The organism is Nocardia asiatica NBRC 100129 (assembly GCF_000308415.1).
In the GTDB taxonomy this organism is placed as follows: Bacteria; Actinomycetota; Actinomycetes; order Mycobacteriales; family Mycobacteriaceae; genus Nocardia; species Nocardia asiatica.
In genome coordinates this window covers 1-57,671 of sequence record NZ_BAFS01000475.1, presented here as the reverse complement: position 1 = coordinate 57,671, position 57,671 = coordinate 1, and the positions used below count along the sequence as shown (strand labels likewise).

Genomic DNA, 57,671 nt, shown 5'->3' with positions numbered 1-57,671 from the left:
GTCGAACTGGACGGACGGCGAATCCAGGAGCTTCGCGACGGGCAGCGCGCGAAGGCAGCTCAATCGTGTCGCGGGATCGGCGCATCCGAGGCTTTCCGAATAGTGCTGCGAGCGCGCGAAAGCGTTGTCGCGAGTGCCGGGCACCAGAGGTGATTGTGCGCAGGAGCCGCTTTGGATGATCGCTTTGGCGTACAGGCCGTCGGAGCCGGGTGCGGCGAAATGCGTGCACACGCTGCCACCGCCGGCCGACTCACCGAAGATCGTGACGTTGCCCGGATCGCCGCCGAAGACGTGCGCGTTGTCCCGGACCCACCGCAGGGCGGCCTGCTGGTCCTGGATGCCGACCGTTCCGGTGGCGCCGCCGGACTCGGCCGCCAGTTCGGGCAGCGACAGGAAGCCGAGAGGGCCCAAGCGGTAATTGGGCACGGCCACGATGACGTCACCGTCGGCGACCATCCGGGTGGGCGCGGCGTATTGACTGTTGGATCCGGTGACGTAGCCGCCGCCGTGGAAGAACACCATCACCGGCAGCGGGCGGCCGCGGGCCCCCTCGGGCGTGTACACGTCGATGGTCAGGCAGTCTTCGCTGGTGGGCCCGGTGGTCGGCAGACCGGGCAGATATCCGTTCTGCGGACACTGCGGCCCGTGTTCCCGGGCGGGCCGCACGCCGGACCACGACGGCGCCGGACGTGGCGGCCCGAATCGCGCATCGCCACCGGTGGGTGCGGCGAACGGGATGCCCAGGTATTCGATGATTCCGTCGACGGCGCGGCCGGAGATCTGCCCGCCGGTCACCGCCACGTCCGACGGCGCCGACGCGACCGCGGGCGACGACGGGAACCACAAGCCGGTGGCCGCCGCCAGAGATACCGCGATGCGCGCGATCGAGCGAAACATGGCTGCCCAAACCTCCGATGCGGTCGCTACGGTCGACGGCGAGAAGGCTTCCGGCCTTGCCGCCGTGGTAGCCCGCGGCATCGATCGGCTCGGGCGTGGGGCGCTCCTGAGGAGATCCGGAAGCCGCACACGAAACGAGCCCGATCACCGCTCGAACCCTCACCCGGCGCGGCACCCGCGGCGCTTGTCGGAAAATCCGGTCGAACATGCCCCCTGCAGGGCTCTGACCCACCAATGGCCGCCGTAACCCGCCCTCATCGCCCGACCCGCCCAGCGGCGCCGCGAGCGGCCCCGAACTGGAACGATGGCGTCCCGGACAGATGCTACAGCGACACCGGCACGTCCGAGCACAAGGCGCTCGGCTCGCGCACAGCGGCAACACGGCTCCGCCGCCGTAACCCGGGGACGACCCGGTCGAGGGAGGTCACCGCATACGCCGGACGCCTGCGCGTTCGCGCGGCAACACCCAGGCGTCGGCGGCCGACCTGGCGCGACTCAGCTCTCGGTGAGTTGCGCCAGTTCCTCGGCGAGGATCTTGACGGTGTCGCGGATCTGGTCCTCGGTATGGCAGGCGGTGACGAAGAACCGCAGGCGCGCAAGGTTTTCCGGCACCGCCGGGTACAGGATCGGGTTGACGTTGATGCCGCGGCGCAGCAGCGCGTTCGACAGTTTCAACGTCTTCAGCGAGTCGCCCACGATGCACGGGACGATCGGCGTGTCGTGGCTGTCGCCGGTGTCGATGCCGGCCTCCCTGGCCAATCGCAGGAAAAGCCGTGAGTTGTGGCGTAAGCGCTCCAGCGGCTCACCGTCCGACCGCAACTGCCGGATCGCCGCGGCCGAGGCGGCCGCGTTCATCGGCGTCATGCCGACGCTGTAGACGAATCCGGGAGTCGTGTACTTCAAGAACCGGATCAGTTCCGCGCTGCCCGCCACATACCCACCGCAACCGGCGAGCGCCTTCGACACCGTCCCCGACCACAACTCGACGTCGCCGCGATCGACGCCGAAGTATTCGCCGATGCCGCCGCCGCCCGCGCCGAGCACGCCGACGCTGTGCGCCTCATCGATCATCAACAGCGCCTTGTGCTTCTTCTTCACCGCGATGATGGCGGGCAGATCGGGGATGTCGCCGTCCTGGCTGTACACCCCCTCGATGAGGATCAGCACCCGCCGGTACTGATGACGGATCTCGGTGAGCAGTTCGTCGAGGGCGGCGTGGTCGTTGTGCGGGAACGGACGGCGGGTCGCGCCGGACAGTTTGCAGCCCTGCATGATGCTGTCGTGCGCGAGGCTGTCGTGGATCACCAGGTCCTCCGGCCCGACCAGGTGCCCGATGATCGTGACGTTCGTGGAGTGCCCGCCGACCAGTGCGATGGCGTCCTCGGTGCCGAGCAGGGCCGCGAGTTCGCTCTCCAGTTCGCGATGCACCGGCTTCTCACCGGAGAGGATCCGGCTGGCCGAGCACGAGCTGCCGTAGCGCGCCACCGCGTCCTGGACCGCGGCGATGACGGCGGGATGGCCGGACAGGCCCAGGTAGTTGAAGCTGGAGAAGTTCACCACCGAGGCGCCGTCGACGACGGAGGTGTCCCGCGTGATCCCGTCGTTGATCAGGAAGTAGGGATTGAACACCCCGAGCGTCTCGACGCCGGAGAGCCGGTCGGCGATGGCCCGAACCTCCGCGAAATCGGAGATGCGGTATTCCGGCTCGACAACGGCGGGGCCGGGTGCGCCGATTCCGATCGCCGAGTGAAGGGCGACCTCGTCGGGCACAGACCCACCGAGCTGGGTGGTGACGTACGCGGTGACGTCGCCGAGCGTCGTCGCGGGCGTGATCCGGCCCGGGTCGACGGTCAATCCGGGCAGCGTGCGAACGAGCGCGGCGATCAGGTCGGTCAGCATGAGCGAGTCGAAACCCAATTCGTCGCCCAAGGTTTGGGCTTCGCGCAGCCGATCGACGGGGAATCCGCTCAGTCGCGCCGCTTCCGCGCGAACCACACCGGCGACCGCCGCGGGGGCCATCGGTTCGCGGGCCTCCGCCGCCTGCCCCGCCACGCGCTGCGCGAGGAGATCCTGCGGCGAGACCGTGGTGCCGCCTGCGAGCTGCGGCACGTGGCCGGTAGGTGAGGCGCCGACGAGACCGGCCAGCACGGCGTTCTGCTCACGGAAAAGTGCGATCAATTGGTCCATGGAGGTTTCCTCGGTGTGCGCGGAAGGCGTTCGGGTCGTGGACGGTTCGACCCAGAACCGCTGGTCGGTGGAGAACTCGTATCCGGGCAGCCTGCGGCGGACGCGCTGCGCCGGTTCGTAGAGCCGGTCCCAGTCGGGGCCGACTCCGTCGCGATACAGCGCGGCGATGGTGTCGGCGAGTTCGCCGCCCGTCGCGCCGGGGCCCGGGCTGGGTGTCAGGCAACGGGCGGCCAGATCGGGGCGGGCCCGGCCGACCAGCGCGGTGAGCACACGGCGTGGCCCGATCTCGACGACGTGGCTGGGCTCGGCGGCGAACGCGGCCTGCACGGCGTCGCCGAAGCGCACGGTGGCGCGCACGTGTTCGGTCCAGTACGCCGCGTCCATCGCCTCGTCTTCGCCGAGCAGCCGCCCGTGCACGGTCGAGTAGAGCGGTACGGCGGGCCGGCGGTAGACGCACTCGCGGGCGACGGCCCGGAACTGCTCGAGCATGGGTTCCATCAGCGGACTGTGGAATGCGTGCGAGACGTTCAGCGCCTTGGTCCGCACCCCACGACTCGCGAGCACGTCCCGGATGCGGCTGATCGCCGCTGCCGCGCCGGACAGCACGATCTCGCTCGGGCCGTTGACGGCGGCGAGCGCGACCTGCGGCTGGTCGGCGAGCAGTCCGGCGACGTCGGCGGGGTCTGCCTGCACGGCGAGCATCGCTCCGCCGTCCGGCAATCGCTGCATCAGCCGTCCGCGCGCGACGACGAGCCGGCACGCGTCGTCCAGATCGAACACTCCGGCCACCGCGGCGGCCGTGAGTTCGCCGATGCTGTGCCCGATCACCCAGGCGGGGCGCACCCCGGCGTCGGCGAGCGACTTGGCCAGCGCGTACTCCATCGCGAAGATCGACGGTTGCGCGAGTTCGGTGCGGTCGATCTCGGTGCGCTCGTCGCACATCAGCGCGCGCACGGAGCGACCGAGCTGGGCCGTCATGGCCTGGTCGACCTCTGCCAGCGCGTCCCGGAACAACGTGCTCGCCGCGTCCAGCGCGCGTGCCATTCCGGCGAACTGCGCGCCCTGCCCGGTGAACATCCAGCCGACGCCGATCGGTCCCGCGATCCCGGTTTCCGCGCCGTCGCGCAGCCGCGCGATCGCGGCGTCGCGATCGGCCGCCACGACGGCGAGCCGGGCACGCCCGGACGACTTGACCTGGTTGCTCGTCCAGCACAGTTGCGCGAATCGGTCCTGCGGGGTGGCGGCCAGCACGTCGGCGAGGCGGTGCGCGTTGCGCCGCAATCCTTCCGCGTCGTTCGCCGACAGCGTGAGCACTCCGCCACCGGATGCGGCGGGCGGCTCGGCGACGGGAGCGCTGCCCAGCACGATATGGGCGTTCGTGCCGCCGATGCCGAAGCTGCTGACTCCCCCGTAGCCGGGACCCTCCAGCGGCATCGGTTCGGTGAGCAGGCGCAAACCCTGCTGGGCCATGCGCAGTCGCGGGTTCTCCTGCTCGGCGAACCTCGACGGCGGGACGACTCCGTGCCGCAAGCTCAGGGCGACCTTGATCAGGCCCGCGACGCCCGCGGCGCCCTCGGTGTGGCCGAGATTGCCTTTGATCGAACCGATCGCGCAGGGCCGCCGCCGATCTCGCCCGTGCAGCCGCCCCAGCGCGTTGACCTCGATCATGTCGCCGAGCACGGTCCCGGTGCCGTGCGCCTCGAGGAAGTCCACCTCGTCGGGCCGCACCCCGGCGCGCTCGCACGCCTGGCCGATCACCTGCTGCTGCGCCCACCGGTTCGGTGCCGTGATGCCGTTGCTGCGCCCGTCCGAATTCACCGCGCTGCCCTTGATCACCGCGTAGATCGGCAACCCCGCCGCCTCCGCGTCGGCCAGCCGCCGCAGCACCAGCATCGCGACACCCTCGCCGCGCACGATCCCGTCGGCGTTGCCGCTGAACGGCTTGCACCGCGCGTCCGGCGCGGAAAGTCCGGCCTGGGTGTAGAAGACTCCGACGGCGGGGGTGAGCACGAGGTTGACGCCACCGGCGATCGCCTGATCGCATTCCCCGGAAGCCAGTGCCCCGCAGGCGAGGTGGATCGCGACCAATGACGACGAGCAGGCCGTGTCGACCGCGACACTCGGTCCTCTGAGGTCGAATTGGTAGGACAGCCGGTTGGCGGTCATGAAGTATCCGTTGCCGGAGCCGTGCTGCGGCGTGATGGCGGCATAGTCGCTCATCTGCAGGTTGGCCCATTCGTTCGCCATCACGCCGACGTAGACGCCCGTGCGGGAACCGGCTTGGGCGCGCGGATCCAGCGTGGCGTCCTCGAAGGCCCGCCAGGTGGCCTGCAGCAGCAACCGCTGCTGCGGATCCATCGTTTCGGCTTCGCGTGGGGCGATGCCGAAGAACTCGGCGTCGAAGGCGTCGGCGTCGTCGAGGAAACCTCCGCTGCGGGTGTTGATCGTGCCGGGCGCACCGGCCGGGTCGTGGAAATCAGCGGCGTTCCAGCGGCTCGCCGGAACGTCGGAGATCGCGTCTCGTCCGTCGATCAGCAGCCGCCACAGCGCGGCCGGATCGGGTGCTTGCGGGAACCGGCAGTCGAGGCCGACGAGAGCGATGTCGGTCATGCGGCGAGGGCGTGTTCGGCGGCGATGTACGCGGCGATGTCGGCGATGGTCGGGTAGTCGAACACCAGGACCGGGTCGACCTCGAGCGACCAGCGGTCCTCGATCTCGCCGCACAGGTTCACCGCGGACACGGAGTCCAGGCCCAGCTCGGCGAGCGGGACGACCGGGTCCACGTGCGAGGGTGCGCGTTCGGTGTAGTCTGCCACGCGCTCGATGAGCCACTCCTGGATCGCGGTCGGGCGAACAACGGTCGTGCTGAACATGTTTCGGCTCCTGGGCAGGTATGCGGTCAGACGGTCAGAGATCGGCTCAGCGCCGGTTCGAGATCCTCGTGCAGGACACCCTCGACGCGATGGGCCAGCAACGACTCCCGCATCGCGGCCCGCTGGACCTTCCCGCTGGTGGTGCGCTGTACGGATCGGGGCTCCACGAGCACGACGTTCGGCGCCCCGATGTCGAACCCGCGGGCCACGGCGATCTTGATCGCCGAGGTCAGCTCGGCGAGGGTGGTGTCGCCCTGCCGGGCTGTCTTGACGCCCTGCAGCACGACGAGACGTTCCCGGCCGCCCGCGTCGACGGAGACGGCGACACCGGCGGCCCCGAGCGCCGGATGCAGGCCGCGCACCAGTTCCTCGATGTCCTGCGGATAGAGGTTGCGGCCGTGGACGATCAGGAGGTCCTTGCGGCGCCCGGTGACGTACAGCTCGGCCTCGTGCAGTAGACCGAGGTCACCGGTTCGCAGGAATGGTCCCTGCGCGCCGAGGTAGGCGCCGAACGTCTCGCGCGACTCGTCGGGGCGGTTCCAGTAACCCGCGGCGACGCTCGCGCCGCCGATCCAGATCTCTCCCACCTCGCCCGGCGCCGCTTCCGCCCCGGTATCCGGGTCGACGATGCGGACATCCAGGCCGAGGGCCGCCTGTCCGCACCCGACGAGCGGGGATCTACCGCCCACATCGAGATAGACCGGCGCCGCTTCGCGGGGTCCGACGCTTGCCAGCAGCGTCGTCTCGGCCAAGCCGTAGGCGGGAAGGATCGACGCCGGACGCAGGCCCGCGGGCGCGAAACGCTCCACCACGGCCGCGATGGTCCGTTCGCGCACCGGCTCGGCGCCGCTCAGAGCGATCCGGAGCGAGGACAGATCGAGTTCGGCCAGCTGTTCGTCGGTCACGCGGCGGGCGATCAAGTCGTAGGCGAAATTCGGCGCGGCGGTATAGGTGGCGCCGTACTCGCTGATGGCCCGCAGCCAGCGTACCGGATGCTTCAGAAAGGTCGTCGGGGCCATGAACACCAAGCTCGCCCCGACGTACAGCGACCCGAGCAGCATGCCGATCAGGCCCATGTCGTGGAAGTGCGGAATCCAGCTGACACCGACGGCGGCGTCGTCCAACCCGATCGAGACGATGGCGGCTTCGTTGTGCATGAGGTTGCCGTGCGTGACGACGACGCCTTTGGGGTCGCCGGTCGACCCCGACGTGTACTGGAGGAAGGCGACCGTCGAGGAACCGATGCGGGGCATCCGCCACTGGTCCGGATCACCCAGCGGACGGTCGGTGGCGGCGACCGCCACGCTGGTCGCGTGCGCGACGAGCGGCTGGACGTCGCTGGTCGTGAGCACCAACCGAGCGCCGGAATCGGTGACGATCCCCGCCACCCGGCGGGCGCCGCGCTCGTCGTGCGGCAGGGGCGCGGGCACGGCGATCACCCCCGCGTACAGGCAGCCGAGGAACGTTCGCAGGAAAGCCAGTCCGTCGTGGTAGAGCAGCACGACCGGCCGCGTAGATTCCGGACGCCCGGCCAGCCAGGCGGCGACGGCCCTGGCGTCGCGGTCGAGATCGAGGTAGGTGGCGACCTCTTCGGTCAGCTCACGCCCGGTCTCGTGCAGGTAGGTGAACGACCTGGTCGCCCCGTATTCGAAAATTTGCTGCCTGGCGTGGTGAACGAAGCTGGGCTGCATCTCGTAGTTCCTCGGTAGGGCTCGGCATCGGTGTCGGCTACTACTCTCCGACGCCTGTATCCGCAGGGCCAGGGACCTCAGGGAGCATCCAGCAAACCCCGGGGGTGGGCCGTTCCCACCCTGGGGGTGGGTGGCCGCCCGTCCGCCGCCATCCGATAGCTGCGCATCGTGCACGCCGCCATCAGCGCATCGATCGAGCCGTCTAGTTGCTTAGCGCAAGCAATTACTTTATAGTTGCGTAGCGCAAGCAACTTATTTCGCCTGGAGTGGACATGACAGTCTCACCCGATACCGCTCAAAGCCTGATCAAAGAGCTCTATCTGATGGGCCGGGCGATCCGCACCGTGCTCGCCCACCCGGAGGAAGGGCAACTGCTCCCGGGTGGCATCGGCGTGCTCGGCACGCTCGAATCCAAGGGGCCGTGCAGGCAGGTGGACCTGGCCGTGGACCTGTGCATCAGTCCGAGCGCCTTGAGCAGGCACGTCACCGAACTCGTCGCCGCGGGCCACATCAGCAGGCACGCCGATCCCGCCGACGGCCGGGCCACCCTCCTCCGGGTGACCCACGAAGGCCGCGATCTGCTGCACCGCGTACGGGGGTCGCGAGCGCGGGGCCTGCAGAACGTCCTCGCCGACTGGAGCCAAGCCGACGCCGACCAGGCCTGCGCCGCCGTGCAGAAACTCCGCAACGCACTGACCACGCACGCGCAGAGCGCCGCGCACCAGCCGGTTCCGAAAGAGAGTCAGGAAGCAGATGTCTAGTTCAGTCGAGCCGGTGACGCGACGCGACCCGTCCGCGATGACCCACCGCGAAGTGCTGGAAGCGATGACCGGGCTGCTCGCGGCGTTGTTCACGGCGCTGTTGAGCACCACGATCGTCGCCACCGCGCTGCCCACCATCATCGGCGATCTCCAGGGCTCGCAGACCGCCTACGCCTGGGTCATCACCTCGGCGCTGCTGGCCAACGCGGCCTCCACGCCGATCTGGGGCAAGGCGGCCGACCTGTTCAACAAGAAGACGCTGGTCCAGTCGGCCATCGTCGTCTTCGTCGTCGGCTCCGTCATCGCCGGGTTCACGAGCAACGTCCCCCTGCTGCTGGTCGCCCGCGTCATCCAGGGCATCGGCATGGGCGGGCTGACCGCGCTCGTCGTCGCGATCATCGGCTCCATCGTCGCGCCGCGCGAACGCGGGCGCTACTCCGGCTACATGGGCGCCGTGATGGCTGTGTCGATGTCCGGCGGTCCGGTCCTGGGCGGTGTCATCGTCGACAGCGCGCTGGGCTGGCGCTGGTGCTTCTTCGTGTGCGTGCCGCTGGCGGTGATCGCGCTGGCGCTGCTGCAGCGGACGCTGCGGCTGCCCACCGATCGCAAGGACGGCGTGTCGATCGACTGGCTCGGCGCGGCTCTGCTGACCGGCGGCGTGTCGGTGCTGCTCATCTGGGTGTCGTTCGCCGGGAAAGCCGGTTACTACGACTGGGTCTCGCGGGAATCGGCGATCTACGTCGCTTCCGGCGTACTGCTGCTGATCGCGACCGTGTGGGTGGAATCCCGCGCCGAGTCGCCGATCATCCCGCTGCCGATCGTCACCGAACGCACTACGGGCCTGGCGATCGTCGCCTCCGTCGCGGTCGGCGTCGGCATGTTCGGCGCCACCACCTTCCTGGGCCAGTACTTCCAGACCGCGCGCGGCTACTCGCCGACCGCGGCGGGCGTGCTGACCATTCCGCTCGTCGCGGGCATGCTGATCGCCTCGGTGGGCTCCGGGCAGCTGATCACCCGGCGCGGCAAGTGGAAGGGTTTCGTGGTCTCCGGAGCGGCGCTGCTGGTCGCCGGATTCGCGCTGCTCTCGACGATCGACCACGCGACGAGCCTGTGGCTGGTCGGCGTCTACATCACCGTCGTCGGCCTCGGCGTCGGCATGATGATGCAGAACCTCGTCCTGGCCGTGCAGAACACGGTGAGCGTGCACGACATCGGCGCCGCGTCGAGCAGTGTCGCCTTCTTCCGCACCTTCGGCGGCGCCATCGGGGTCTCGGTGCTGGGGTCGGTGCTGGCCACCCGGGTCGGCGAGCTGTCCGCGGCGGGATTCGCCAGAATCGGCATCCGCACCGAGTCCGCCGGCGGCAGCAATCTCGACCTGGACGCCCTGCCCGGGCCCATCGCGACCATCGTGCGCGCCTCCTACGGTGACGCGACCGGGCGGATCTTCCTCATCGCCGCGGTAGCGACAGCCGTGGCCCTCGTCGCGGCGGCATTGCTGCCGAACCGGCCGCTGCGCCACACGATCGACATCGACCCCGCCGTCGACCCGATGCGGCAGGACGCTCACAAAGAACCGGCTCTCCTCGACTGAGCCACCGATCCACCCGCAGGGCTCCGAAGCCATCGGGGCTCTGCGGCATTTTCGGTGCGGGGCGTCTGCTGTGGGGTTGCGGCGCGCACCAGGACGCGATCAGTACGGTGGCCGCTCGGCGGAGCGCAACTCCAAAGTCGTCGCCGAGGTCAGGGCGACGGCCAGGCAGCGCAACTCGCCGGGAATCAACACCGATCGGATCGCGCCCTGGAAGCACTCCAGTACCGCGCCGTCGGACCACCGCACGTCGTAGCGGTACCAGCACCGGCCTGCGCCGCCGGCGCGCTGGACGTCGCGTTCGACCCGGACGGCCAGTTCGGTGAGCGCGGCGCGGACCTGACTCGGCGCGCCGGTGCTGGCGATCTTCCACCACGGCCGATTGAAGTATCCTGGCTCGGAGATCTCGACCAGGTATAGCAACGGCATCCCCACGTCGTCGGAGGCGGTCATACCGCTCAGACTGCCCCAAAACGGACTGGACGGATGGTTGAAACGCCGGAAGTGCGCAAAGGCGATACCGACTTCCCGGCGCTGACCGAGTCTCACGATCGCAGGCGGTCCAGCAGCCAGCGCGGACCGGCCACCTCCGCCTCGAGCATCGCCACGCGGTCACGCAGTCCCCGGTCCGCCGTCACCACGGTGATCGAACGGCGGCCGTCCTCCGCGCGAGCCGCGGCCACCACGTCGACGATCGCGTCATCGCCCGACCCGTCCGCCCGCACCACGCGGACGCTGCCGACGTCCGGGTCCGCCGCGTCGACCGCGGCCCTCGCCGCTCCCTCGAGTACCACGACCACCTCGGCCGGTCCGGCCAGATGCTCCCGCAGCCCCGGCATCCGGGCGAGCAAGCGCCGAGCGGCGCCGGATCGATCACGCCACCACCCGTCGGGCCGCGAACCGACGACGTTCGCCGCGTCCACCACGATCAGCTGAACGCGGTCCGCTGTCACCTCTCACTCCCCTCCCACGGTGAGCACCGCGGCGGCCGAGGCGTCTTCCGCCGCGGGCCGTGCGGCCCGCACAGCGGCGAGCGCGTTCAGCCTGCCGTACCCGTATTTGTCGCTGCGCCCGTCCGCGCCGTAGCCGCCGCCCTGCGGGTCGATCTTGTCGCAGGCGCCTTTCAGCAGCTCCTTCACCGCATCCGAGCCGAGATCCGGACGCACCGACAGCATCAGCGCCACCACGCCGGCGGCGCCGGGGCACGCGCTGGAGGTGCCGCCGAAATCGTTGGTGTAGTCGCCCGCCCCATCCCCCGACGCCGCAGTGCCGGGGTTGTATCCGGCCGCTCCACGCCGGTCCACGGTCCAGATCCCGGGCGTCAGCGCGTCGGGATGACCGAAGGGGCGATGCCCGAAATCGCTGCTGGGGAACGCGCACCACACCGCCTTGCCGAAATCGCTGTAGACACTGCGCTTGCCGGTGTCGTTGCAGGCCGCGACCGCGATCACCTTCGCGAAACTGGCGTAGCCGTCGTTGTCGACGGATTCGTTGCCGTTGCCCGCCGCGAACAGCACCACGCAGCCCTTCCCGTCACGTCCGGTGGTGACGGCGTACTCGATCGCCAACCGGGTGCTCGCAGGCAGCGCCACCACGCGGTCGTGCGCCGGATCGTTCGGCTGGAACCACCTGCCGTCGGCAGGTCCCCAACTGCACGAGATCACGTCGGCGCCGTGATCGGCGGCCCATTGGAACGCGTCCGCCTCCGCCTGTGATCCGAGCCCGGAGACGAGCCGGATCGGCATCAGCGCTGCCTCAGGCGCCACTCCGGATGCTCCGGCGGCGCCGTTGGCGCAGGCCACGCCCGCGCAGGCGGTGCCGTGGTTGTCACCGTTGTCGGGGCCGGTGCCGAAGGTGTCCTTGGGGCGCGGATCGCTGGTCTTCGCCGTGACATCCCGAGGCGCGACGATCTTTCCCCCACCGGCGAACTCGGGATGATCGATGTCTACGCCGTCATCGATGACGGCGATCGTCACGCCGGCGCCGCGGGTGATCGCGTGGGCGGCCTCCACTGCCGCATGCGCGTCGACGGTGACACCGCCGATCGTGGTCTTCCGCAGATGCCATTGCTGGGGGAAGATCGCCTTTCGGGCACGGCGCCGGATCAACTCCGGATGGCAGTACTCGACGTCGGCGCGGCCCAGCAGCGACTCGGCGATGTCGAAGACCTGCTGACCGGTCCCCTCGGGCGCGGCCGTGAAATAGGCATTGGTCGCATACGAAACCGTCTGCTTCACAGTCAGGCCCGCCGCGTCCAGGACGGCGCGGCAATGCTCGGAATCGACGCTGTCGACGAACTTCACGAAGATGTTCTCCGTATAGAGCACCGGTTCGCCCGTGGCAGGGTCCACCAGGACGTGTCCGGCGAACCGCACCTCCGCGGCGGCCTCGAGCACCGGCTTGCGCTGCTCCACCGACCGTGAGCCGGGAGGCAGCCGATAGACCTCGACCCCTGCCTCCGGGTAGGTCTGCACCAGCGTCGCGTCCTCGAGTTCACCGCTGAGCGGCGTGCGCACCGAACCCGACTGCCGCCGGATCCCGCGACCACTGTGCGTGCGCACCACGATCAGATCGGGACTCTGCTCGAGCTCGAAGCCGGGATCTTCCTTCGTACCGAAATTCGCGGTGGGCATCATGATCTCCTTCGCGGTGGGGACCCGAGCACCAACTATGAGCCCAACAGATGCCATCACGAAAATCGCGAGTAGCGCGGTACTCGCACACAGCGCACGCGCACCCGCCCCGGATCGTCGCGCCTACCGCACCGGACGACGAAGGGGCCCGTTGTGAACGGGCCCCACGAGTGACCGGCCGACCGGGGATGCTCGCCGCGAATCCCGATCGGATCTCTGGCGAGACCCGGCGGCCGGATGCGAACGACCGGCGCGCGGACGGGCCGCGCGAACGGTCAGCGGAAGGCCCGCCGGTAGGCCTGGGGCGTCACGCCCACGGTCTTGCGAAAGACCTTCCGGAACGCGGCCACCGAAGCGAACCCCGTTCGATCGGTGATGCACTCCATCGTTAGGATGGTCGTCTCCAGCAACTCCTGCGCCTTTCGCACCCTGGCGGTCTGGAGCCACTCGTTCGGCGTCATCCGGACCTGCTCGTGGAAGCGCCGGATCAGCGTGCGTTTGCTGACTCCGGCTCGGTCCGCGAGGTCCAGCACGGTGATCTTCTCACCGAGCATCGTGTCCGCCCATTCCAGGATGGGATTGATCGACTTGCTGTCCGCCTCGGAGCGCGGGCGTTCCGCGATGAACTGTGCCTGCCCTCCGTCGCGGGTCAGCGGCATCACCGAGAGCCGGGCGGTGGCCGCCGCCACCGCGGCCCCGTAATCCCGCCGCACCATGTGCAGGCACAGATCCAGCCCGGCCGCCGCGCCGGCCGAAGTCAGGATGCACCCGCTGTCCACATACAGCACGGTGGGATCCACCCGCACCCGCGGATAGCTCCGCGACAACTCGGCGGCAGCCATCCAATGCGTCGTCGCCCGTCTTCCGTCGAGCAGCCCCACCGAAGCGAGAGTGAACGCGCCCAGGCAAATCGATGCCACTCTCGCCCCACGCTCGTGGGCACGAACCAATGCCCTTCGCAAGCGATCCGACGGCCGGGATCGATAACTCATCGATCCCGGCACGATGATCGTTCCGGCCTCCTCGAGATAGTCGATGTCGCGCAGACACGAGATCCCGAAGAACTTCGACGGAACATCGGAGCTCACGCCGCACACCTCGACTTCGTACGCCGGAGTTCCGTCCTCCTGCTCGGCCCGGCCGAAGATCTCGATGGGAACCGAGAGATCGAACGGGATCACGTCGTCGACGGCCAATACAGCTACTGAACTCATGTCGCCGACCTAGTCGACCTGCTGATCCGCTTCCGGCCCGACGACCACCAACCCGGCGCGAATCAAGCGCTTCAGTGCCCGCCCCTGCAGCACCGACAGCTGTGGCGCCAGCTCCGACCAGCGCGCGGGACCGCGGTTCAGCGCCTCCCACAGCGCTTCGCCCCCGTCCCGCTCCAGGCACCGCACCTCGATGCCGGGATCGGCCGCGGAATAGATCCGGTGGCAGGGCACCGGATCGGCCAGCGGCGACGGCGCGGCGTCGCTGTTGGCGATGGGGTCGCGCCAATACATCGCCAGCCCTTCGCGTGCCGCCTGCGGAATCTCGAACGGCGGCGACATGCCCTTGAAACCCGGGATGTCCGCGCCCAGACCCGCGCGGATCCGGGCATCCGGAGACAGCGCCACGACGTCGTCCGCGGCCAACTCGACCGCGTCGGCCGCGGTGAAGGCCCGGAGGTAGGGCCCTTCCGTGGCGAGGTCACGCGGGTCGCGCGTCCCCTTCGTCATGATGTTCAGCAGGTCGGGCACCAGTGCGGTGTTCAGCAGCGCCTGGAATGTCCCCTCGGTGGCGTTGTCGACCCCGACTCGCCGCCCCTGCGCGCTCCAGTACGGACTCTCCGGATGCGACCGCGAGATCTCGTGATACCACTGGTCGATGCTCAGGGCCCACGTCTCGGCCATCCCGCGCCACTCGACGTCGTAGTCACGCCAGAGGTCTTCCTTGGCCTGCTCGTCCAGCTCCTTGTCGAAGGTCTTGCGCAGAACCAGGGCGGCCGCCCACGCTTGCGTGACGGCGAACGACATCCCCGAGGAGAACAGCGGATCCACGAAGTACGACGCGTCCCCGACCGCCATCCAGCGATCGGAGTACGAACCGAAACATTCGCTGATGCGGGAGTAATTGGTGGCCGTCAGCATCTCGGCGCGAATCGGTTCGGCGTCCGCGACCAGGTCCCGCAGTACCGGAATCGATTTGATCGTCTTGAGGAAGATGTCCGGATCACGCAGGTCCACCCGGGCGATCGACTCCGGATTGGTCACGATGCCGATCGACCACACGTTCTCCCGGACGCCGTCGACCAGGCGAGGCGTCGGGATGTACCACACCCATCCGTGTTCGAAGGCCACGGCGTAGATCGGGGACAGGTCGTCGGCGCGGAACACGTTCCAGTCACCGTCCGCCCGCTGGGCGGGCACGCAGTTGCGGTAATGCGACCAGACGGCCACATTGCGGTACTCCGACAGCCATTGCTTGTCGCGCTGGGAACCGCGGGCCGCCACCTGATTCGCCCGGCCGGACGCGTCGACGAAATAGCCTGCCTTGATCTCGGTTCCGTCTTCCAGCACGATCGTGGCATCCGCTTCGCCGGGGTGGAACCCTACGATCCGGACGCCCTGGAAGACGTGCGCGCCGGAGGATTCGGCGTGCTCCAGCAGCACGGTGTCGAATTCGGCGCGATTCACATGCACCGACCAGCGGTACACGCCGTCGACCAGGTAGTCCGAATGCTCGAAGAAGCCCACGAACGGCCGATCGGTGTCCCACTGATAGATTCCGCCGAATTTCTGGATCCAGCACTCACTCGCGAGCACCTTTTCCAGGGCGCCGCTCGCTTGCAGGACGGGAACGAGCGGGTGCGCGCCGGATTCGCCGATGTGTTCGCGCGGGAACACCTCGCGGTCGAAGACCGCCACCCGCAGATCGGTCTCGCGGCAGAGCATGGCGGCGAGGGTCGACCCTGCGGGACCACCGCCCATGATGACGACGTCGTACTCGCTCGCTGGTCTTGCGTTCGATGTAGCCATTGACAGTCCTCTCTAATGGCTGATAACTCAGATGATCTGGATGCGCTGCAGATGCCTGGACACCGATTCGGTGAACGCGTTCCTGCCGTGCAGCAGCGCGTGGTTCTCGGCCACGACGATGTCGCCGGTTCGCCATTCGTGGGCGTAGCAGTAGCGCGGGTCGTGCAACCGCTCACGCAAGTCCTCCAGCACACGCACCCCGTCCTCGGCGGAAATACCGTCGACGGTCAGGAACAGTGGATTGGCGTAGCGTGCGGGATCCAACGGCTCGGCGTATCGGATCGTCGTCTCGCCAGTGGCCGGATGGGTTGCCAGCAGCGGCCATTCGGCGAGACCGCCGTAATGCGCGAGCTTGTCGGTCCGGTAGGTGATCGTGGTCCGCGCCCACAGCTGCTTCAGGTCTTCGGGCGCTTCCCGATAGACCTGGACGCTGTCGCAGAACACGGTCTCACCGCCGGCGCCCTCGCCCTGTACGCACTGGAAGAGGAAGAACCGCGGCACCTGCTCGGCGAACGCGCCGTCCCAGTGGAAGGGGACATCGCCTCTGTCGAACAGGTAGTTCTCTGCGGTATCCCGCACCACCAGGTCGAGAATCGAGCCGAAGTTCCACTGCAGGATCTCCCCGGCCGCACGGCAGTAGTTCTCCAGTTCCGCCTTGCCGAGCAGGCCGAAACCACGCAGTACCACCACCTTCGCGCCGAGCGTCAGCGCGAGCAGTTCCTCGATCGGCACCTCCGCGAGCGTCTGCCCCTCCGCCGGGGAGGTCACCACGCGGCCGAACGGGCGGAGTTGCTGTCCTGCCAGCAGTGCTTCGTTCAAACTTTTCGTCATGCGCTTCCTCACGCTCGATGGAATTCGGTCCCCGGCGTCCCGCCGAGCACGAAATGACTGGGGCGACTGTTGCGCCAGACCAGGCGAGCGCCCCGTTCCTCGGCCTGCATCCGCTTGACCAGCGTGTAGCTGGTTCCGTCGTCGAGCACCACGCCGTGCCACGGCGTCAGCCAGCTGTCCTGCGTCCGCAGGAGGTGGAACCCGATCTTCTCGGAGTGATTGGTCTGCGGATGGATCGACAGCCGCACCGCGTCGGGGAAGGTCTCCCCCATCAGGCGGCTCCACGCCTGACTGCGCTGCACCACTTCGTAAGCCGTCTCCTTCGATCGGTTCCGCCGCTGGGTGGCGGACAGCTCGGGCATCAGCACCGCGTTGTCCTCGACCATGAAGCGATGGATTCCGTTGAACATCCGCCGGGCGGCGGGGTCGGTCCGGACCGCCTCGCGCAGCACGTCGATGCCGTCGGAGAACTCGTCCAGCAGGCGCCGCCTGCGTTCGTCCCATCCCATGTCCGGCATGGCGTCACGCAACCCGTACAGGCCGATGGAACCGCCGCCGGTCGACCGGATCACGCGACGGAGCTCGTCGCCGTAGTGGTCGACGTGAATATCCGGAATGCCCAGCGTGTCACTGAAGACATGACCGTCGGAGCAGATCGTCACGATGGCGCCCGGCCGGTACACGGCGGAGATCTGGTCGCAGAACCCTTGCAGGGACTCGATCGCCAGCACCTCGGCCATGTCCGGCAGATGCCCCAGCGTCTTGCGGCGGTTGCGCGACTTCGCCGGGAAGGCGGGGATGATGAAGTGAACCGGCAAGCCGAGTTCGATGTAGCGGATCACCTTGGTCAGATGCGGTGCGAAACACTCCGCACAGGGGGCCACGTCGCACACCGCCCCCGGCTCGGCACTTCGCCGGCGCGCGAAGACCATGCCCAGTATCCGGGTGGCGACCGACCCGACGTCCTCGGGTCTGGCCTGGGCGTCCGCTCGGCCGAGCTCGCCGACGCGCTCGGACCCATTGTCGACAGTCGTACTCATTACTACCTTCCTGACACCCGACAAAATGAGCGCACACAACCGAACCGCACGGCGAATTTCCGCCATTCGCGGATCGAGCCGTCGGTGAGCTGTCTGCGGTCAGAAAACGTCAGAGTAAATACGAAAGTAGGAACCGGAATCCAGCGGAAACCCAAAATCGGCGAGCCCCGATGCTCAGAGCCAAATCCGAGTCGCGCAGTTCATCGGTCGAACACACCCCCCACGTCTATAACCCGGTTCCGTGGTTAGAACACTCTCAGGATACCGCCGCCCGGACCGGTAGGCAACCAAGTAGATTTCCCACGGACAGGAAAAGAATTCGGAGGCCCATGGCGCAGCCATGAGCCTCCGAAGAGGTATCGACGCTGTCGTCGAGCGTCGTTCGGCCTCTAATTGACCACCCGCTCCGCGACGACCGGGCGTTGTTTCGGCCGAGCGAAACGGCGCATCGCAGGAGATTCCACGAAGGTGAACAAAAGCCATGCGGCGAGAATATTGAGGCAGAACAAGAGGACGATCAGCAGCACGGCGACCGGAGCGCTGAACGTGGCGGCCCCCATCAGGCGACGGGCATAGAACACCGTCACACCCTGACAGATGTAGAAGGCGAAGGAGATCTCACCGAGCCAGACCGCGAGCCGGCTGGACAGGAACCGCGAGCTCTCCTCCAGGTCGGACTTGGCCGCGGAGCCGATCAGCAACGCCAACGGCACAGCCGTCGCCAGAACGAAACCGATGTAGAACGGCGTGTACATGGCCACCAGATAGCCCACGCCCACCCCGGCCACCGCCGCCCAGAGCGGAATCCGTATCCATCGCCCTTCCATCACGATGCGCGCCACGAACACGCCGAGGAAGAATTCGAACAGTCGCGACGGCGGAAAGAGATAACCGAACCACAATTGCAGCACGGGTATGGGCGTGAGTTCCGATTTCTCGGAGCTCGGGACGACGAATACCGTCAGCAGGACGATCAGGCACATCCCGGCCACCATGGCGGCGGCGCCGTACCACAGATATTTGACGTCGATGCGCAGCACCGCCGGTATCAGGAAAGGGAACAGAACATAGAACAGGAGCTCACAGGACAATGTCCACGACGGTGTGTTGACACCCGCGTTGATATAATTTTGCGGGAACCAGGCGTGGACCAGAAAGATATTCGGCAGCCAAGCCTTCCAGGACGTTATAGCCGCCGCGAAGAGCACCATCGACGCCACCCAGAGCGTCAGGTGATTGGGGAATATCTTGACCATACGCCGCCGGATGAACTGCAATTTGCTCTGCCCCGGCTTCCACGACCAGGTGAGCACGAAGCCGCTCAAGATGAAGAAGAACGACACACCCAGGAAGCCCGCCTTGCCGACGACCACCGCCGCGTTGTACGCGAGATCCGGGTCGGCGAAGAGGTTGACCGGCTTGTAGGGAGGGATCGGCGAATTGGGCAGCATCACATGGAAGATGAAGACCGAGAACGCGGCGAAGAAGCGCAGTCCGGTCAAGGACGGCAGCCGTTTGCGATTGTCGACTTGCAGCACGGTTCAGCCCAACCCTACGACGAACGGGAACTCCGGTCTGCCGCCGAGCACGAACGCGCCCGTCGACTGGATCACCTGGTCGTGCGCGATGATGTGGCGAACCATCGTGTTCGTGTCGCGCAGCCAGATGTCGAGCGGGTTCGGGCGGTAGATCGAATCGGTGCCCACCAGCTCGCACAGGCGAGAGAGGATCCGCTGGGCGGCGCGGAAGGAATTGGTCCTGGCCAACGCGGTCGCTATCCGCAGGTCCGGCGGCAGGTCCACGAAACGGTTGCCGTCCAACGCGTTCCACAGTTCCTCGACCGTCTTGACGACAGCACCCCGCGCGACGATGTACTCCATCTCGCACTCGCCGAGCAGATACTGCGCGCGGTAATTGTCCGCCCACTTCTGCCCCGTCGCGGTCACTATCTTTCCCTCCGCGAGTCCGCGCACGTAGTCCAGCGCCGCGCGAGCCGTTCCGAGGGGTACGCCCGGCATGATCCGCGCCAGCGCCTCCGGCTCGGCCAGCTTCCCGCTACAGCTCTTGCGCTCCCCGAACGTGAAGGAGTGGCGCTCGGGGACGAACAGATCCTCGACCGCGTAATCGTTGCTCCCGCTGCCGCGCAGGCCCGTGGTGTCCCAGGTGTCGAACACGGCGACCTGATCGCGGCGCATGTAGAACAGCCGGACGACCGGCTTGCCGTCCGCGGTCTCCTCCATCCGGCCGTCCTTTGTCACGAAAGCGCCGCCGATGACCAGGTCCGCGTGCGTGATCGCGCTGCCGAACTTCCACCGTCCCGTCAGCCGGTAACCATCGGCGACCCGCTCGGCGCGACCGGCCGGGAAGATCAGTCCCGCGGTGATCAGGTCCTGTGTCGGCATCAGTTCCGCGATGGCCTGTTCGTCGAGATAACCGGCGTAGATGCCGGTGGCGGCGCCGATCATGGCGCACCAGCCGGTCGCCGCGTCGCCGTAGGACAGCGCCTCCACGATCTCCAGTTGCTCGAGCGAGGTCAAGCCGGGACCGCCGATCTCGGCGCTGAAACACATGCGGTAGACACCCATTTCGCGCAACCGCTCGACGATGTCGACCGGGAGCCTGCGCTCGGCATCGATCTCGCTGCGGCGCGCGGCCAGATCGGGAGTCAGCGATCGGACCGCCGTCAGCAGGGAGGTCGCCGATATTGTCGCTGCAGTCATTTCTCGACTCCTAAGCTAAAGAGGGTGTGTGCGGTTCCGGTCGCTCACGCATGAGCAACTCGATCGCCGATGTGGTCTGCTCGGGTCCCAGAGCCGAGTAGCCGCCGTCCACGGTCCACTCGGCGCCGGTCACGAAACTCGCCTTGGGCGAGGTGAGAAAAGCGACCACCTCGCCGATCTCGCGGGCGTCGGCCGCCCTGCCCAGCATGTGGAACCGGGCGGCCACCGCATCGGTGCGAGCCCGGTCTCCTCCGGTGATCTCGTTCATCACGCGGGACCAGGTCCAGCCCGGCGACACACTGTTCACCCGGATGCCGTCACCGGCGTACTCCAGTGCGAGACTGCGAGTCAGCTGGAGCATTCCCGCCTTGCTGACCGGGTACTGGATCCGGCCGGCCTGAGCGACGCGTCCGCTGGGAGACGCGAAGTTGACGATCGACCCCGCGCTGTCGCGAAGCCGGGGGCGCGCCTGCTCGCACAACATCGCCGCGCCGACGACATTGGTGTTCAGCACGTCGAGCCACTGCGCCCGCGCGTCCTCGCCGGGCCCGTCGTCGCCGTAGACGCAGGCGATGTTGACCAGCACGTCGATCCGTCCGTGCCGGTCGGCCGCCGCGGCGACGAACGACCCGATCGACGCGTCGCTGCGCACATCGAGGGGCACGAAGACGGCTCGATCGCCGATCGCGGCGGCCGTCTGCTTCCCCCCGTCCGTATCTATGTCTCCCAGTACGACATTCGCGCCATATTCGGCGAAGACACCGGCTACTTCAGCTCCGATGATGGTTGCCGCACCGGTTACGAGTACCGTCTTACCTTCGAACAACGTCGACTCCCCTCGGCTGGGCCCTCCGACCGGCACAAGCCATAGAACGAAGTATTCCGAACGAAAACAGCGACCAGCCAGTCCGATTCGCGACAGAGATGCACCTCTTTGCGCCAGCCCGCGCCCCGGCCGGGACAGGCGTGTCGTAGCTCACTCCGCACTCTCATCCGCCGGGCGGGTGCGCTATCGTCTCGGTGCAGGTAGTCCATGTTTCGGGGGGTTCCGCGCCGCGGTCGATGCGCTACGGAGACACCCCGTGCGAGCATCGAATCCGATCCCGCGATGTCGCAATGCGAACGGAGTCGAGACGTTGCCGAGCCATCAAATGATCTTTCTGTTGCTGGACCTCGTCTTGATCGTGGGCGCGGCGCGTCTGCTGGGTTGGCTCGCCGAGCGGCTGGGCCAGCCCGCGGTGATCGGCGAGATCGTGGCGGGCATTCTCGCGGGTCCGACGATTCTCGGGGCGCAATTGTCGGAGGCGGTCTTCCCGCACGACATCCGTTCGTATCTCACCGCCTTCGCGAACGTCGGCGTGATGATCTTCATGTTCTCCGCCGGCCTGGAGATGGATCTGCGGTCGATCGCCGGACGTGGGCGGTCGGTCACGGCGATCGCGCTGTCGGCCTATCTCGCGCCCTTCGCGTTCGGCTCCGCCATCGCGATCTGGGCGCTGGCCCGCCACGACGGCGGCAACGGGGTGACCTTCGCGCTGTTCATCGGTTGCGCGCTGGCCGTCACGGCGTTCCCCGTGCTGGCCCGGATCCTGCACGACCGCAAGCTGCTCGGCACGCGTCTCGGCCAGACCGCCATGACCTGCGCCGCGGTGGACGACGTCCTGGCCTGGTGCGGGCTGGCGGTGGTCATCGCCATCGCCCGGCCGGGCACGGATCACCACTGGCGGTTGTTGTTGTGCGTTCCGCTGGTCATGGTGCTGTGGTGGGCGGTGCGTCCAGCCCTCGACCGCCTCTCCCGCACCGGATCGGAGCAGAATTCGGGCAACATGGTCTTCCTCGGCGTCGCGGGCGCGCTGCTGCTGGGAGCCACCACCGAATGGCTCGGACTGCACCTGATCTTCGGCGCGTTCCTGTTCGGTGTAGTCTTCCCCCGGCGGCTGCGCGCGGCCGTCGACAGCGGCGCCCAGTTGCTGAGCAGCATCTTCCTGCCCGCGTTCTTCGTGGTGGCCGGCCTCCAGGTCGACCTCGGCGCCCTCGATCGCGCCGCGATCGGCGAATTCGCCGCGATCATGTGCGCCGCACTCGCGGGCAAGCTCGGCGGCACCTACCTGGCGGCTCGCCTCGGCCGGACCGAGCGAGCGGAGTCCGCGGCCCTAGCGGCGCTGATGAACACCCGCGGGCTGACCGAGCTGGTGATCCTGAACATCGGCTTGACGATCGGCGTCCTCGAACAGCGGCTGTACTCCCTGCTGGTGATGATGGCGCTGGTCACCACCGCGATGACCGCGCCCTTGCTGAAACTGTTCGGCGCCACCCCGGCCGCGTACCGCGGCGACCCGCCACCGGAGAAGGACGGGCGACGCACCGATCCCACCGTGCAGACCGGGGCCACCGCCGCATGAGGCAGCCGCGGAGACTCCGGGTTGCGCTCGCGGGGGTGCGTCGCCGGTGACGCGCCGGGCCGACCGAGCCGATGTGCCAGCCGCTTTCGTCGATGTCGACGAAACGTTGGTGCGCTGCGTGAGCTTCCTGTCGCTGTTCGTCTTCGACGCGCGACGACGTGGGCGCGGTCCCGAAGCCGACACCGTGGTCGGCGAGTTCCGCGCACTTCGTGCCGCGGGGATGAGCCGCGGCGAATCCCATCGCTGGTTCTATCGGCACTGGGCCGGCCGCGACGTCGCCGACGTGCGCCGCGTCGGTGACGACTGGTTCACTTCGTGTGCCGCGGATCCGGCCTTCTTCAATACCGCCGTACGTCGGCGGCTGGCGGAGCTGTCCCGGGCCGGGACGCGCATCGTGCTGGTCTCGGGCTCGTTCACCCCGGCGCTGCGTCCGATCGCCGACGCGGTCGGCGCCACCGAAATCTTGTGCACGACCATGGAGACGACGGCCGGGAAGTACACCGGGAACGTACTCGCGACGATGGTGGGCAGCGACAAATCCGCGGCCTTGCTGCGGTATGCCGAGCGGACCGCCATCGATCTCGGCTCCTGCGCCGCATTCGGCGATCACCATTCCGACATCGCGATGTTCGATCTGGTCGGCCATCCGGTGGTCGTCGGGAACGCCGATCCGCGACTGAACGACTATCCCGCGCAACGGCTGCCCGGCTGAGTCCGGCGCCGGTCAGTTTCCGACGGCGAACATGCGCCGGTACTGACCGGGGCTGACGCCCAGATGCCGCTTGAACACCGCCCGGGTGTTGGCGGGATTGCCCAGACCCACCCGGTAGCCGATCTGATCGATCGACAGTTCGGTCGTCTCCAGCAGTTCGCGCGCCTGATTCAGGCGCGCACTGGTGATCCACACGTGCGTGGAGGTTCCGGTCTCCTCCCGGAATCGCCGCACGAAGCTGCGCCGCGAGAGATTCGACCGCTTGGCGAGGTCTTCGAGCGAATGCCGGTGCTCGAGGTTCGCGAGGATCCACGCCCGCGTCTCGGCCAGCACACCGGAGGAGGTCTGCGTCGGGAACTGCCGGGTGTACTGGGCCTGACCGCCTTCGCGAACCGGTGGCGCCACCAGGTCGCGGGCGCGCTCGTTCGCGGCCGCCGCGCCGATGTCCTTGCGCACCACGTGCAGGCACAGGTCGATCCCGCTGGTGACACCCGCGGAAGTCATCACGTCACCGTCGTCCACGAACAAGCGGTCCGGGTGGACCTCGACGTCGGGGTACCGGCTCTGCAACAACGAGGTGGCCCGCCAATGCGTCGTCGCGGGCCGGTTGGACAGCAGTCCCGCGGCGGCGAGAGCGAAAGCACCGGTACAGATCGACAGCATGCGCGCACCCCTCCCGTGGGCCTCGCGAAGCGCTCCCAGCACCCGCTCCGGCGGCGGCGTCTCGTAGGACGCGTAACCGGGTACCACCACCGTGTCGGCGTGCCGCAAAGCTTCCAGCCCCGCCACCGCCACGCAAGACAGCCCGGGAACCGCGGTCGGCACCGCCGGGGATACCGCGCAGACCTCGAGCTGATAGTGCGGATCGGAACCGAACACGTCGATCGGAATCGCCGCGTCCAGAACGACTACTTCATCGGGAATGACGACCGCGACCCGGCGCGCTCCCCCATCCGGTTGCATGGCCCGATCGTAGCGGTGAAAGGCACTCGGGCTACTACCCGGGCCTTCCGGCGCGCACATAGCCTCGCTTGAGCACCTGAGCCGACAAGCCGAAAGAAGGGGTTTGATGTCCGATTTGGCGGACTTCTCCACCAGCAACGGAGGTTTCCGGAGCGTGGTCGTGACGGCTGTCGAGATGTCGACGGCGGTCGGCTCCGACACCGAGGCGACCTGGAAGGGGCTGCTCGCCGGGGAAACCGGTATCGCCAAGGTGCAAGACCCGGATTTCGAGCGCTTCCAGGTTCCCGTCGACATCGGCGGCCAGTTCAAGCTCGATCCCACCGATGAACTCAGTCGCGTCCAGAAGCGTCGCATGTCCTATGTCCAGCAGGTGGCCTATGTCATGGGCAACCGGATCTGGGACACGGCGGGACGACCGGAAGTGGACCTCGATCGCCTCGGTGTCTGCATCGGCACCGGCCTCGGCGGCGCCGACACGATCATCGAGTCCAACGACTTGATGCGGGAAGCGGGCTACCGCAAGGTGTCGCCCTTCGCGGTCCCCATGGCCATGCCGAACGGCGCCGCCGCCGTGGTCGGACTGGAACTCGGCGCGCGAGCCAGCGTGATCACGCCCGTCTCCGCCTGTGCGTCGGGATGCGAGGCGCTGGTGCACGCGTGGCGTTCGATCATCCTGGGCGAAGCCGACATGGTCGTGGCAGGGGGTGTGGAGGGCCGTATCAACCCGCTCGCGGTGGCCGGTTTCTCGATGATGCGCGCGTTGAGCACACGGATCGACGAACCCGAACGCGCGTCACGTCCGTTCGACCGGGACCGCGACGGATTCGTCTTCGGCGAGGCCGCCGCGCTGTTCGTACTGGAGTCGGAAGACCACGCACGGGCGCGGGGAGCCAAGCCCCTGGCTCGCTTGATGGGCGCGGGCCTGACCGCCGACGGTTACCACATGGTGTTGCCGCACCCGGAGGGCGCGGGAAATATTCGCGCCATGCGACGGGCGATCGAAACGGCCGGGGTGAGCCCCACCGAGATCGATCACGTCAATGCCCACGCCACGGCCACCCCGTTCGGTGATCTCGCCGAAGCCAAGGGCATCCGGGCGGCGGTGGGCGACCACGCGTCGGTCTACGCGCCGAAATCCGCGTTGGGCCACTCGGTCGGCGCGGTCGGCGCGGTGGAAGCCGCCCTGACCGTGCTCAGTGTCCGCGACGGCGTGGTGCCGCCGACGCTGAACCTCGACAACCAAGACCCGGAGATCGAACTCGACATCGTGCACGGCAGCGCCCGCACCCAGAACATCAATTACGCGCTGAACAACTCCTACGGTTTCGGCGGCCACAACGCGGCCGTCGTGTTCGGCCGCTACTGAGCGAGCACCCGCCACGCGGTCACGCGTTCCGGGCTCGCCGACCAGAATCCTCTTCGCCCGGTGCGCCGGAGGCAGCGCCCCGGCGGTCTCGTTTCCCGCGGGCGATCTCCGTTGTCAGAGCGTCGAGCGGTTGAGCGAACTGGTGCAGCGGGGCGGCCAATGCGGTCAGCCAGGCCCGGGCGGCATCGACGCCCTCCGGGTCGAGGGTGTACAGCCGTCGAGTGCCCTCGGCGCGCACGCGCACCAGCCCGGCGTCCCGGAGCACCTTCAGGTGCTGGGAGACGCCGGGCTGCGAGATCGGCGTGTGCTGTTGCACGGCGGCGACCACCGCACCCGCGGGCTGCTCGTCGGCCGCCACCAATTCGAGGATGAATCGGCGAACCGGGTCGCCGAGTGCCTCGAAGATCTTCGCCGGGGACCGATCCATCAGTCCTCGGAGCCGTCCTCGGGCACGATCGTGTAGAAATCGACGGTCCGCAGCGCCGCGGCGTTCGCTTCCGCCGGGTCGTCCCCGTCCCTGGCGGCGGCCTCCGCCCAGCCGAGCGCCACCTCGCGGACGAACGCCACTCCCTCAGGCGTCGTCGGAAAGGCCAGCGCCTCCGCCGAGTCGACCGGAGCTCCGCTGGACAGATGCAGCCCCAAGCCCACGAGGGCGAGATCCCAGCCCACGCCCACGGCGCCCGGTCCGTACTGCGACCAGAACTCCGGATCGACCAGCGCCTCGTGCGTCAACTCCAACTCGGTGCCCGCGCCGGCGGGCGTGAGACGCACCGTCAGCCACGAGACCTGCGGGCCCATCTCCCAGGTCACGGCGAACCGCTCCGGCGCGTCGCACTGTTCCACCACGCCGCCCGCGTTGCCCTCGGTCTGATAGCGGCCGCCGACCCGCAGATCGCCGCTGATGGGCAGGAACCAGCGCGGGATCCGCTCGCTGTCGGTGAGCGCGTTCCACAGATCCGCCTGATCGGTCGGGTAGCTGCGCCGGGCGACGGCGATCCTGGTCGGTTTGCCGTCCCGGGAACCGGTGCGGACTTCACGGGTCACCAGCCCGGCGATGGCGGCGGGATCGGTGAGCAGCGGCATGACTTCCTCCTTGGATAAGTTTTGACTTATATTAACAGCCGGCGCGGTGATGGCAACCTCGGCTGCGTGACCCGGCCGCGAGAGGTGCGGTGCAGTGCGATCGCCGACCGGATCAGCCGTCCCGGGACAACCCCGCGATCGCGCGCAGCGCGGAAATCATCCCCGCGACCGGGATGCCGGGATCTATCGATCGGAACAGGCCCAGCCCGACGCCGAGTGCCAGCACGGCGACCGCCGCTTCGGCCTGCGGAATCCGGCCCTCGCGGTCGTCGGTCGTCGCCAGAGCCTCGCTGAGCATCCCGACGATGGTGTCGAGCCGGGTCGCGAGTTCGGCGCGCAGGTGATCGTCGCGCCGAGCATGGACGCTGAACTCCAACTCCAGCTGCGTCCAATCCGGATCGCCGACAACTCGCTGCGCCCATTCCGTCATCCGCTTCAGCCGCTGCGCGGCCATCGGTGCGGCGATGATCTCGGCGACCTCGGCCGCTCGCTCGCCGTGAATTTCGTCGAGCACGGCCAGACACAGGTCGTCTTTGGTGCGGAAGTTGGAATAAACCGCCCCTTTGGTGAAACCGGCGGCTTTCGCTACCTTCTCCAGAGTTGTCGCCTGATAGCCGTCTGCCAGGAAAAGCCGCTTCGCGGTCTGGATCAACACGGTGCGCGTGCGCGCCTGACTCTGCGCTCTGGTCGGCCGCGAACCCCCTGCTCCCCGAAGCCGCCGACACTCATCGCTATTCCCGGACAATCTCTACCCCTTACAGATACTCTCAGTATCCGATTCTAGATGCCATGGGTATCCCAATCGCAGGAAGGATCGCATCGTGAGGAGCCGAATACTCAGATTGGCCACAGCTTTGACGGGAACCCTCATCGTCGTCGGGGGCGGGGCGATCTCCGCCCCACACGCAGGGGCGGAACCGACCGCGGAAACCGTGGCCGGCGACGAGTTCTACATCCCGCCCGCGTCGGCGGGCGCGCCGGGCTCCATCATCCGGACCGAAGCGTCGCGGCTGGCGATTTCGGTCCCCGGACAGCCCGGACAGATCCCGGCGACGTCGACGCGCATCATGTACTCCAGCAGTGACACCCACGGCGCCCCGGCAGCGGTGGTGGGAACGTATCTGGAGCCGGCCCAGCCGTGGACCGGCCCCGGCGAGCGTCCGCTGATCGCCTACGCGGTCGGAACCAAGGGACAAGGCGATCAATGCGCGCCTTCGAAACTGCTGGCGCAATTCGTGCAATACCAGCCCCCCTTCGACGTGATCGTCGAATACGACGTGCTGGCGCTGTATACGCTGCTGGCTCGCGGCATGGCGGTGATGGTGACCGATTACCACGGTCTGGGAACACCCGCGGTGCACGACTATCTCAACCGGAAAGCTCAGGCGTACTCGCTCCTGGATGCCGCGCGCGCGGCGTTGCAATTGCCGGGTACCAGCCTCCATCCCGGCTCGCCGGTCATCCTGTACGGATACTCCCAGGGCGGTATGGCCTCGGCCGCCGCGGCCGAGCTGAAGCAGAGCTACGCCCCTGAATTGAACGTCCGGGGCGCCTATGTCGGCGGGCCGGTCGTGGACGACGAATACTTCATCGGGTTCAACGACGGACGGGCCGCGCTCGGCCCGGCCTTCGCGTGGATTCTCAACGGCATCGCCGCCAACTATCCCGAAACCCGCGCGGTGCTCGACGCCGAACTCAACGACACCGGCAAGGCGATTCTGCGGGAATCCCTGGAAAAGTGCGCCGTACCGATCGGACTGGCCCAGCAGTTCCCGAACACCTCGCAGTGGACCGTCAGCGGTCAACCGCTCACCGCGGTGATCGACCAGTCCCCCGCATTGAAGGCCGCGTTCGACGAGCAGCGCGTCGGGACGCTTACCCCGAGCATGCCCGTTCTCGTGTCCTCCAACCAGGGCGACGAGGGCGCGCCGTACGTGCCCGTCCGCGACATGGCCGCCCGGTGGTGCGGCGGTGGCGCGCCGGTGCAACTGAACGCGAATACCGAGTTGCCCAGCGTCATCACCGGTCTGCGTGTCACCCACGTGCTGGCGTTCTTCCCGTCGCTGGCAACCTCCCAGCAGTGGATGACCGAACGGCTCTCCGACCAGCCCGCTCCGTCCAACTGTGGGGCGCTGCCCTGATTTGCGAAAAGGCGGCCTACTCCGATACCGTCGGTATCTCGATCGGAGCCTCGGCGCACTGCCCTGGGCTGCCGCGCGGCATCGGCCCGTAGCGCCGTGATTTCCCTGCACCACCCCTCGGCCGCGGCTCGGTTCATACGACCGAGCCGCGGCCGACCGGCTGATTTGCACCACATTTGCCCCATCCCTGTTCCGCCGTTGGACAGCTACGTCGAATTCGGTACAGAAAGGTTCGAATGTCGGAGTTGGCTCATCCCCACCGGCCTGAGCCGCTCAGGTGCGCACACCGATGACGCTCGGAATTCTCGCGCGGACCCATCCGCGCCCGGCGCGGCGGCGTGGACCGGCGCAACCGCACATGCCGTTCCCGCGCCGCCGAGATGAGCGTCGCGCCTTCGTCGTCGGCATCGACCCTGCGCCGTCCCCGGACGGTGTCGAATCCCTTCACCGAGCGCACCACCCCGCATCCGTCGCGCGTGAGAACGCGACCGAAAAGCCGGACGCCGACCGGCCGCAAGGGCCTGTGCGCAGCGCCCACACCGCCCGGTCAGCCGCCGATTCGGACCGTTTTCTACCAGTCAGCGAACTTCCAGCTATTCTGGAACGGCGTGCACAGTGGATGCGTTGTCCGCAGTCAGAACTGTCGGTTGGATGTTTCCCTGATGGATCGGCGGGACGGCTATGACGATCTTCGAGCACACGAAAGCCCGAGACCCCAAGCGCTACTTGTGGATTCTCGGCTTGATCGCCCCGGGGTGCGCGGTGTTGCCCTCCCAGCTGGTGGTGCACACCGGACTGGAAGTCTTCTGGTGGATCGGCCCCATCATCGTGCTCGTGGTGATCCCGCTGCTGGACTGGGCCATCGGCGACGATGGCAGCAACCCGCGCGACGAGGACTACGAGGCACTGTCCAACGACCGCTACTACCGGTGGTGCACCTTTCTCTTCCTGCCGATTCAATTCATCGGCCTGCTCATCGCCGGATATCTGTGGGCCAGCCACGAGCTGACCCTGGCCGACAAACTCGGTTTGGCGGTGACCCTCGGCTTCGTCTCCGGTATCGGCATCAACGCCGCGCACGAACTCGGCCACCGCGCCGAACGACTCGAACGCTGGCTGGCCAAGATCGCGCTCGCGCAGTCGGGGTACGGGCATTTCTTCGTCGAGCACAATCGCGGCCACCATGTCCGCGTCGCCACCCCGGAAGACCCCGCCAGCGCACGCTACGGCGAATCGCTGTGGAAGTTCCTGCCGCGCACCATGGCGGGCGGTTTCCGCTCCGCCCTCGCCCTGGAACGTCAGCGCTTGGCCCGCAACGGCAAACGCTGGCTCAGCCCGGCCAACCATCTCCTGCAAGCCTGGGCGATGAGCGTGGCGTTGTTCACCACGATGATCGTGGCCTTCGGCCCCGTCGTCATCCCCTACCTCGCCATCCAAGCGCTCATCGGCGCGGGCCTGCTGGAGACCGTGAACTACGTCGAACACTACGGACTTCTGCGCGCCCGCCGACCCGACGGCCGTTACGCCCGCTGCTCGCCGCGCGACAGCTGGAACAGCGACCGACTGGTCACCAACATCTTCCTGTTCCACCTCCAGCGCCACAGCGACCATCACGCCAACCCCGGCCGCCGCTACCAGACCCTCCGCAGTTCAGCGCAGGCTCCCCAGCTGCCCGCGGGCTACGCCACCATGGTCGTGCTGGCCGCGATTCCCCCGTTGTGGCGCGCGGTCATGGACCACCGCGTCCTCGCCCACTACAACGGTGACATCACCCTCATCAACACCATGCCGCGCAAACGCCAGCTCATTCTTCCGATTCGGCATTCGCTCGGCGATGAGCAGCCGGCGCCGTCCGAGGGCGCCGACGATGAGCGGTTCTCGACCGGAGTGGATCGGTGACCGCGAGCTCGCGCATCGCCAGGTACTCGACAACCGGCCGGTTCAGGTAGCGCACTACCAGGCGGTAGCGCACCGCCCTGTAACTGATTTTTTGATCAGTTATGATTCCCGTACGGATCGAAATGCGGGAGAGGGTCGATGACAGCGGAACCGGTGGCGCGTACTCGGACCGATCGACGCCGGGAGCGCACCCGCAATGCGCTGCTGGCGGCCGCGCGGAAGTTCCTGGCGGAAGGCAGGCCGGCGGTGAGCATTCAGGAGATCACCGACGCCGCCGACGTGGGTTTCGGCTCGTTCTACAACCACTTCCAGACCAAAGAGCAGTTGTTCGACGAGGCGGTGCGCTCCGCTCTGGAGATCTACGCCCAGATGCGCGACGAGATCGTGCGGCTCTACGACGATCCGGCCGAGGTGTTCGCGGTCAGTTTCCGCATGACCGGGCGATTGCAGCGGCAGATCCCCGAAATGGTGCGGGTCATCTTGCGGTCGGGGATTCCGGTGCTCTCGCGCGACGACGGCTTGGCGCCGCGGGCGCGCCGCGACATCCGCGCCGCGCAGGAAGCGGGCCGGTTCGAGGAGATGGACGTGGAGATGGCGATGATGGCCGCGGGCGGCGCGCTGCTGGGTCTGTTGCAGATGCTCGACACCCGCCCCGACGCCGACGCCGGGGCGCTGTCGGACGAGATGACCTTCCACGTGCTGCGCATGTTCGGCGTGCCGAAACGAACGGCCCGGAAGCTGGTGTCCGGGCCGCTTCCGCCCCAGCCGCAGTTGTGAGCCGCGGGGCCGCGACCACTGGACGCCTGGTCCGCGGGTCCGATCACCGTCCGGCACCGTGGGGTGGCCCGGCGACCAGGTGATCCGGTCGCTGCCCGAACTCAACGGGTTCGCTCGCACTGCGCTTTCCTTCGTCACCGGCGCCGAACCGGTCGACCGGAGGCGTCCGGGGGCGCGCGGGGATGCCCAGTTGCCGGACGAGTTCGGCGACCAGGGGCGCGCCTTTCCCGGCCGCGGCGGCGCCGAAGACGAATCGGTCCGGGCGCAGCACGACGACACCGCCGGCGCGGAGCCCGGCCTTTCCGAACCATCGGGTCAGCGTTCCGGTGTGGTCTTCGACGTCGATGACGTCGTCGCGCCCCTCGCCCGGCTTACCCTGCGGGCGTCCACCCAGCGGGTACACGGTGACGAAAGCGACGTCGAGTTCGCGCAATATCGCCAGGTCATCGGCGCCGAAGGCCCGGCGGGGATCGACGCCGTGACCCAGTATCGCGAACCCGAGACCCAGCGCCTCGTCCAAGCGCCGATGGCGTCCGTTGTAGTCGCGCACCTCCGGCTGTGGGGTCAGGGTTCCCGCCACGGCGCGCAGCCCGCGGCGGGGCAAGCCGAGGTATGCGCCGCGACGAAAACGCGGTCTGGGCTTCATCTTCGCGCCGCGAATCCAGCCGCCGAGCCCGGGCGCGCGCAGCGCGGTGGTGAGCCCGATGTCCCGGGCCGCCGCGACCGCTTTGTTGTCGATGGAGACCATCTTCTTGTTCAGCACCGACAGATCGATCATCGCTTTGGCGTGCGGCCTGCGCTCGGACTCGTAGCTGTCCAGGATCTCCAGGGCCGCACCGTGTTCGATGATCGCGGTCAGCTTCCAGGACAGGTTGTCCGCGTCACGCACTCCGGAGTTCATGCCTTGACCGATGAACTGTGGCGTCATGTGCGCGGCATCGCCCGCGATGAGGATGCGGCCGTCCCGCCAGCGGTCGGCGACGACAGCGTTGAAGGTGTAGACGAGCTTGCGCAGCACCTCCACCTCGTCCGGGTCGACGAAGCGGGCGATATGGCGGCGCACGGTGTCGTCGGCCTCCATCTCCTCCTTCGTCTGCGTCCGCGTGAGCATGAACTCGAACCGGTGATGCCGGTCCGGCTGCGGGCAGGACACGATCGGCAGTCGCGGATCGCACACGAAGTCGAAATACGGCAGATGCCGGAAAGCGTCGACGCCGTCGCGAGCCTTCAGATCCACCACCAGCCACCGTTCCGGGAAACTGGTGCCGGACATACCGATGCCGAGCCCGGTGCGCACCACACTGCGGCCGCCGTCGCAGCCGACCAGGAACTTCGCGCGCACCCGCTCGGCGGTGCCCAGGTCGGTGTCGGCCGGGAATCTGCCGTATCCGGTGCCGCGGCACTCGGCATGCTCGACGCGCACGCGGTCGGCGTCCTGGTCGAAGCCGACGACCTCGCGCCCGCGCCGCACCGTGACGTGCGGGTAGCGGTCGAGGGCCCGTTCGAGGGTGTTCTCCAAGTACGGCTGGTACAGGAAATTCACCACCGGCCAGCCCAGCGGCCGATCCACCTGGTTGAACTGCGCCAGCACGGAGCCGTCCCCGCGCACCCACTGCACAGTCGAATCGACGTTCATGTCGGCCGCCAATTCGTCTGCCGCACCGGCGGTCTGGAAGATTCGCATGCCTTCGTCATCGGTGTAGACCGCACGGGCCGACCCGTAGTACTCCGGCTCACGTTCCAGCACCAGCACCCGCGCCCCGCGCCGCCCCAGCAGATTGGCCAAGGTCAAACCGGTCGGGCCGAGGCCGACCACGACGACGTCGACATCGAATGCGCTCATCGCGACAGTTCTCCCGTCAGTTCCGCGACAGTGGGCTCCGAGGTCCGCAGCGACCGCAGCGCTCGGCGGAACTGGGCGAACTTGTCGAGCACCGTCTCCCCTACCGTGGTGTGCCCCCAGACGCTGATGCCTCGATAGGTGCTCGGCTCCCAGGTCGATTCCAGCTCCGGACCGATCACCACCGGGTTCCACCCCACCTCCAGCTCGAACCCGGACGGCGTCACGCAATAGAACGACAACTCGCGATCGTTGGTGTGCTGACCGACCGACCACGCCATCCGGAAACCCAGATCGGTCACCCGCCCGAACGCGGCCAGCATGTCGTCCAGGCTCGCGGACTGAACGTTGATGTGCTGCACCCGCGTCGCGATCGGATCGATCTTCACCCCGCGCAGGTTCGCTATCGCGATCGAGTGATGGCGTTCGTTCACCCGCAAGAAGCGGATCTTCATCGTCAGCCCGGAAATGTTCTCGTCGATGTAATCGGTCAAACGAGCGTCGAAAACCGTGTTGTAGTAGCCGCGCATCGCTTCCGGTTCGCGCGAGAGTACGGCGACATGGCCCATCCCGGCTTCTCCCGTCACCCATCCGGAGCTGACCATCCGTAGCGGCTCGGGAGTGATCACCGGGGTGGTGAAGATCTCGGTGGCGATGCCCTTCGGGCCGGGAAAGCGCCACAGCCGCTCCACGCCGCGCGCTGCCGCCTGCTCGGCGGTGCCCTCCTCGATCGGCACCTCGCGGCTGCTGACCCGCGTGAGGATGCGGTCGAAGGTCTCGTGGTCGTCGACCTGCCAGCCGAGCGCGGTGACGTCCTCGGCCGCTCCGCGCTGGATCAGGAATCGGCAGGCCCGGTCGTCCAGGCGGAAACGCAGGGCGTCGGCGCCGAGTTCGTCGACGTGCAGCCCGATCGCGAGCGCGCCGAACCGGCGCCAGTCGGTCAGCCGCTGCGAACGCACCACGACATAACCCAGGTGCACCGCGCCGAATACCGACCCGTCGGCGTCCGGGGTGAACGAGTTCACGCCGCCGCCCCCAGGAACGCGCTCGCCAGTGCGTTGAACAGCTCCGCGCGTTCCCACTGCACCCAGTGGCCGGTCTCGGCCGCCAGGTACAGGTCGCAGTTCGGCATGGTCTCGGCGAGCATGCGCCCACCGGAAGGCCGGTTGACCTTGTCTTCGGCGCCCCAGATCACCAGCGTCCGATTGCGTACCCGGGACAACCGGGAGTCGCGGGTGAAATCCATCCGCCACAGGGTGCGCAACGCGGACGGACCAGAAGGGCGGCGCAACGGTGGGTCGGCCACCACCTCCGGATCGAGGCTGGCACGATAGCGGCCGTCGATGATCTCGTCGGTGACGGCGCCCGCGTCGTAGACCAGGTACTCCCGGACGAACTCGGCAAGCTTCGCCCGGCTCGGACCGTCGCCACCGTAGTAGGACAGCAGCGACTGCAAGCCCTTCGTCGGCAGCGCACGCGTGGTGCCCACACCGCCGGGGCCCATGAGGATCAGCTTGCCCACCTTCTCCGGCCGGTCCATCGCCAAGCGCAGCGCCGCCGCTCCCCCATAGGAGTTTCCGATCAGGTGAGCCGAGCCGATGTCGAGGGCGTCCAACAGCCCACCGACCGCCGCGGCCAGGTCTCCGAACGGGTCGGACTGGTCGATGCGCTTGGTGGAGCGCCCGTAGCCCGGCAGGTCGGACACGATCACCCGGAACCGCCGCGCCAACGGTTCGACGTTTCGGGAGTAGTTCGACAGGCCACTGGCGCCGGGCCCACCACCGTGCAGGAGCACCACGGCCGGACCGGCACCCGCCTCGCTGAAGAAGATCTCCCGATCGCCGACCCGGATCACCCGCCCGGTCTCGGCTGCGTTGTCGATGGTCACCGCTACCTCCAGATCACTGAACTGATGTAATCATCAGTTATGTGGAAAACCTCTGTCAAGCAGAAATGATGAAATCATCAGAATTGCTTGTGTGGCCCGACGCGGTACGCCAGAGTGAGGGTTCGGACCTTCCGGCGTTCTGCACGGCCGACGCGCCCGAAGAAAGGACTGCCTGCGATGAATCGCATCGATGTGCATCAGCACCTCATCCCACCGGCCTACGCCGAGACGCTGCGCGCCCACGGAATCACCGCCGCGGGCGGGCGTGAGCTGCCCGAATGGAGCCCCGAGGCGGCGCGCGCGCTGCTGACGCAGGCCGGGATCGCCTCGGCGGTGCTGTCGGTCTCGACTCCCGGCGCCACCTTCCTGCCCGATCCCACGGAGGCGGCCGGACTGGCCCGGTCACTCAACGACTACACCGCCGCGCTGGCAGGCGCCGAACCCGACCGCTTCGGCTTCTTCGCCACCCTCGCCATGCCCCACGTCGGCGCGGCCGCCGCCGAGGCGCGGCGCGCCCTCGACGACCTGCACGCCGACGGCGTCGTGCTGCTCGGCAACGCGGCGGGCACCTACCTGGGCGAAGAAGGACAGGACGAACTCTTCCGCGTCCTGGACGAACGCTCCGCCGTCGCGTTCGTCCATCCGGCCGATCTCCCCGCGCCCGCCGTGCCCGGCGTTCCGCCCTTCGCTGCGGATTTCCTGCTCGACACCACCCGGGCGGCGTTTTTGCTGGTGCGCAACGACATCCGCCGTCGTTACCCGCACATCCGCTTCATCCTCGGCCATGCGGGCGGGTTCGTCCCGTACGCCGCCCACCGCATGGCACTGGCGATCTTCAACGACACCGGGCGCAGTCCGCTGGACATCCTCGACGACTTCGCCGGGTTCTATTTCGACACAGCGCTCTCGGCGAGTGCGGCCACACTGCCGACTCTGCTCGCGTTCGCCCAACCCGGGCATGTGCTCTACGGCAGCGACTGGCCCTTCGCCCCCGAACCCGCGGTTCACTACTTCAACGCCGGGCTGGAAACCTTTCCCGATTGTGACGACACCATGCGGCGAAAGATCCAGCGCGACAATGCCTTGGCACTATTCCCCAGGTTCGGCGACGTTGCGCCCGCTCCGGAACCCCCGCTGCTCGCCAGGGCGCGCGCGAGCCTCCGGCGGCGAGTCTTCCGTAGCGTGACGCGGGCGATCGCCCGGCGGTGAACCCGGCTCGGTCCGTTGATGACGGCATCGGTGGCGCCGCGGGCCGCTGATGCTCACGAGTGCGAAGAAGTGAGCCAGCCGGGTGTCAACGGCGCAGTCGCTCGAATTCCGTGGCGCAATGTGCGGAGAACACCGTCACCTTGTCGCCATTGTCGCGGACGAGTTCCCGCAGCCGCTGCTGATTCTCGATCCGGGACTGCCGGTGCGTGTCCACATATCGCTGGAAGGCGCGCACTCCCAGGGGCGTCGAAGGCTTCTCGCGCATCTGGCCGTGGTGGGTGTAAGCGTCACCGGCGTGCAACAGCCAGCCGTCACCGGTGTCCACGGCGACGCCGACGTGACCGCGCGAGTGCCCGGTCAGCGGAACCATGAGTATCTCCGGTGACAGACCCCGCAGTGCGCGGACCGCCCGGAATCCGTACCATCGCTCCGCGCGGCTGTCGGACTCGTCGTAGACCGACCACTTGGGTCCGTGCTCGAAGTGCACGGATCGATAGCGGAACTTCTCCTGACGGCCGAACGGCTTCTCGACCATGTCCAGCTCCGCCCGATACACATGCACGGTGGCCTGAGGGAAATCGGCGAGCCCACCCGAGTGGTCGAGATCGAGGTGTGTCACGACGATGTCGCGGACATCGGCGCGGGAGAAGCCGAGCGCCTCGATCTGCCGGGCGATCGGCTGGTCGAGAACCGGGTCCGATTGCCGGATGAGCTGCCGCCCCACCCAGACCTCCGGCCGGACCACGGCCTGCTCGCCGTAACCGGTGTCCACCAGCGCCAACCCGGCCGAGTGCTCGATCAACAGGCAATGACACGCTCCGGCGGCCTTGCGCCATACGCCCGGCCTGCCGTCGAACAGCCGGCCGCCGAAAGGACGAGTCCCCCCGGCATCCAGATGATGGACACGCACCAGTCCGCTCCTATTCACGCCGTCCGGTCCGCCACCGGACAGGCTTACGCTACCGAACATGACCGATGTCGATGGCCGCGCGCGGCGATACGCGTCTCGATCGCGGTGAGCGCAACCGATGCCCACTGGTCATGTGCTCGGCTAACGTTCTCTCGTCGGACGCTGTTGTGAAGGAGTGGGCGTTGACCCTCGAGTCGACCATCGACATCGATACCTCGCCGCACCCGCTCGACGATCCGGTGGGAGGGTCGCTCTATGGCGAGCATCGCCGGTTCGCCGGGTGGGTGGGACGGATCTGCCGTTACGACCCGGAAGTCGCCGGGTTCGTCGGCCATCCACCGGTTCTCGGCCAACGGGACTGGGCCGATCTGGCCACCCTGCTCGGACCGGGTGGCAGCACCGCCCTGCGCGGTGACGGCCACGTGCCACCGGTCGGCTGGACGATCCTCCACGAATTGGACTCGGTGCAGATGGACGGCAGCGCGCTGCACGTCGCCGACGACCCCGAACTGGAAACTCTCACCGCGGCGGACGTGCCGGAAATTCTGAATCTGATCGCACGCACCGAACCGGGGCCGTACGCGCCGCGAACCATCGAAATGGGCACCTATCTGGGGCTGCGTGTACACGGCCGCCTGGTGGCGATGGCCGGGGAGCGCCTGCACCCGCCCGGCTGGACCGAGATCAGCGCCGTGTGCACCGACGCGCAGTTCCGTGGCCGCGGCTTCGCGACGCGCCTGATCCGCGCGATCGGCGCGGGCATCCGCGCCCGAGGTGAGATACCGTTTTTACATGCGCTCGCCCACAACACGACAGCCATCAGCCTGTACGAGTCGCTGGGTTTCACACTGCGAAAGCGTTCGAAGTTGACGATCGTGCAGGCGCCGTCCGCATCAGCGAGTGACCTCCGATGACGCGCACGGTAGTGGTCACCGGCGGCAGCCGGGGTATCGGGCGCCACGTCGTCCAGCGCTTCGCCGCGGCCGGTGACTTCGTCGTTTTCACCGGCCGGGATCACGACCAGGTCGAACGCACCGCCGACGAACTCGGTGCGACCGGAATCCGTTGTGACTCCGCCGATCCCGCCGACGTGCAGCGGCTGGCCGGTCAGCTCGGGCCGACGGTGGACGTGCTGGTCAACATGGCAGGCGCGAACACCGATCTCGGGCGGCCGACCGCCGAATCCCTCGATCAGATCGCGGCGCAGTGGCGGGCCAACCTCGACGCGAACCTGCTGAGCGCGGTGTTGACGACCACCGCGTTGCGGGATCGCCTGCCGAAGGGTGGAGCAGTCGTCAACATCGGTTCGATCGGCGCGGAATACGCCGCGAGTTCCTACGGCGCGGCCAAGGCGGCTTTGGCGGCGTGGTCGGCGGGATTGTCGGCCCAGCTGGCGCCACACGGCGTCACCGTCAACGTGGTGTCCCCGGGATATATCGCCGAGACCGACTTCTTCCGTGGCGAACTCACCGACGAACGCCGCGCGGCGTTGATCGCGGCGACCCACAACAAGAAGGCCGGTCTGCCCGAAGACGTCGCCGGACTCGTGGAATTCCTCGCCTCCCCCACTGCCCGCCACATCACCGGCCAAACGCTGCACATCAACGGCGGCGCACACACCACACGCTGATTCGCAAAGGGGCGCATGGTCGGCTCGACGTCCCGAGGCCGCGCCGGCTCACGCTCGGCACGGTCGCACATCACCATGGCATCTCGCCAATTCTTTCCGTGGTGCGTCTCGGGGCATGGCACCGGCTGCGGGTTGCTTCGACCGAACCGAATTGTGACATCGCCCACCTGGTCGCTGGGTCTAAAGCGGCTGCCGAACAGGGGTGACGCCGGTCGGCAGCGTCCGCACGGAGTTCGAGAAGCAACTCCGAAGGTGTCCGAATCCCGCGCATATTGCGGCCGGGCTTCAGCAGCAACACAGTTCACGGCACCGAATGCCCCGGCCGGTCGGCGCAGAACTACTCGTATGCCGGTTTCGAGTCAGCGCGGCCGTACGATCCCCGTGCCGACGTACCTCGCTGCGTCCAGGGCGACGCAGGCCCGAATTCTCGCGCTGCGAACGGCGGCCGGTATGCGTATGCTCCCCCACCGTTAGTCGAATTATGCTGCGGTCGAACAGATTTGGCATACCGGTCGGTACGACGGGCCTGGTTCGGCCGTGGCGCCACTTGCCGGCGGCGTAACAGGGGAGTTCAGCAGTGTCGAGGTCGCACCGGGCACATGGATCGGCAAGATTCACCACCCGCGCAGCAGGCCGACTATTCGCATCCTCCGCGCGTCGGCGGCCTTCCCTCCGTACCTTCCCGCGGTAGCCGGACCAGCTCTTTCCCGGACGGCCGGATCCGTTTGCGCCAGCGAAGCCGTACGGATCCCGTCGTCGCCCCTTTGCCTTCGCGTTCAGGAGCCTGCTCATGATTTCGTCTCTTTCGCACGAAGCGAGACAACCGTCTCGCCCGTCCACGCCGCATCGCTACGGTGCCCGGCGGTGAAGCTGTATTCGGACGAGTTCGCGGCCGACCCGCACACCACATACCAGCGCATGCGCGGCGAGCACGGTCCGCTGGTTCCGGTTGAGGTCGCGCCGGGAGTGCCGGCGACTCTCGTCATCGATTACCGCACCGCACTGGACATCCTCAGCGATTCCACCCGATTCTCCGCTGATCCGAGCCAGTGGGAGCAGAGTGTGCCGACAGAATGTCCGGTGCCGTTGGCGATGCGCTGGCGACCGGACGCGTCGCGGACCACGGGAGACGAGCATTCCCGCTACCGGACCGCCGTCACCGGCAGTCTCGACCGGATCGATCTGCACACGCTGCGCGACACGGTGGAACGCACCGCCGTGTCGTTGATCAACGGCTTCTGCGCGGCCGGTTCGGCGGACCTGCTCACCGAGTACGCGATCCCGCTCACCGTCGGCGTGCTCGAGGAAGTGCTGGGCCTTCCCCGCGAGGTCCGCGAGAACGCGTACGCGGCGATGATGAACCTGCGCGACGCCACCGACACAGACGCGGCGGAGGCGAGCAGGCGAACGCTCGAAGCGACGATGTTCGCGGTGATCTCGGCCAAAAAGGCAGCGCCCGCGAACGACGCGGCGTCCTGGCTGGTCCAGCATCCGGCTCGGCTCAGCGAAACCGAACTCGTGCACCAGCTGACCATGCTGTACACGACCGGCGCCGAACCGACCTGGAATCTGATCGCGGTCACCGTGCTTTCGCTGGCGACCGACGACCGGTTCGGCGGCGAACTGCTCGGCGGAGCGCTGTCCACCCGGGACGCGATCGACGAGGTGCTGTTCACCGACCCGCCGAAGGCGAATTCCTGCTTCCGGTATCCCACTCAGCCGCAGGTCGTCGGGGACGCGTGGCTGCCGCAGCACCAGCCGGTGCTGATCGGTCTGGCGGCGTGCAACAACGATCCCGCCGCTGCGGCGGGTGAACGCCAGGGCAATCGTTCACATCTCGCCTGGGGCGCCGGTCCGCACGCGTGCCCCGCCCAGTCGCTGGCCATGGTCATCGTCCAGGAAGCCCTCGACCAACTACTCGACGCCCTACCGGAGATCCGCCTGGCGATTCCTCCCGACGAAGTAACCTGGCTATCGGACCCCTTCCACCGCGCACCCGCGACGGTCCCGGTGACCTTTCCGCCATCCGCCCCCTCCCTGTCCCCTGATCGCACCTGGGCGACGAGCGTCCACGTCGGCTCGGGCGCGGGGCGCACCGAGCCGACGTGGTTCGCCGACGAGCGCGTGTCCGGTGCATCGGCTCCAAAAGATCGCCGGAGACCGGGAGTCTCGGATCACCGGGCGCTACCTACATCCGGACATCGCGTCTTACAGGCTGACGGCAACTGCTCCCGCAGCATTTACCGGCCCACGTGCCCCGACTCCCCGTGGTCCAACCTGCGCGGACTCGTAGCAACGGACGGTTCTGCTGAAATGGCGTTGTCAGGGCGGATGGGCTTCGCCCATCACAAATCGATGAGCGAGAAACTCTTCGTCAGTCCGCCCGCCCGGTCACTTGGGTATGACGATGGGGCATGACATGGCGCCCACGGCGCAAGCGAGCGACGTAATAAGGTTCTGCACCACAGCGGCGGAGCCAGTGCCGACCGAACTACTGCCCGTACCGGGAGTGTCTGCGGCGGCCGGGCCGGCGGCGGTGACAAGTCCCGTGGTGATGGCGATTGCGGCGACACTGACGCGCAGTGTCCGAGTTGGGAAGATCATGGCCGAATAATATTTTCCTGCAATTGCTTTCGGCTGCCCCCGAAAACAGTGGCTCGGTGACGTCAGTCCTTCCCCGCCTGACCCGGTTGGTCCGCACCGAACCACCCGACATCGACCTGCAGGGGCACGGCGAACTGCCGTCCCCACAACTGCTCGACGGTCCGGCCACCAGCGAATACGACCTGGCACCGGTGCGACCCCCCCAACCTCCGAACCGGGACCACAACGAGGACTTCACTACCTCGACTCGCCCAGCTCTGGCCGATCATCGTTCTCGCATCATCGTTCTCGAAAAATCGCGCACCGAGCAAGTTCTTTCTGCCCTGCCCCTCAACCATCCGACAACCAGACGGATCCGGTCGACCCGCCTTGGGCGGCGAACCTTCGCGCCGCTGCTCGAGAACATCGGCCTGGAGGCGCCCAGTCCCCCTCCCCGCAGCACCGGCACCACCCCTGGTCGAGGTGAAGGGAAAATGGGTGCGCAGGCCAGCCCCAAGACCGACAACGGCTGGCAGCGCATCCTGCCCGCCCACTCCGTCGAGGCCGCAACCGATAGAGCTGCTGTTCCCTGCCCACAACGGGTCGGTGCGCAACCCGACCAACTTCGGCCGGACGTGACGCCCCGCACGCGGGGACGACTTCGCCTGGATGACCCCGCGCACGTTCCGCAAAGGCTCGGCCACCGCGGTCGATCATTTCCTATGGCGACCCTGAAGACGCCGCCCGTCAGCGCTCGGCAACACCCACGGGTTCGGCAAGGCACACTACAGCGATGCACCGGAGACCGTTCCGGACAATCGAGATGCGCTCGAGCGGCAGGCCCGGGCTCCACCGGCCCGAAAACGTGAGATTTCGGTGAGAACCACTCGAATAGGAGCCGTCCCCGGAACGAGAAAACTCCTTCCGACCCAGGTCGGAAGGAGTTCGTCGTCGGGCTGACAGGATTTGAACCTGCGACCACTTGACCCCCAGTCAAGTGCGCTACCAAACTGCGCCACAGCCCGTTGCGTCCGCTGTGCGGGCGCTCGAAGAGATTACCGCACGAGGGCGGGGCGGTGCTAATCGCCTAGTCAGGGTTGGTTCGGGGTGTGTCGGGTGGGTGGTCGGACGATGGCTTCGCTGGCAGCGGTGGGCATTCAGGTCTTGCGTCCGTCGGGCGAAGGTGCCTCGATCCGAACGCCACCGAGTGGCTGTCGGTGGGGGTCGGTAGCGTCGGATGCTGTGGACACTGGGGAACACATCCAAGAGCTCGCGGACCGGATCGTGGCGCTGCGTGACGCCTACTACCAGGGCTCGCCGCTGGTCGCGGACGCCGAGTACGACGCGATCGAGGACGAGCTGCGTGGCCTGATCGAGGCGCACCCCGAGCTCGCGCCCGACCCGAACCCGCTGGAGCAGGTCGGCGCGCCCGCGGTGCTGCACGCCCCGGTCCGGCACTCGCGTCCGATGCTGTCGCTCGAGAAGGCGACCAAGCCGGAGCAGGTCGCGGCGTTCTTCGAACGCTTCCCCGGTCAGCCGGTGGTGGTGATGCCGAAGCTCGACGGCTTGTCGCTGGCCCTGGTCTTCGAGGACGGGCGGCTGGTGCGTGCGGTGACCCGGGGTGACGGCACCACCGGTGACGATGTGACCGTGCTGGTCCGCGCGTTGGTCGATGGCGTTCCCGAGCGGATCGACCTCGCGGGGCGGGTGGAGGTGCGTGGCGAGGCGGTGATGCTGCGTTCGACCTTCCTCGCCTACAACACCGCGCATCCGGACAAGCCGCTGATCAACCCGCGCAACGCCGCGGCGGGCACGCTGCGCGCGAAGGACCCGGCCACGGTCGCCGAGCGCCGCCTGCGGTTCTTCGGTTTCGACCTCGACACCTCCGTCGGCGGCGCCGCGGCCGACCTCGCCGAGGGGTTGCGGGCGGTGGGGGTCGCGGGTGCGGAGATGCGGTTGTGCGCCGACGCCGAACAGGCGCAGGCGGCGATCACCGCGATCGAGGCGGGTCGTAACGAGTTGGACTACGACCTCGACGGCGCGGTGCTGCGACTGGCCGACCGCGATGCCTACGCCGCGGCCGGAACCCGCTCGAACTCCCCTCGTGGCGCGCTGGCGTTCAAGTTCGCCGCCGAGGAGAAGACCACGTTGCTGGCCGATGTGGTCTGGGACGTCGGAAAGACCGGCAAGATCGTCCCGGTCGCGTGGCTGGAGCCGGTGTTCGTGGGCGGTACGACGGTCACGAAGGCGACGCTGGCCAACCAGGAGGTGATCCGCGCCCGCGACATCAAGGTCGGTGACACCGTGCTGGTGCGCCGCGCGGGCGACGTGATCCCGTTCGTGGCGGGCGTGCTCGACGCCTCCAAGCGCACCGGCGAGGAACGCGAGATCGTGCCGCCCACCGTCTGCCCCTCGTGCGAGCAGCCGGTGACCGAACAGGGCAACAGCCGAGAGTTGTTCTGCACCAATGTCTCCTGCTCCGCACAGACGGTGCGCAGGCTGATCCACTGGGCCTCGCGCGCGGCAGCGGACATCGACGCGATCGGGCAGGTGTGGATCGAACGCCTGGCCGAGGCGGGCATCCTGGAGCGCCCGTCGGACTTCTACACGCTGACCAAGCAGCGACTGCTCGAGTTCGACCGCATCGGCGAGGTCTCGGCCGCGCGCATGATCGACTCGATCGATGCCAGCCGTCAGGTCGGCCTGCGCCGCGCGCTGATCGGCCTGGCGATCCCGATGGCCTCCGACGGCACCGCCGCTCGCCTGGCCCGAGCCGGATTCCGCTCGCTGGAGGAGGTCGCCGAGGCGGGCGAGGAACGGCTCGTGGCGGTGGAGGACATCGGCCCGAAGGTCGCCGCCTCCCTGGTCGCGCACCTCACGCGTTTGCGTCCGGAATTGGAGCGACTGCGAGCGGCCGGCGTCAGCCTGGACGTGCGGGCGGAGGACCTTCCCCCGGTCGTCGCGGCCGGCGCGCCCTTGGCGGGCAAGACGGTGGTGATCACCGGCGCCATCAACGACCCGCGCTCCGGCGAGAAAGTCGCCCGCCCGACATTCCAGCGCCTGTGTGAGAAGGCGGGCGCGACGGCGGCTTCCTCGGTTTCGGCGAATACGGATCTGCTGATCACCGGTGCGGGGGTCGGTGAGAGCAAGCTGACCAAGGCGGAGAAGCTCGGTGTCCAGGTCGTCGACCAAGGCGAGATATGGAAGCTGCTGATCGACGCCAAGGTCGTCTGAGCTCGCGCCCGGCCGCGTGACCGGCAGACCTCCTCTCCGGCGGCGCCGCCGCACGGCCCGCCGGAGAAACGTCGCTCACTCGGAGCAGTACCTATCGGCGTGGATGAATCACATCATCATCGGCATGCCGGGGAACATCTGATTCCACCAGCTACGCGCCATCGCCATGATCTGATCCAAGGTCATCATCTTCGTTTCACCCTCTGACAAAGATCCCGACCCACCATCGCCGTACCCGGTCAGCAACCGCGGAAACGAGCTAGCTCCAGTTGATCTCTCACGGCATGACGCCCGTGAGCGAGAAGAATTCCTGACGAGAACGGGCGTCTTCGCGCAGAGTTCCGAGCAAGGTCGACGTGACGGTGGTCGTGCCTGCGGCTTGGACGCCGCGCAGGGTCATGCACGTGTGTTCGGCTTCGATGACGACGCCGACGCCGATCGGTCGCAGGTTCTCGGCGAGCCAATCCGCTATTTGCTTGGTGAGTCGTTCCTGCACCTGGGGGCGGTGGGAGAAATGCTCGACGATACGGGCGAGTTTGGACAATCCGAGGATGCGCTCGCCGGGGAGATAACCGACGTGGGCGACGCCGACGAACGGCAGCAAATGGTGTTCGCACACCGAGCGCAGCGGGATGCGGCGAGCCAGCACGAGTTCGTCGTAGCCCTCCTCGTTGGGGAAAGTGGTGAGATCGAACGGACGGGGAGAGAACAGTTCGGCGTAGGCGCGGGCCATGCGCCGTGGAGTGGCGTGCAGGTGTTCGTCGGCGAGGCCGACGCCGAGCGCGGTGAGGAATTGCCGGGCGGCCTGCTCGGCGGCGGCGAGGTCGACGTGAGCGGCGGGTTCGTGGACGACCCGGAGCGCGGGCTGTAGCACGGCTAGCTCCCGTCCACGGCGAGCAGGACGTGCCCGAAGACGACCCGTGCGGGCAAGTGACTGGAGTTCGGTTGCCGAGCGCCGCCTGCGGCGATCCAGGCGCCGAGCGGAACGAAGCCGCCTACGGCGGTGAGCAGCCAGAGAATCAAGGCCGCGATGCCCATGGTGTCTCCTGACGGGAAAAGACCGGATAGGGGTTCAGCGGTGGTAGCCGTTGGCTTGGGCGGCTTACCCGGACGCCGTAGTGGTAGGCGAGTTTGCCGCCGTCCTCGACCACGGGCGAGGCGATGTCGAACACCGAACTCGCCACCCGAGCCCCGATCGGGACGGTGACCAGGATCGGAGGGAACGGATGCCCGTACGGTCCGGCCGGCGCCGCGCTGACCGAGTGTTGAGGCCGTGCGGGTCACTGCTCACCACAACCTCCGACCGACGCTGATTACACTAAATATTATTGGTGTTATTGAGGAACTGAGTCAAGTCGTCCACGTCGAGCACATCCAAGTGGAGTTATGACTCAAGAAATAGGCGCTATCATGATCGGGTGACCAGCGAATCGGCGATCGGTGCCGTGGCCGCGCTCGATGACGAGTTGCGGCGGGGGATGTACTGGTTCATCCGCCGCGCGGGCCGTCCGGTCACCCGCGACGAGGCCGCCGAGCAGGTCGGGATCTCCCGGAAACTCGCGGCGTTCCATTTGGACAAGCTCGTCGCCGCCGGACTGCTGCGGGCGAGCTATCAGCAGGTCGGCGGCCTCCGGAAAGTGGGGCGCGCACCGAAGGTGTACCAGCCCTCCGACGCCGAGGTGCGGGTGAGCATTCCCGAACGCCGCCACGAGATCCTGGCCGAGATTCTGATGGGCGCGGTGCTCGACCACGGCCCCGGTGAGACCGCTCGCGATGCCGCGCACAGGGTGGCGACCGACCTTGGCGTGGCCCTCGGGCGCGCCACGCGGGAGGAGGTACGGCCCGGGCGGCTCGGCGCCGAACGCGCCCTCACGATCCTTCGATCGCTGCTCGCCGAACAGGGCTTCGAACCTACTCGTCCAGCCCCGGATTGCCTGCGCATGCGCAATTGCCCGTTTCATCCGCTCGCCGCAACGCAGCCCGAGCTGGTGTGCGGGCTCAATCACGCCTACCTGACAGGCGTGCTGGCCGGACTCGAGGCGGAAACCCTCGACGCGGTGCTCGCGCCGAAGGCCGGGGAATGTTGCGTAGAACTTCGCACGACCACGTGACGGTGAACGCGGCACGGATGCAGGCAGATTCCCGATCTGGGGCCTGACCGGCACCGATGCCGCTGGTCACCGACCGGTGTCGAGCCCGCCGGCCAATCGCTCGGCGATTCCGTCCAGCAGCGCGGCCAGTCCGAACTCGAACACTGTGCCCGCCGCGTGCGCGCCGCGACTGTCCTCCGCGCCCGAGACCGCGGCCAGCGACGGGAACCGTTGTGGCCCATCGAATTCGGCGAACACGGCGGGATCGAGCGTCGGCCCGGTGTGACCGGCGGTGTCACGACCGAGACCGGGATCGATCTCGAGCCGGGTCACCCCACCGGTGAACGCGCTGACCGACAGCAGAGCCTCGGTGACGACTGCCGCGGGCAACCCGCCGTCCAGCAGGGCACGGCTGGCGGCCTCAGCCCAGCCGGCTTCGTTCGGTCCCATGAAGCGGTTGCCGGTGCCGACCGCCAGCATCCACGGATGGCGCAGGTACAGCTGCCGGATGGCGCGGGCCCATCGTTCCAGCGCAGCGCGCCAGCCGTCGGACCGCAACGGGGGCGGGTCGCCCATCACCGCGTCGAACATCAGCGAGATCAGATCGTCCTTGCTGGGCACGTGCCGGTACAGCGACATGGTCGCCGCACCCAAGTGCTTGGCGACTCGCTGCATCGACAGCGCCCCGATGCCGTCGGCGTCGGCCACCTCCACGGCCGCGCCGACGATGCGGTCGAGGGTCAGGGCCGGTTTCGGGCCCCGGCCCGCGAGCCGCTGTCCCGACCACAGCAGCCGAGCCACCGGTGGCAGTTCCTCGGTCACAGTCTCTCCTCGCAGACAGTATTGCGTATATCATACGCAGAGCGTATCTTATACGCAGTATTCGTGTTCACGGCTTCCCGGATGGTCCCACCATGACTGTTTCGACCCCGCAATCGCCTCCCACGGCGCGCCGCGAATCCTGGTGGCAGCGCCCGTGGACCGGGCCGCTACTGGTACTGGTCTTCGCCTTCGTCGCGTTCTCCCTGCCGCCCTACCTGACCTTCGACCGGTCGCTCTCACGCGTGCCCGACCCGGGCTTCGCACCGCACTACCCCCTGCTGGTGGCTCACGTCGTCTGCGGCTCGGTGGCGATCCTGATCTGCGGCTTCCAGGTGTGGCCCTGGTTTCGCCGGACGCGTCCGGCACTACACCGCCGCTTGGGTCGCGTCTACGTCTTCGCCGGGGTGCTGCCGGCCGGGCTGACCGGTCTGGTGATCGGCGCGACGAGCCCGTTCGGGCCGGTCGCCCGGGTCAGCAACGTCATGCTGTCCGCTCTGTGGCTGCTCTGCACGATCGCGGGCTGGCGCATGGCTCGCCGGCGCCGATTCGGCGACCACCGGCGGTGGATGATCCGCAGCTTCGCGCTCACCCTGTCGATCGTGCTCAACCGCGTCCTGGGGGTGATCCTGTACCTCGTGCTCAGCCCCCGTCTCGACACCACATTCCGCGGTGACGACACACTCCTCACCCAGACCATCGCGGGCCTCGGCACCTGGCTCGGCTGGACGCTGTCGCTGCTGGCCGCGCAATGGTGGCTCGATCGTCACCCGCTCGACCGCGAAGGCGTGGTGGCGGCCGTTCCGCAGGCCGACCATGACGGCGAGTAGGCGAGAGCCGTTCGCTCAATGCGGCGGCCGGGACTCGTCCGGCGGCGCACCGGCAATCAACTCAGATCCGGTTCGCGCGCCACCATCCTTCTGGTGTGCCGATCGTAGGTCGTCACGCACAACCCTGGTGGTCGGATGGTCCGGCCCCAATACTCGCTCGTAGTCTGCGAGGAGGTTTTCGTACAGCGCGATCGCGTCCCCCTGCCGCCCTGCTTCTCTGTAGGCATCGGCGAGACTGTGGCGAGAAACCAGGGTGTCGGGGTGGTCGGGGCTGAGAATGCGCTCGCGATCGGCGCGGTTTCGCTCGTAGAGTCCTATCGCCTCCGGCAGTCGTCCCGCCGCCTTGTACGCGCGGGCGAGGCTGTGGCGGGAGAGCAAGGTTTTCGGGTGGTCGGTGCCGAGGATCCGTTCGCGGTCGGAGAGGGTTCGCTCGTGCAGGTCGATCGCTTCGGCCGATCGTCCCGCCGCCTCGTAGGTGCTGGCGAGGTTGTGGCGCGACTTCAGGGTGTCAGGGTGATCAGCGCCTTGTACCCGTTGGCGGTCGGTAAGGGTCCGCTCGAACAGCGAGACCGCCTCGGTCAGCTGTCCCGCCAGCCCGTAGGCATAGGCGAGCTGATTGCGGGAGAGCAGGGTGTCGGGGTGATCGGCACCCTGGACCCGTTCCCGGTCGGCGACCGCCTGCTCGTGCATCGTGATCGCCTCGGCCAGGCGCCCTGCTTCCCGGTAGGCATCGGCGAGGTCGTTGCGGGTGGTCAGGGTCTTGGGGTGGTCGGCGCCCAGCATCCGCTCCCGCTCCGCCAGCACCCGCTCGTACAGGCCGATCGCCTCGACCCAACGTCCCGCCGACTCGTAAGCGCAGGCGAGGTTGCCGCGGGAGGCCACAGCGTCGGCGTGATCGACACCCAGCAGCCGTTCTCGATCGGCGAGGTTCCGCTCGAACAACGCGACCGCTCGATCCAGCTGCCCCGCCTCCTGGTAGGCAGCGGCGAGGTCGTTGCGGGCGGTGAGGGTGTCGGGGTGGTCGGCACCCAGAATGTGCTCGTGGTCGGTGAGGCTGTGGTGGGCCAGACCGATGGAACGCACGGTGTCGGCCGCTTTGGTCAGTTGCCGAGTCGCCCAGCGGCGTGCGGCCAGCACCTGGAGGAGAGCCTCGGCGTCGAGAGTGGGGTCGCGACCGATCGCCTTCCACAGGGCTTCGATGTGGTCGACCAAGCGTGCGCCTTCCGCGCGCCGCTGAAATGCCTGATTCTCGGGGAACAGCAGCGGCGTGATCACCGCGATCGCGGCGGTGACCTCGGTCGTGGTGTGGGTGATGTGGGCGCGTTCCCGCACGACCCGGGCCAGTAGCGGGTGCATGACGACTACTTGCCCCACAACTGACCACGACAGCAACGACCCCTCCACACACCGCTGCAACGCGGCGTCCAAGCGACCCGCACGATCGGGCAGCATCGTGTAGTCGACACCGTCAGGGGCCAGCATCGCCATCACCCCCAGCAGCCACCGCACCACGGCGTCGAGCTCCGGATCGTCGGTAGGGGCTTCGACGGTTCGAATCGACAGCAACAGCGCCTGATCCACCGTCAACGGATGATCGTTTCCCTTGCGGCGCGGCAACACCGCGGGCAGCGGCTGGGCCGCCAGCAACTGCCGGTAGCGCGGGTAGTCCAGGTGTCGCCCGGCGATGGTGGCCGCCGCGGCCGACAACGCCAACGGCAGATCACCCAGATCAGCGGCGACCAGCGCGGCACCTACCGGATCGTCCAGGCCTGTCGCCGCGCCGAGATAACGCACCGACTCCGGTCGCGAGAAACCCTCATCGGCGTCGATCATCTCACCGAGTTGCGTGAAAGCGCGGTCGGTGCTGGTCACGACCACCCGAGTCATGTTCCCGGTCGGGAGCAGGGTGTCGACGAAATCGGGATCGGTGGCATTGTCGAGAACGAGCAACGCTGGTTCCTGCCGTTCCGACAGGTGATCACGCAGCCGCTGCGCCGACTTCGCGGAGTCGCCGTCGGGGTCGGCGACCCCGACCCGCGCGGCGATCTCCCCCAGACCGGCGAGCAAAGTGTCACGGGTTTCAGCGTTGACCCATCCCACCAAACCGCCTTCTGCCGTAAGCGCCTCTCGGGCGTATGCCGCGGCGACCTGGGTCTTGCCCGCACCCCGCATCCCGGTCACCACCACTGCGACCGGCAATTGCTCCAACATCTTCCGCAACTGTGCGACTTGCGCGCGGGCGATGAAATGCTTGGCTGGCCGCGGAATCCGGCCTACAACCATACGTTTCGACCCCGCAACAAGCTGCAGCCCGTAAGGACCGTAATGGTTGGTAGCGTGAGTGGAATTGTCGATATAGGTGGTGAAGTCTCCGTCGACGTCCACACCGGTGGCCGAGAAATCGGGTTTTCGCGCGGTAGGTGAGGGCCGGGATACCGCCGCGCCTATCGAGGGTGCGGGAACTCCGAGGTGACCCGGACATCGGTCACCGAGAACTTGCCGTCGACCTGGACGGTGTCGGCGATCACCCCGCTCGCGCCCGCGGCCGTGATACCGCTGATCTCGAGTTCCCCGGCCTGCACCCTGGTCAGCCGCACACCCACCAATCCAGCGATCGTCGGCGTGTGTTCCTCGATCACCTGCCACAACTGCTGCACCATCGCGGCGAGTTCCGGATCGGCACCGGCGCCGGCCTCGGTGAGTTCCTCTGCGAGCACCAGGTGCCGAGACTTCGCTTCGGGCCGGGCTTCGACCACCGCGAGATCGACGGATGGGTACTTGCGGCCGATGACCCCTTTGACCTTCTGGTAGGCGTCGGTGACCGCTTGTTTCGCGGTCTCGGTCAATCCCGCTACCGCGCCCGCTGATACGGCTGACGCGGCAGCTGCCGCCGCTGCCATGATCGTCGGATCCACCCCGCGAACCTCCCAGTTCGAACCGGACCATCCCCACCCGGAACGGTGCATGTCAACGGTACACCGACCTGGCCGGGGACCCGGTGTACGGGCGGCGCATACGGGAGCACGCCGTGCGCAAGCTCGCGGGAGAGTTGTTCGCCGAGTATCCCTTCTGACCTGTCCGCGACACGAAGCTGCCGGCGCGTCGAGCCGGCCGGTGCGGCCCCGCCTCGCGGATGCGAGACGGGGCACGGCTGGGCTCAGCCGACTACTTCACGAAGTCGCGCACGCCCTCGAAAACCGTCGACGACGACAGCAGCGCGACATGGCCGATGCACGGCGTCCGGGTGTTGGCGGCACCACTGAGAATGGTGCTCTCATCGGGGTTGATGATCTCGTCGCACGGTGACCACCAGGTGCCGTAGTTCACCCGGCCGGGGGTTTCGTCGGCGCTGTTGAGTTCGGCCAGGAAGGCCGACCCGGGCCGCATCTCCTCGCAGGACACGTCGAGGCAGCTGTTGGCCACGTCGGTGCCGTGATTGGGACCGGCGATGGAGACCCAGTCGTCGACGGAGTTCAGCCCGTCGAGCTTCTTCAGGTACCAGCGACTGTTGAGGCCGCCCATCGAGTGGGTGACGATGTCGACCTTGGTGGCTCCGGTTCTCGCGCGCAGCGCATCGACCTGCGCTTGAACCTCCTGCGCGATGGCCTTGTTCGACTGGGAGGTGTCGTAGCTGAATCGTGCCATCTCGTCCGCGGAATACCCCGCGTCCAGGAATCGGCCCCACATGTAATTCCAGTCCGACGCCGATCCCTGCCAGCCATGAACGAAAAGGATGGGATCCCGCGCCGGTGCCGCAACCGCCTGTGGCGTGGCGATGCCGAGTGCGGTGGCAGCCGTCGCGACCAGGGCGATGGCGGCCATCGCGAGGCGGCGCGTGATCGATGTGCGGTGCATGAATTGACTCCGATCTGCTCGCTGCACTGCGAGCAGACAGAAGCTAGCGCCTCGTGGGCTGATCGAGGGCATTGCGCGACGGGGTTGTTTCGAGTTGTCGCGAGGTCCCTGGATCTATCACGGCATTGCGGAGATCTGTGACAACATTCCGCGAAAAACTCGCGGGAGAGGCCGCTCGCTGCCGAAGCGCTGACCGCATCGGCGAGTCGGGTGGGGGAGATCGCCGCGGGGTTGCCGCTGGTACAACGCGACTCACCGACACAACGGCGCGGAAATCCCCGTCGAGGGACTATCCGGCGCGTCGTAGGTATCTCTCAGCTGGTGTGGCGGACCCGAAAGCGGTCGCGCCGCGCCGGATCTCGATCGACCAGGGCCGTCGCGCGATTGGCGAGGAGTTCGCCGCACACGGCCGCAGGGGTGAGCGCGCGCATATCGAGCGCGATGACGGTGCCGCCGCGGGGAGCCAAGTAGTCCCGCAGTATGCGAATCCCGGACGCCCAGTAGACACTCGACTCGGCCGCCACGGCGATCCGGCTGTGCCCCGCGCCGAGAAGGAAGTCCGCGTAGACCCGCCAGCCGTGCGACTGCGGCGGGGCCAGACGCACCGGGCCGAGTCAGCGGAACCAGAGCGCCGATCCGGATCGATGATCCGTGGGTCCGCTCCGCTTCGGGCGCCGTATTCATGCGGCGATGCGGAGCGAAGTCATGAAGCGATACAACACCGCCGACGATTTCACGTCATCCCGTTTTCCAGATGCTCCTGCCCAGCCACTTCGGATCGCGCCGAGTAGTACGGCATCAGCAGGTAGGGGCGCCCGCTCGCGGTGACACCCACCTCCAAGACCGGGACGATGTTCGGATGCCCGGTCAGCCGGCCCATCGCCCGCTGCTCGCGCAAGAACCGCTCCCGGTCCCCTCGTCGAGTTCGGCGGTCGGCACCTTCACCGCCACCGTGCGGTCCAGGGCCACCTGCGTGCAGCGATAGACCGCACCGAAGCCGCCGTGCCCGACCTGCTCGGCGGCTTCGAGGAGCTGCCTACGCCGCCGGCGCGAGGTGCGTGGTGAGGAAAGCGATCTGATCGGCCACGATCTGCTCTACCACCGGCGGGTGGTAGACCGTGAAGTGGTCGGCGTCGTAGTGCTCGATGACCGCACCGGGAACATCGGCCGCGACCCCCGTGACGATCGCGGGATCGATGAGGTTCTCGCGGTCGCACGCGCAGATCAGCAGTGGGCATCGCACGCGGCGAGCCTGAGCCGCCGCGTGATAGAACAGCATGCCCAGCCCGGAGCCGGCCGTTATCCGGTTGTCGAACCGGTAGCCGGGAGGAGTGACCGACTGCCAGCCTTCGAGGGCTCCGGGCTGATTGACGAAGGCCGGCTCGCCCGGTCTGCCCACGAGGGGTACGTAGCGCCGCGGCAAGCGAAACACGGCGCGCAGCAGGTCGGAGACGATCGGCACGGTGAATCGGGCCAGATGCCGCACCCCGGCTCGGGCGACGACGGCGCGCCCACTGAAGATCGGGCACTGCACTACCGCGGCGGCGAGTTCCGGGTGTCGAGCTGCCGCCGCGAGGACGTGGCTCGCGCCGAACGACGTCCCCCACAGCGCCACCCGACCGGCATCGAGATCGGCGCGCGAGCGGACGAACCGCAGCGCCGAGTCGACGTCTTCGGCATATCGGCGCTGGCTGACCAACTGGCGTGGCTCACCCTCCGATTCACCGAGATGGCGGAAGTCGAAGGCCACCACGGCCAGTCCGGCGTCGGAGAACCACTTCTCGTACTGGCCGAGCATCATCTCGTGGGTTGCGCCGCCGCCGTGCACCAGCACGACGACCGGATGCGGGCCGGGCCCCGGCGGCAGGGTCACCCAAGCCGCGCACCGGTGGCGGCCGGAGGGAAAGGTGGTGCGGATCGTCATGACCAAGAGTCCTTTAGGTACGTTGTACGTGAACGACTACAGCTAAACACGTACTATGTACTTAATCAAGGAGGGGCATGCCCGCACCCAGAAAGTTCACGCGGGAACAGCTACAGGCCGCCGCGTTGGCCTTGGTCGATGAACACGGGCTCGCGGGTTTGACCATGCGCAGCCTCGCGACGGCGATCGAGACCGGACCGATGACGATCTACAACTACGTCGACGGACGCGACGGCCTCGAGCAACTGGTCACCGAAGCGGTGATGGCACAAGCGCGCTGGCCCGCCGACCCTCCCGACAGCTGGGCCGACGAAGTCGTCGCGGTCGCGGAAGGCATGTGGCGCGCCGTGCGATCCCACCCGCATGCCATCCCGCTGATCCTCACCAGGCGCAGCCTCGACCTGGCGACGCTCGCTCCGGCCGAGGCGCTGTTGCAGGCACTCGCCCGCGGGGACAGGTCAGGGACCGAATTGCTCGTGGCGTTCCGCACCGTATCCGGTTTCGTCACCGGCTTCGCGCAGGCCGAACTCGCAGGCCCACTGTCCGCAGTGCGCGGCGAGGACCTCTCGGCGATCACCGATCGGGTCGCAGCCCTGCCGCCCGGCCGGTTCCCGAAGCTGATCGAGATCGCGCAAGCGGCGGCCGAGAGCAATCCAGAAGCCGAGTTCCGGGCCGGTCTGCGCATCATCCTGGCGGGTCTCGAAGCTCGACTGTGACTTCAGCCCGCGACACGAGCGCACCGGCAGGTCGGCGTCGCGGCTCACCGAGGGGCGTGCCCGCAGAGCATGAAGGCCCGCCCCTGAAGGGTTCGCTGTGGTTCGAGCGGGCCTGCCATCACCGTGTGAGAGTTGTGGATCACGGGTGTGCGTCGGCGGACATGTCCACGGCTTCGCTTGCCGCGCATCGCTGTGTGACAGTGCCGTCCTCATGCGGGTCACGAGCGAGGAAACGCCCGCGACGGCGGACATATTAATTCCGAAGCCAGCGATATGCCTGAAACCGCAAGTCACACGCGCCTTTCGGCGTGTCGGTTGCCCTCCATGGCGCGAGGATGCCGAAGAACGTGCGACGCCGCGCCGCAGCCGAAACCGGCCCTGGTCGCGCTGCGAGCCGCTACCGTCCGAAGTAGGTGCGGGGTGCCCACCCTCTGAGGGCGCTCCCCACCCACCCGGGGGGTGGGCGCCCTCCACCCCCCGGGGCCCCCGAGGGGGCTGGTGCGGGGACGCGAGACGGAGTGAGCCTGATCAGCCGATCAGGCCGGTACTCCGACCAATCCCCACGCTTCGACCGCGTCACGGGAGTACCAGTGCCCGGTCCATTCTCGCCCGGAATCCAACGCGTCGTAGAACTCTTCGTCGTCGGGCAGCGCCGGGCCGTGGGCGTAGATGACGCCGGGACTGTCGGCGTGGAAGCGGCGAGCGCGCTCGACCGCGCGAGCGGAGCGCTCCGCCACGTACGCCCGCTGGATGATCAACCATTCCTCGCTCGTGCGACCATCCGGGCCGCCGTAGTCGAGGGGATAATGCATCTGGTACTCCAGCCGCGCCAGTTGCTCACCGGCGTGCTCGTACACCCAGACGATCCACCCGGGAACCTCCGGCTGCGCGGCCAGCGCACGGGCCGCGAATCCCGCACCAGCGGTCCGGTTTTCCGGATCGCCGTGCGCCGCGACCGTGACACCAGCGACCGCGGCGGAGTCCGTGCCGCTCCACACCCGATCTTTCCGATGCCTACCTCCCATAGCCGATAACTCTAATTCCCCGCACCGACACAGACGACAGATCGCTCCAAGTTGGCTCCCGACCAGCCGATCCTCGGATGCGCGCAGCGGCGAGTGCCCGATTCGCGACCGCCGGCGCGCTTCTAACCTCATCGAGTGCACTTGGAACTGATCGCCATCGTCGTCGCGGAGTACGACCCCGCCATCGACTTCTTCGTTCATACTCTCGGCTTCGACCTGGTCGAGGACGTGCCGTCGGTGACCGGCGACGGACGGCCGAAACGATGGGTCGTCGTTCGCCCACCCGGCGCGCGGACGGGAATCCTGCTCGCGCGCGCCGACGGCACCCGCCAACTCGCCGTCGTCGGTGAGCAGACCGCGGGGCGCGTCGGCTTCTTCTTACGGGTGGCCGACTTCGACCGGGCATACGCGCGGATGCGCGCCGCGAATGTCGAATTCGTGACCCGGCCGCGCATCGAACCCTACGGTAGGGTCGCCGTCTTCCTCGACATCGCGGGCAACCGCTGGGACCTTCTCGGACCCGCCGACAGCGCGCCCTCGGCTACCGAAAACGACGAGTAGTCCCGGCCCGATTCGCTCAGCGAAAGTATCGGACGTGTGCTTACGTCGCACCAATGGTCCGGTGCAAGTATGCGCACGGCGGCGCCCGCTATCGTCGTCAGCAGCCGCCCTGCGGAAGGAAGGCCGGAGGTTGTCATCACCGATCATCAGTCGTCGCGCTCTACTGGCAGCGGCCGCGCTCGCACCCTTGGCCGGATGCGCGGCGGAGAACACACCTGCCTCCCCTGCGGTCGAGGCCGACGACCGTCACGATCGTCTGATCGAGCTGGAACGGACATTCGACGCACGGTTGGGTGTGTATGCCCTGGCGACCGGCACCGGCGCCACCATCGCTCATCGGGCGGACGAACGATTCGCGTTCTGCTCGACGTTCAAGACGCTGGCGGCGGCCGCTGTCCTGCACCGCAATCCGCTGACCCATTTGGACACGGTCGTCGGGTACACCGAAAACGACCTGCTGAAGAACGCCTCGATCACGCCGCAGCACGTGGCCACGGGGATGACCATTCGCCAGCTCTGTGACGCCGCGGTCCGCTACAGCGACGGCACCGCGGGCAACCTCCTGCTGCGAGAAATCGGCGGACCGGCCCAGCTGACGGAGTACGCGCGCGGTCTCGGCGACATGGTCACTCGGATGGACCGCATCGAACCGGCGATCACGGAAGCCACACCGGGAGACCCCCGCGACACGACTTCCCCGCGAGCGTTCGGCACCGTTCACCAGAGAATCGTGCTCGGCGACGCGCTGCCCGCCGACAAACGCGCTTTTCTCCGCGACCTTCTCGAACGCAACGCGACTTCCGCGGGCGCACAGCGCATCCGAGCGGGCGTACCGCGCGGATGGACCGTAGCCGACAAGACGGGAACCGGCGACTACGGGACCCTCAACGACATCGCCGTCGTGTGGCCACCGGACGCCGCGCCGGTCGTCGTCGCGATCATGTCCAGCAAGGCCACCGCGGACGCCCCGTAC

Annotated in this window: 49 protein-coding genes, 1 tRNA gene and 1 pseudogene (1 of these 51 running past the window's edge); 18 read left to right on the top strand and 33 right to left on the bottom strand. The window is 67.9% G+C overall.

Translation table 11 applies throughout. The features are described from left to right. The 4 genes from ON27_RS39365 to ON27_RS39350 all read right to left on the bottom strand — a co-directional run. Positions 1-897: the 5' portion of a carboxylesterase/lipase family protein gene (locus ON27_RS39365; protein ID WP_051047596.1), read on the bottom strand. Its footprint begins 705 nt before the window's first position; 897 of the gene's 1,602 nt are visible here — the first part of the coding sequence; it begins with the start codon at positions 895-897; its stop codon lies off the left edge, out of view. A 495-nt stretch (positions 898-1,392) separates the two neighbouring features. After that, the gene (locus ON27_RS39360; protein WP_043739293.1) at positions 1,393-5,694 is read right to left on the bottom strand and encodes a type I polyketide synthase; all 4,302 of its coding nucleotides are present in this window, start codon (positions 5,692-5,694) and stop codon (positions 1,393-1,395) included. Then, the gene (locus ON27_RS39355; RefSeq protein ID WP_043739290.1) at positions 5,691-5,957 is read right to left on the bottom strand and encodes an acyl carrier protein; all 267 of its coding nucleotides are present in this window, start codon (positions 5,955-5,957) and stop codon (positions 5,691-5,693) included. The genes ON27_RS39360 and ON27_RS39355 overlap by 4 nt, the downstream gene beginning before the upstream one ends. 26 nt (positions 5,958-5,983) lie before the next feature. Further along, complete coding sequence (locus ON27_RS39350) at positions 5,984-7,648, bottom strand: fatty acyl-AMP ligase (protein WP_043739289.1); 1,665 nt, start codon at positions 7,646-7,648, stop codon at positions 5,984-5,986. Between the two features lie 272 nt (positions 7,649-7,920). On the opposite strand from ON27_RS39350, the gene ON27_RS39345 reads away from it, so the two are divergent. Then, the gene (locus ON27_RS39345; RefSeq protein ID WP_043739286.1) at positions 7,921-8,409 is read left to right on the top strand and encodes a MarR family winged helix-turn-helix transcriptional regulator; all 489 of its coding nucleotides are present in this window, start codon (positions 7,921-7,923) and stop codon (positions 8,407-8,409) included. After that, on the top strand, positions 8,402-10,000 hold the full coding sequence (locus ON27_RS39340) for an MDR family MFS transporter (RefSeq protein WP_051047595.1): 1,599 nt from the start codon (positions 8,402-8,404) through the stop codon (positions 9,998-10,000). Before ON27_RS39345 ends, ON27_RS39340 begins: the two co-directional genes overlap by 8 nt. Positions 10,001-10,099: 99 nt before the next feature. On the opposite strand, the gene ON27_RS39335 is transcribed toward ON27_RS39340, so the two are convergent. The 10 genes from ON27_RS39335 to ON27_RS39290 all read right to left on the bottom strand — a co-directional run bounded on the left by ON27_RS39335 (position 10,100) and on the right by ON27_RS39290 (position 21,067). Beyond that, positions 10,100-10,450 (bottom strand): hypothetical protein, encoded by a 351-nt coding sequence (locus tag ON27_RS39335; RefSeq protein WP_043739283.1) that lies wholly within the window; start codon positions 10,448-10,450, stop codon positions 10,100-10,102. A 92-nt stretch (positions 10,451-10,542) separates the two neighbouring features. After that, complete coding sequence (locus tag ON27_RS39330) at positions 10,543-10,950, bottom strand: hypothetical protein (protein ID WP_043739281.1); 408 nt, start codon at positions 10,948-10,950, stop codon at positions 10,543-10,545. Between the two features lie 3 nt (positions 10,951-10,953). Next, positions 10,954-12,630, bottom strand: coding sequence for a S8 family peptidase (locus ON27_RS39325; protein WP_051047606.1), 1,677 nt, complete (start codon positions 12,628-12,630; stop codon positions 10,954-10,956). Positions 12,631-12,905: 275 nt separating this feature from the next. Further along, a complete protein-coding gene (locus tag ON27_RS39320; protein ID WP_043739278.1) occupies positions 12,906-13,844 on the bottom strand; it encodes a GlxA family transcriptional regulator in 939 nt (312 codons plus the stop codon). A gap of 9 nt (positions 13,845-13,853) precedes the next feature. Further along, positions 13,854-15,650 (bottom strand): NAD(P)/FAD-dependent oxidoreductase, encoded by a 1,797-nt coding sequence (locus ON27_RS39315; RefSeq protein ID WP_083888203.1) that lies wholly within the window; start codon positions 15,648-15,650, stop codon positions 13,854-13,856. Between the two features lie 27 nt (positions 15,651-15,677). Beyond that, complete coding sequence (locus tag ON27_RS39310; RefSeq protein ID WP_043739277.1) at positions 15,678-16,481, bottom strand: TauD/TfdA dioxygenase family protein; 804 nt, start codon at positions 16,479-16,481, stop codon at positions 15,678-15,680. Between the two features lie 8 nt (positions 16,482-16,489). Further along, complete coding sequence (locus ON27_RS39305; RefSeq protein WP_051047593.1) at positions 16,490-17,521, bottom strand: L-tyrosine/L-tryptophan isonitrile synthase family protein; 1,032 nt, start codon at positions 17,519-17,521, stop codon at positions 16,490-16,492. A 389-nt stretch (positions 17,522-17,910) separates the two neighbouring features. Then, the gene (locus ON27_RS39300) at positions 17,911-19,059 is read right to left on the bottom strand and encodes an acyltransferase family protein (RefSeq protein ID WP_043739275.1); all 1,149 of its coding nucleotides are present in this window, start codon (positions 19,057-19,059) and stop codon (positions 17,911-17,913) included. 3 nt (positions 19,060-19,062) lie between these two features. After that, positions 19,063-20,241 carry an acyl-CoA dehydrogenase family protein gene (locus ON27_RS39295; protein ID WP_043739273.1) on the bottom strand — a complete coding sequence of 393 codons (1,179 nt, stop codon included), beginning with the start codon at positions 20,239-20,241 and terminating at the stop codon, positions 19,063-19,065. A gap of 10 nt (positions 20,242-20,251) precedes the next feature. Then, entirely contained in the window at positions 20,252-21,067 is an 816-nt protein-coding gene (locus ON27_RS39290) for an SDR family oxidoreductase (RefSeq protein WP_051047592.1), read from the bottom strand. A gap of 325 nt (positions 21,068-21,392) precedes the next feature. Here ON27_RS39290 and ON27_RS39285 point away from each other — a divergent pair, with 325 nt between their 5' ends. Next, complete coding sequence (locus ON27_RS39285; protein WP_051047591.1) at positions 21,393-22,643, top strand: cation:proton antiporter; 1,251 nt, start codon at positions 21,393-21,395, stop codon at positions 22,641-22,643. Between the two features lie 46 nt (positions 22,644-22,689). Beyond that, positions 22,690-23,355 carry an HAD family hydrolase gene (locus tag ON27_RS39280; RefSeq protein ID WP_051047590.1) on the top strand — a complete coding sequence of 222 codons (666 nt, stop codon included), beginning with the start codon at positions 22,690-22,692 and terminating at the stop codon, positions 23,353-23,355. A gap of 12 nt (positions 23,356-23,367) precedes the next feature. On the opposite strand, the gene ON27_RS39275 is transcribed toward ON27_RS39280, so the two are convergent. Next, positions 23,368-24,318 (bottom strand): GlxA family transcriptional regulator, encoded by a 951-nt coding sequence (locus ON27_RS39275; RefSeq protein WP_043739271.1) that lies wholly within the window; start codon positions 24,316-24,318, stop codon positions 23,368-23,370. A gap of 106 nt (positions 24,319-24,424) precedes the next feature. Between ON27_RS39275 and ON27_RS39270 the strand changes: the two genes are divergently transcribed. Then, the gene (locus tag ON27_RS39270; protein WP_043739269.1) at positions 24,425-25,684 is read left to right on the top strand and encodes a KasA/KasB family beta-ketoacyl-ACP synthase; all 1,260 of its coding nucleotides are present in this window, start codon (positions 24,425-24,427) and stop codon (positions 25,682-25,684) included. Positions 25,685-25,703: 19 nt separating this feature from the next. On the opposite strand, the gene ON27_RS39265 is transcribed toward ON27_RS39270, so the two are convergent. The 3 genes from ON27_RS39265 to ON27_RS39255 form a co-directional block, all read right to left on the bottom strand. Continuing rightward, on the bottom strand, positions 25,704-26,111 hold the full coding sequence (locus tag ON27_RS39265; RefSeq protein ID WP_043739267.1) for an ArsR/SmtB family transcription factor: 408 nt from the start codon (positions 26,109-26,111) through the stop codon (positions 25,704-25,706). Next, positions 26,111-26,767: an SRPBCC family protein gene (locus ON27_RS39260; RefSeq protein ID WP_043739265.1), complete on the bottom strand. Its 657-nt coding sequence runs from the start codon at positions 26,765-26,767 to the stop codon at positions 26,111-26,113. Before ON27_RS39260 ends, ON27_RS39265 begins: the two co-directional genes overlap by 1 nt. Positions 26,768-26,879: 112 nt before the next feature. Continuing rightward, positions 26,880-27,422 (bottom strand): TetR/AcrR family transcriptional regulator, encoded by a 543-nt coding sequence (locus ON27_RS39255; protein WP_245560568.1) that lies wholly within the window; start codon positions 27,420-27,422, stop codon positions 26,880-26,882. A 166-nt stretch (positions 27,423-27,588) separates the two neighbouring features. Here ON27_RS39255 and ON27_RS39250 point away from each other — a divergent pair, with 166 nt between their 5' ends. The 3 genes from ON27_RS39250 (at position 27,589) to ON27_RS39235 (ending at position 31,584) form a co-directional block, all read left to right on the top strand. Beyond that, positions 27,589-28,908 carry a lipase family protein gene (locus ON27_RS39250; protein ID WP_083888197.1) on the top strand — a complete coding sequence of 440 codons (1,320 nt, stop codon included), beginning with the start codon at positions 27,589-27,591 and terminating at the stop codon, positions 28,906-28,908. A 681-nt stretch (positions 28,909-29,589) separates the two neighbouring features. Beyond that, positions 29,590-30,807: an alkane 1-monooxygenase gene (locus tag ON27_RS39240; RefSeq protein WP_083888195.1), complete on the top strand. Its 1,218-nt coding sequence runs from the start codon at positions 29,590-29,592 to the stop codon at positions 30,805-30,807. 138 nt (positions 30,808-30,945) lie between these two features. Then, on the top strand, positions 30,946-31,584 hold the full coding sequence (locus tag ON27_RS39235) for a TetR/AcrR family transcriptional regulator (RefSeq protein WP_043739259.1): 639 nt from the start codon (positions 30,946-30,948) through the stop codon (positions 31,582-31,584). Positions 31,585-31,627: 43 nt separating this feature from the next. On the opposite strand, the gene mhpA is transcribed toward ON27_RS39235, so the two are convergent. From mhpA to ON27_RS39220, 3 genes are read right to left on the bottom strand one after another with little or no spacing between them, the layout of a single operon-like run. Beyond that, positions 31,628-33,427 (bottom strand): bifunctional 3-(3-hydroxy-phenyl)propionate/3-hydroxycinnamic acid hydroxylase MhpA, encoded by a 1,800-nt coding sequence (gene mhpA, locus ON27_RS39230; RefSeq protein ID WP_083888193.1) that lies wholly within the window; start codon positions 33,425-33,427, stop codon positions 31,628-31,630. Next, complete coding sequence (locus ON27_RS39225; RefSeq protein ID WP_043739258.1) at positions 33,424-34,449, bottom strand: VOC family protein; 1,026 nt, start codon at positions 34,447-34,449, stop codon at positions 33,424-33,426. Before ON27_RS39225 ends, mhpA begins: the two co-directional genes overlap by 4 nt. Then, on the bottom strand, positions 34,446-35,306 hold the full coding sequence (locus ON27_RS39220; RefSeq protein WP_245560571.1) for an alpha/beta fold hydrolase: 861 nt from the start codon (positions 35,304-35,306) through the stop codon (positions 34,446-34,448). Before ON27_RS39220 ends, ON27_RS39225 begins: the two co-directional genes overlap by 4 nt. 183 nt (positions 35,307-35,489) lie before the next feature. Here ON27_RS39220 and ON27_RS39215 point away from each other — a divergent pair, with 183 nt between their 5' ends. After that, positions 35,490-36,521, top strand: a complete 1,032-nt coding sequence (locus ON27_RS39215) for an amidohydrolase family protein (protein ID WP_043739256.1) — start codon at positions 35,490-35,492, stop codon at positions 36,519-36,521. 85 nt (positions 36,522-36,606) lie between these two features. Here ON27_RS39215 and ON27_RS39210 read toward each other — a convergent pair whose 3' ends face one another. Beyond that, complete coding sequence (locus ON27_RS39210; RefSeq protein ID WP_043739255.1) at positions 36,607-37,431, bottom strand: MBL fold metallo-hydrolase; 825 nt, start codon at positions 37,429-37,431, stop codon at positions 36,607-36,609. A 182-nt stretch (positions 37,432-37,613) separates the two neighbouring features. Here ON27_RS39210 and ON27_RS39205 point away from each other — a divergent pair, with 182 nt between their 5' ends. The 3 genes from ON27_RS39205 to ON27_RS39195 all read left to right on the top strand — a co-directional run bounded on the left by ON27_RS39205 (position 37,614) and on the right by ON27_RS39195 (position 41,479). Continuing rightward, complete coding sequence (locus ON27_RS39205) at positions 37,614-38,345, top strand: GNAT family N-acetyltransferase (protein WP_043739374.1); 732 nt, start codon at positions 37,614-37,616, stop codon at positions 38,343-38,345. Further along, the gene (locus ON27_RS39200) at positions 38,342-39,061 is read left to right on the top strand and encodes an SDR family NAD(P)-dependent oxidoreductase (RefSeq protein WP_043739252.1); all 720 of its coding nucleotides are present in this window, start codon (positions 38,342-38,344) and stop codon (positions 39,059-39,061) included. The genes ON27_RS39205 and ON27_RS39200 overlap by 4 nt, the downstream gene beginning before the upstream one ends. 864 nt (positions 39,062-39,925) lie before the next feature. Further along, a complete protein-coding gene (locus ON27_RS39195) occupies positions 39,926-41,479 on the top strand; it encodes a cytochrome P450 family protein (protein ID WP_063711467.1) in 1,554 nt (517 codons plus the stop codon). Between the two features lie 1,116 nt (positions 41,480-42,595). Here ON27_RS39195 and ON27_RS39185 read toward each other — a convergent pair. Beyond that, positions 42,596-42,669: transfer RNA gene (locus ON27_RS39185), tRNA-Pro, on the bottom strand. A gap of 217 nt (positions 42,670-42,886) precedes the next feature. On the opposite strand from ON27_RS39185, the gene ligA reads away from it, so the two are divergent. Beyond that, positions 42,887-44,878: an NAD-dependent DNA ligase LigA gene (gene ligA / locus ON27_RS39180; RefSeq protein WP_043739248.1), complete on the top strand. Its 1,992-nt coding sequence runs from the start codon at positions 42,887-42,889 to the stop codon at positions 44,876-44,878. A 277-nt stretch (positions 44,879-45,155) separates the two neighbouring features. Here the strand turns inward: ligA and folE are convergent, their stop codons facing one another. Together folE and ON27_RS43790 are read right to left on the bottom strand one after the other, a co-directional pair. Then, a complete protein-coding gene (gene folE, locus ON27_RS39175; RefSeq protein WP_043739368.1) occupies positions 45,156-45,752 on the bottom strand; it encodes a GTP cyclohydrolase I FolE in 597 nt (198 codons plus the stop codon). Between the two features lie 2 nt (positions 45,753-45,754). Further along, positions 45,755-45,916 (bottom strand): hypothetical protein, encoded by a 162-nt coding sequence (locus ON27_RS43790; RefSeq protein ID WP_157227976.1) that lies wholly within the window; start codon positions 45,914-45,916, stop codon positions 45,755-45,757. Between the two features lie 380 nt (positions 45,917-46,296). Here ON27_RS43790 and ON27_RS39170 point away from each other — a divergent pair, with 380 nt between their 5' ends. Further along, positions 46,297-46,989: a helix-turn-helix transcriptional regulator gene (locus tag ON27_RS39170; protein WP_043739246.1), complete on the top strand. Its 693-nt coding sequence runs from the start codon at positions 46,297-46,299 to the stop codon at positions 46,987-46,989. A 66-nt stretch (positions 46,990-47,055) separates the two neighbouring features. On the opposite strand, the gene ON27_RS39165 is transcribed toward ON27_RS39170, so the two are convergent. After that, positions 47,056-47,790 carry a TetR/AcrR family transcriptional regulator gene (locus ON27_RS39165; protein ID WP_043739243.1) on the bottom strand — a complete coding sequence of 245 codons (735 nt, stop codon included), beginning with the start codon at positions 47,788-47,790 and terminating at the stop codon, positions 47,056-47,058. A gap of 92 nt (positions 47,791-47,882) precedes the next feature. Here ON27_RS39165 and ON27_RS39160 point away from each other — a divergent pair, with 92 nt between their 5' ends. After that, entirely contained in the window at positions 47,883-48,617 is a 735-nt protein-coding gene (locus ON27_RS39160) for a DUF2306 domain-containing protein (protein ID WP_051047586.1), read from the top strand. 15 nt (positions 48,618-48,632) lie between these two features. Here the strand turns inward: ON27_RS39160 and ON27_RS39155 are convergent, their stop codons facing one another. The 6 genes and pseudogenes from ON27_RS39155 to ON27_RS39135 form a co-directional block, all read right to left on the bottom strand. Continuing rightward, a complete protein-coding gene (locus ON27_RS39155; protein WP_157227975.1) occupies positions 48,633-50,828 on the bottom strand; it encodes a tetratricopeptide repeat protein in 2,196 nt (731 codons plus the stop codon). 233 nt (positions 50,829-51,061) lie between these two features. Then, complete coding sequence (locus ON27_RS43785; RefSeq protein ID WP_043739240.1) at positions 51,062-51,532, bottom strand: Het-E N-terminal domain-containing protein; 471 nt, start codon at positions 51,530-51,532, stop codon at positions 51,062-51,064. A 250-nt stretch (positions 51,533-51,782) separates the two neighbouring features. Further along, entirely contained in the window at positions 51,783-52,472 is a 690-nt protein-coding gene (locus tag ON27_RS39145) for an esterase/lipase family protein (RefSeq protein ID WP_043739236.1), read from the bottom strand. A gap of 314 nt (positions 52,473-52,786) precedes the next feature. Further along, on the bottom strand, positions 52,787-53,077 hold the full coding sequence (locus ON27_RS39140) for a hypothetical protein (RefSeq protein ID WP_043739233.1): 291 nt from the start codon (positions 53,075-53,077) through the stop codon (positions 52,787-52,789). Between the two features lie 170 nt (positions 53,078-53,247). Further along, a pseudogene (locus tag ON27_RS42320) lies at positions 53,248-53,498 on the bottom strand (protein kinase domain-containing protein); the annotation flags it as partial. A gap of 10 nt (positions 53,499-53,508) precedes the next feature. Then, on the bottom strand, positions 53,509-54,396 hold the full coding sequence (locus ON27_RS39135; protein ID WP_083888191.1) for an alpha/beta hydrolase: 888 nt from the start codon (positions 54,394-54,396) through the stop codon (positions 53,509-53,511). A gap of 77 nt (positions 54,397-54,473) precedes the next feature. Between ON27_RS39135 and ON27_RS39130 the strand changes: the two genes are divergently transcribed. Beyond that, positions 54,474-55,112, top strand: a complete 639-nt coding sequence (locus tag ON27_RS39130; protein WP_043739229.1) for a TetR/AcrR family transcriptional regulator — start codon at positions 54,474-54,476, stop codon at positions 55,110-55,112. A 536-nt stretch (positions 55,113-55,648) separates the two neighbouring features. Here the strand turns inward: ON27_RS39130 and ON27_RS39125 are convergent. Then, positions 55,649-56,137, bottom strand: coding sequence for a hypothetical protein (locus ON27_RS39125; RefSeq protein WP_157227974.1), 489 nt, complete (start codon positions 56,135-56,137; stop codon positions 55,649-55,651). Positions 56,138-56,272: 135 nt separating this feature from the next. Here ON27_RS39125 and ON27_RS39120 point away from each other — a divergent pair, with 135 nt between their 5' ends. Next, positions 56,273-56,698, top strand: a complete 426-nt coding sequence (locus ON27_RS39120) for a VOC family protein (RefSeq protein WP_043739224.1) — start codon at positions 56,273-56,275, stop codon at positions 56,696-56,698. A gap of 142 nt (positions 56,699-56,840) precedes the next feature. Then, positions 56,841-57,671, top strand: an 831-nt coding sequence (gene bla, locus ON27_RS39115; protein WP_373282832.1) for a class A beta-lactamase, incomplete at its 3' end; no start/stop codon positions are given.

What these genes read in the sequence shown, in the direction of transcription:
- ON27_RS39360 (WP_043739293.1), bottom strand. Translation starts at nt 5,694, where the DNA reads ATGACCGACATCGCTCTCGTCGGCCTCGACTGCCGGTTCCCGCAAGCA.
- ON27_RS39355 (WP_043739290.1), bottom strand. Translation starts at nt 5,957, where the DNA reads ATGTTCAGCACGACCGTTGTTCGCCCGACCGCGATCCAGGAGTGGCTC.
- ON27_RS39350 (WP_043739289.1), bottom strand. Translation starts at nt 7,648, where the DNA reads ATGCAGCCCAGCTTCGTTCACCACGCCAGGCAGCAAATTTTCGAATAC.
- ON27_RS39345 (WP_043739286.1), top strand. Translation starts at nt 7,921, where the DNA reads ATGACAGTCTCACCCGATACCGCTCAAAGCCTGATCAAAGAGCTCTAT.
- ON27_RS39340 (WP_051047595.1), top strand. Translation starts at nt 8,402, where the DNA reads ATGTCTAGTTCAGTCGAGCCGGTGACGCGACGCGACCCGTCCGCGATG.
- ON27_RS39335 (WP_043739283.1), bottom strand. Translation starts at nt 10,450, where the DNA reads ATGACCGCCTCCGACGACGTGGGGATGCCGTTGCTATACCTGGTCGAG.
- ON27_RS39325 (WP_051047606.1), bottom strand. Translation starts at nt 12,630, where the DNA reads ATGCCCACCGCGAATTTCGGTACGAAGGAAGATCCCGGCTTCGAGCTC.
- ON27_RS39320 (WP_043739278.1), bottom strand. Translation starts at nt 13,844, where the DNA reads ATGAGTTCAGTAGCTGTATTGGCCGTCGACGACGTGATCCCGTTCGAT.
- ON27_RS39315 (WP_083888203.1), bottom strand. Translation starts at nt 15,650, where the DNA reads ATGGCTACATCGAACGCAAGACCAGCGAGCGAGTACGACGTCGTCATC.
- ON27_RS39310 (WP_043739277.1), bottom strand. Translation starts at nt 16,481, where the DNA reads ATGACGAAAAGTTTGAACGAAGCACTGCTGGCAGGACAGCAACTCCGC.
- ON27_RS39305 (WP_051047593.1), bottom strand. Translation starts at nt 17,521, where the DNA reads ATGAGTACGACTGTCGACAATGGGTCCGAGCGCGTCGGCGAGCTCGGC.
- ON27_RS39295 (WP_043739273.1), bottom strand. Translation starts at nt 20,241, where the DNA reads ATGACTGCAGCGACAATATCGGCGACCTCCCTGCTGACGGCGGTCCGA.
- ON27_RS39285 (WP_051047591.1), top strand. Translation starts at nt 21,393, where the DNA reads ATGATCTTTCTGTTGCTGGACCTCGTCTTGATCGTGGGCGCGGCGCGT.
- ON27_RS39275 (WP_043739271.1), bottom strand. Translation starts at nt 24,318, where the DNA reads ATGCAACCGGATGGGGGAGCGCGCCGGGTCGCGGTCGTCATTCCCGAT.
- ON27_RS39270 (WP_043739269.1), top strand. Translation starts at nt 24,425, where the DNA reads ATGTCCGATTTGGCGGACTTCTCCACCAGCAACGGAGGTTTCCGGAGC.
- ON27_RS39265 (WP_043739267.1), bottom strand. Translation starts at nt 26,111, where the DNA reads ATGGATCGGTCCCCGGCGAAGATCTTCGAGGCACTCGGCGACCCGGTT.
- ON27_RS39260 (WP_043739265.1), bottom strand. Translation starts at nt 26,767, where the DNA reads ATGCCGCTGCTCACCGATCCCGCCGCCATCGCCGGGCTGGTGACCCGT.
- ON27_RS39240 (WP_083888195.1), top strand. Translation starts at nt 29,590, where the DNA reads ATGACGATCTTCGAGCACACGAAAGCCCGAGACCCCAAGCGCTACTTG.
- ON27_RS39235 (WP_043739259.1), top strand. Translation starts at nt 30,946, where the DNA reads ATGACAGCGGAACCGGTGGCGCGTACTCGGACCGATCGACGCCGGGAG.
- mhpA (WP_083888193.1), bottom strand. Translation starts at nt 33,427, where the DNA reads ATGAGCGCATTCGATGTCGACGTCGTCGTGGTCGGCCTCGGCCCGACC.
- ON27_RS39215 (WP_043739256.1), top strand. Translation starts at nt 35,490, where the DNA reads ATGAATCGCATCGATGTGCATCAGCACCTCATCCCACCGGCCTACGCC.
- ON27_RS39200 (WP_043739252.1), top strand. Translation starts at nt 38,342, where the DNA reads ATGACGCGCACGGTAGTGGTCACCGGCGGCAGCCGGGGTATCGGGCGC.
- ON27_RS43790 (WP_157227976.1), bottom strand. Translation starts at nt 45,916, where the DNA reads ATGGGCATCGCGGCCTTGATTCTCTGGCTGCTCACCGCCGTAGGCGGC.
- ON27_RS39160 (WP_051047586.1), top strand. Translation starts at nt 47,883, where the DNA reads ATGACTGTTTCGACCCCGCAATCGCCTCCCACGGCGCGCCGCGAATCC.
- ON27_RS39155 (WP_157227975.1), bottom strand. Translation starts at nt 50,828, where the DNA reads ATGTTGGAGCAATTGCCGGTCGCAGTGGTGGTGACCGGGATGCGGGGT.
- ON27_RS39145 (WP_043739236.1), bottom strand. Translation starts at nt 52,472, where the DNA reads ATGCACCGCACATCGATCACGCGCCGCCTCGCGATGGCCGCCATCGCC.
- ON27_RS39135 (WP_083888191.1), bottom strand. Translation starts at nt 54,396, where the DNA reads ATGACGATCCGCACCACCTTTCCCTCCGGCCGCCACCGGTGCGCGGCT.
- ON27_RS39130 (WP_043739229.1), top strand. Translation starts at nt 54,474, where the DNA reads ATGCCCGCACCCAGAAAGTTCACGCGGGAACAGCTACAGGCCGCCGCG.
- ON27_RS39125 (WP_157227974.1), bottom strand. Translation starts at nt 56,137, where the DNA reads ATGGGAGGTAGGCATCGGAAAGATCGGGTGTGGAGCGGCACGGACTCC.